The organism is Phenylobacterium sp., assembly GCF_031425575.1.
In the GTDB taxonomy this organism is placed as follows: Bacteria; Pseudomonadota; Alphaproteobacteria; order Caulobacterales; family Caulobacteraceae; genus Phenylobacterium.
This window is the reverse complement of sequence record NZ_JANPJP010000108.1, coordinates 1-40,868: the sequence shown is the minus strand read 5'-3', so window position 1 is coordinate 40,868 and position 40,868 is coordinate 1. Positions and strand designations below refer to the sequence as shown.

48 protein-coding genes are annotated in these 40,868 nt (G+C 68.9%); 22 read left to right on the top strand and 26 right to left on the bottom strand.

The window, feature by feature from the left end; all coding sequences use genetic code 11:
* From RMO97_RS06180 to hemE, 6 genes are all read right to left on the bottom strand, one after another.
* The coding region (locus tag RMO97_RS06180) for a class I SAM-dependent methyltransferase (RefSeq protein ID WP_310539648.1) at nt 1-515 on the bottom strand (515 nt) is incomplete at its 3' end.
* A gap of 49 nt (nt 516-564) precedes the next feature.
* Complete coding sequence (rho, locus tag RMO97_RS06175) at nt 565-1,965, bottom strand: transcription termination factor Rho (RefSeq protein ID WP_310539647.1); 1,401 nt, start codon at nt 1,963-1,965, stop codon at nt 565-567.
* A 244-nt stretch (nt 1,966-2,209) separates the two neighbouring features.
* Nucleotides 2,210-2,431 (bottom strand): hypothetical protein, encoded by a 222-nt coding sequence (locus RMO97_RS06170; protein ID WP_310539646.1) that lies wholly within the window; start codon nt 2,429-2,431, stop codon nt 2,210-2,212.
* 7 nt (nt 2,432-2,438) lie between these two features.
* Nucleotides 2,439-2,891: a CopD family protein gene (locus tag RMO97_RS06165; RefSeq protein ID WP_310539645.1), complete on the bottom strand. Its 453-nt coding sequence runs from the start codon at nt 2,889-2,891 to the stop codon at nt 2,439-2,441.
* A gap of 2 nt (nt 2,892-2,893) precedes the next feature.
* Complete coding sequence (gene hemH, locus RMO97_RS06160; protein ID WP_310539644.1) at nt 2,894-3,928, bottom strand: ferrochelatase; 1,035 nt, start codon at nt 3,926-3,928, stop codon at nt 2,894-2,896.
* On the bottom strand, nt 3,925-4,956 hold the full coding sequence (gene hemE, locus RMO97_RS06155) for a uroporphyrinogen decarboxylase (protein ID WP_310539643.1): 1,032 nt from the start codon (nt 4,954-4,956) through the stop codon (nt 3,925-3,927). The genes hemH and hemE overlap by 4 nt, the downstream gene beginning before the upstream one ends.
* A 522-nt stretch (nt 4,957-5,478) precedes the next feature.
* Between hemE and RMO97_RS06150 the strand changes: the two genes are divergently transcribed.
* Genes RMO97_RS06150 through dnaQ form a run of 5 tightly spaced genes read left to right on the top strand, consistent with a single transcriptional unit; the run spans nt 5,479 to nt 9,148 of the window.
* Entirely contained in the window at nt 5,479-6,327 is an 849-nt protein-coding gene (locus tag RMO97_RS06150) for a pyruvate, water dikinase regulatory protein (protein ID WP_310539642.1), read from the top strand.
* Complete coding sequence (locus RMO97_RS06145) at nt 6,324-6,923, top strand: nucleoside triphosphate pyrophosphatase (protein WP_310539641.1); 600 nt, start codon at nt 6,324-6,326, stop codon at nt 6,921-6,923. Before RMO97_RS06150 ends, RMO97_RS06145 begins: the two co-directional genes overlap by 4 nt.
* On the top strand, nt 6,920-7,771 hold the full coding sequence (gene aroE / locus RMO97_RS06140; RefSeq protein ID WP_310539640.1) for a shikimate dehydrogenase: 852 nt from the start codon (nt 6,920-6,922) through the stop codon (nt 7,769-7,771). The genes RMO97_RS06145 and aroE overlap by 4 nt, the downstream gene beginning before the upstream one ends.
* Before the next feature lie 4 nt (nt 7,772-7,775).
* On the top strand, nt 7,776-8,399 hold the full coding sequence (gene coaE, locus RMO97_RS06135) for a dephospho-CoA kinase (protein WP_310539652.1): 624 nt from the start codon (nt 7,776-7,778) through the stop codon (nt 8,397-8,399).
* A gap of 41 nt (nt 8,400-8,440) precedes the next feature.
* Complete coding sequence (gene dnaQ / locus RMO97_RS06130) at nt 8,441-9,148, top strand: DNA polymerase III subunit epsilon (protein WP_304780512.1); 708 nt, start codon at nt 8,441-8,443, stop codon at nt 9,146-9,148.
* Nucleotides 9,149-9,264: 116 nt separating this feature from the next.
* On the opposite strand, the gene secB is transcribed toward dnaQ, so the two are convergent.
* Complete coding sequence (secB, locus tag RMO97_RS06125) at nt 9,265-9,762, bottom strand: protein-export chaperone SecB (RefSeq protein WP_310539639.1); 498 nt, start codon at nt 9,760-9,762, stop codon at nt 9,265-9,267.
* A gap of 166 nt (nt 9,763-9,928) precedes the next feature.
* Between secB and timA the strand changes: the two genes are divergently transcribed.
* From timA to RMO97_RS06110, 3 genes are read left to right on the top strand one after another with little or no spacing between them, the layout of a single operon-like run.
* Nucleotides 9,929-10,549 (top strand): TIM44-related membrane protein TimA, encoded by a 621-nt coding sequence (gene timA, locus RMO97_RS06120; protein ID WP_310539651.1) that lies wholly within the window; start codon nt 9,929-9,931, stop codon nt 10,547-10,549.
* Nucleotides 10,550-10,589: 40 nt separating this feature from the next.
* Nucleotides 10,590-11,711 (top strand): MltA domain-containing protein, encoded by a 1,122-nt coding sequence (locus RMO97_RS06115; RefSeq protein WP_310539638.1) that lies wholly within the window; start codon nt 10,590-10,592, stop codon nt 11,709-11,711.
* Nucleotides 11,708-12,235 (top strand): Smr/MutS family protein, encoded by a 528-nt coding sequence (locus tag RMO97_RS06110; protein ID WP_310539637.1) that lies wholly within the window; start codon nt 11,708-11,710, stop codon nt 12,233-12,235. The genes RMO97_RS06115 and RMO97_RS06110 overlap by 4 nt, the downstream gene beginning before the upstream one ends.
* 142 nt (nt 12,236-12,377) lie before the next feature.
* On the opposite strand, the gene RMO97_RS06105 is transcribed toward RMO97_RS06110, so the two are convergent.
* From RMO97_RS06105 to RMO97_RS06095, 3 genes are all read right to left on the bottom strand, one after another.
* Nucleotides 12,378-13,646 carry a cation:dicarboxylate symporter family transporter gene (locus RMO97_RS06105; protein ID WP_310539636.1) on the bottom strand — a complete coding sequence of 423 codons (1,269 nt, stop codon included), beginning with the start codon at nt 13,644-13,646 and terminating at the stop codon, nt 12,378-12,380.
* A 65-nt stretch (nt 13,647-13,711) separates the two neighbouring features.
* Nucleotides 13,712-15,628 (bottom strand): pyrroloquinoline quinone-dependent dehydrogenase, encoded by a 1,917-nt coding sequence (locus tag RMO97_RS06100; RefSeq protein ID WP_310539635.1) that lies wholly within the window; start codon nt 15,626-15,628, stop codon nt 13,712-13,714.
* A gap of 66 nt (nt 15,629-15,694) precedes the next feature.
* Nucleotides 15,695-16,108, bottom strand: coding sequence for a hypothetical protein (locus RMO97_RS06095; protein WP_310539634.1), 414 nt, complete (start codon nt 16,106-16,108; stop codon nt 15,695-15,697).
* Between the two features lie 113 nt (nt 16,109-16,221).
* Between RMO97_RS06095 and RMO97_RS06090 the strand changes: the two genes are divergently transcribed.
* Nucleotides 16,222-16,530 carry a polyhydroxyalkanoic acid system family protein gene (locus tag RMO97_RS06090; RefSeq protein ID WP_310539633.1) on the top strand — a complete coding sequence of 103 codons (309 nt, stop codon included), beginning with the start codon at nt 16,222-16,224 and terminating at the stop codon, nt 16,528-16,530.
* On the opposite strand, the gene RMO97_RS06085 is transcribed toward RMO97_RS06090, so the two are convergent.
* Nucleotides 16,523-17,449, bottom strand: coding sequence for a type II CAAX endopeptidase family protein (locus RMO97_RS06085; protein WP_310539632.1), 927 nt, complete (start codon nt 17,447-17,449; stop codon nt 16,523-16,525). The two genes, RMO97_RS06090 and RMO97_RS06085, sit on opposite strands and share 8 nt — an antisense overlap.
* Nucleotides 17,450-17,496: 47 nt before the next feature.
* On the opposite strand from RMO97_RS06085, the gene RMO97_RS06080 reads away from it, so the two are divergent.
* Nucleotides 17,497-18,135, top strand: a complete 639-nt coding sequence (locus RMO97_RS06080) for a hypothetical protein (RefSeq protein ID WP_310539631.1) — start codon at nt 17,497-17,499, stop codon at nt 18,133-18,135.
* Between the two features lie 22 nt (nt 18,136-18,157).
* Here RMO97_RS06080 and RMO97_RS06075 read toward each other — a convergent pair whose 3' ends face one another.
* The 6 genes from RMO97_RS06075 to RMO97_RS06050 form a co-directional block, all read right to left on the bottom strand.
* A complete protein-coding gene (locus RMO97_RS06075; protein ID WP_310539630.1) occupies nt 18,158-18,493 on the bottom strand; it encodes a phosphoribosyl-ATP diphosphatase in 336 nt (111 codons plus the stop codon).
* Nucleotides 18,490-19,287 (bottom strand): imidazole glycerol phosphate synthase subunit HisF, encoded by a 798-nt coding sequence (gene hisF / locus RMO97_RS06070; protein WP_310539629.1) that lies wholly within the window; start codon nt 19,285-19,287, stop codon nt 18,490-18,492. The genes RMO97_RS06075 and hisF overlap by 4 nt, the downstream gene beginning before the upstream one ends.
* Complete coding sequence (gene hisA / locus RMO97_RS06065) at nt 19,287-20,009, bottom strand: 1-(5-phosphoribosyl)-5-[(5-phosphoribosylamino)methylideneamino]imidazole-4-carboxamide isomerase (protein ID WP_310539628.1); 723 nt, start codon at nt 20,007-20,009, stop codon at nt 19,287-19,289. The genes hisF and hisA overlap by 1 nt, the downstream gene beginning before the upstream one ends.
* The gene (gene hisH, locus RMO97_RS06060; RefSeq protein ID WP_310539627.1) at nt 20,006-20,638 is read right to left on the bottom strand and encodes an imidazole glycerol phosphate synthase subunit HisH; all 633 of its coding nucleotides are present in this window, start codon (nt 20,636-20,638) and stop codon (nt 20,006-20,008) included. The genes hisA and hisH overlap by 4 nt, the downstream gene beginning before the upstream one ends.
* 69 nt (nt 20,639-20,707) lie before the next feature.
* On the bottom strand, nt 20,708-21,298 hold the full coding sequence (gene hisB / locus RMO97_RS06055; protein ID WP_310539626.1) for an imidazoleglycerol-phosphate dehydratase HisB: 591 nt from the start codon (nt 21,296-21,298) through the stop codon (nt 20,708-20,710).
* 3 nt (nt 21,299-21,301) lie between these two features.
* Nucleotides 21,302-22,291, bottom strand: a complete 990-nt coding sequence (locus RMO97_RS06050; RefSeq protein WP_310539625.1) for an adenosine kinase — start codon at nt 22,289-22,291, stop codon at nt 21,302-21,304.
* 87 nt (nt 22,292-22,378) lie between these two features.
* On the opposite strand from RMO97_RS06050, the gene RMO97_RS06045 reads away from it, so the two are divergent.
* The 3 genes from RMO97_RS06045 (at nt 22,379) to RMO97_RS06035 (ending at nt 24,111) form a co-directional block, all read left to right on the top strand.
* On the top strand, nt 22,379-22,936 hold the full coding sequence (locus RMO97_RS06045) for a DUF6886 family protein (RefSeq protein WP_310539624.1): 558 nt from the start codon (nt 22,379-22,381) through the stop codon (nt 22,934-22,936).
* A 45-nt stretch (nt 22,937-22,981) separates the two neighbouring features.
* Complete coding sequence (locus RMO97_RS06040; RefSeq protein WP_310539623.1) at nt 22,982-23,224, top strand: hypothetical protein; 243 nt, start codon at nt 22,982-22,984, stop codon at nt 23,222-23,224.
* Nucleotides 23,225-23,301: 77 nt separating this feature from the next.
* Nucleotides 23,302-24,111 (top strand): peptidylprolyl isomerase, encoded by an 810-nt coding sequence (locus tag RMO97_RS06035; RefSeq protein WP_310539622.1) that lies wholly within the window; start codon nt 23,302-23,304, stop codon nt 24,109-24,111.
* Here the strand turns inward: RMO97_RS06035 and nth are convergent.
* Nucleotides 24,108-24,797 (bottom strand): endonuclease III, encoded by a 690-nt coding sequence (gene nth / locus RMO97_RS06030; RefSeq protein WP_310539621.1) that lies wholly within the window; start codon nt 24,795-24,797, stop codon nt 24,108-24,110. The two genes, RMO97_RS06035 and nth, sit on opposite strands and share 4 nt — an antisense overlap.
* A gap of 93 nt (nt 24,798-24,890) precedes the next feature.
* Between nth and RMO97_RS06025 the strand changes: the two genes are divergently transcribed.
* Nucleotides 24,891-25,364 (top strand): DUF2244 domain-containing protein, encoded by a 474-nt coding sequence (locus tag RMO97_RS06025; protein WP_310539620.1) that lies wholly within the window; start codon nt 24,891-24,893, stop codon nt 25,362-25,364.
* Nucleotides 25,365-25,368: 4 nt separating this feature from the next.
* Here the strand turns inward: RMO97_RS06025 and hslU are convergent, their stop codons facing one another.
* Nucleotides 25,369-26,676, bottom strand: coding sequence for an ATP-dependent protease ATPase subunit HslU (gene hslU / locus RMO97_RS06020; RefSeq protein WP_310539619.1), 1,308 nt, complete (start codon nt 26,674-26,676; stop codon nt 25,369-25,371).
* Between the two features lie 112 nt (nt 26,677-26,788).
* On the opposite strand from hslU, the gene RMO97_RS06015 reads away from it, so the two are divergent.
* A complete protein-coding gene (locus RMO97_RS06015) occupies nt 26,789-27,166 on the top strand; it encodes a DUF1801 domain-containing protein (protein ID WP_310539618.1) in 378 nt (125 codons plus the stop codon).
* On the opposite strand, the gene RMO97_RS06010 is transcribed toward RMO97_RS06015, so the two are convergent.
* Nucleotides 27,163-28,011: a DUF4440 domain-containing protein gene (locus RMO97_RS06010; protein WP_310539617.1), complete on the bottom strand. Its 849-nt coding sequence runs from the start codon at nt 28,009-28,011 to the stop codon at nt 27,163-27,165. The two genes, RMO97_RS06015 and RMO97_RS06010, sit on opposite strands and share 4 nt — an antisense overlap.
* A 77-nt stretch (nt 28,012-28,088) precedes the next feature.
* Nucleotides 28,089-28,637, bottom strand: a complete 549-nt coding sequence (gene hslV, locus RMO97_RS06005) for an ATP-dependent protease subunit HslV (RefSeq protein ID WP_310539616.1) — start codon at nt 28,635-28,637, stop codon at nt 28,089-28,091.
* Nucleotides 28,638-28,678: 41 nt separating this feature from the next.
* On the opposite strand from hslV, the gene RMO97_RS06000 reads away from it, so the two are divergent.
* Nucleotides 28,679-29,416, top strand: coding sequence for a molybdopterin-synthase adenylyltransferase MoeB (locus tag RMO97_RS06000; protein ID WP_310539615.1), 738 nt, complete (start codon nt 28,679-28,681; stop codon nt 29,414-29,416).
* Here the strand turns inward: RMO97_RS06000 and RMO97_RS05995 are convergent.
* Nucleotides 29,413-31,371 (bottom strand): S9 family peptidase, encoded by a 1,959-nt coding sequence (locus tag RMO97_RS05995; RefSeq protein WP_310539614.1) that lies wholly within the window; start codon nt 31,369-31,371, stop codon nt 29,413-29,415. The genes RMO97_RS06000 and RMO97_RS05995 overlap by 4 nt on opposite strands.
* Nucleotides 31,372-31,489: 118 nt before the next feature.
* A complete protein-coding gene (locus RMO97_RS05990) occupies nt 31,490-32,476 on the bottom strand; it encodes a D-glycerate dehydrogenase (RefSeq protein WP_310539613.1) in 987 nt (328 codons plus the stop codon).
* A gap of 112 nt (nt 32,477-32,588) precedes the next feature.
* Between RMO97_RS05990 and RMO97_RS05985 the strand changes: the two genes are divergently transcribed.
* The 5 genes from RMO97_RS05985 to RMO97_RS05965 all read left to right on the top strand — a co-directional run bounded on the left by RMO97_RS05985 (nt 32,589) and on the right by RMO97_RS05965 (nt 36,205).
* Nucleotides 32,589-33,104: an SH3 domain-containing protein gene (locus tag RMO97_RS05985; RefSeq protein ID WP_310539612.1), complete on the top strand. Its 516-nt coding sequence runs from the start codon at nt 32,589-32,591 to the stop codon at nt 33,102-33,104.
* 64 nt (nt 33,105-33,168) lie between these two features.
* Nucleotides 33,169-33,678 (top strand): 3-hydroxyacyl-[acyl-carrier-protein] dehydratase FabA, encoded by a 510-nt coding sequence (gene fabA / locus RMO97_RS05980; protein ID WP_310539650.1) that lies wholly within the window; start codon nt 33,169-33,171, stop codon nt 33,676-33,678.
* Nucleotides 33,679-33,704: 26 nt separating this feature from the next.
* Nucleotides 33,705-34,916 carry a beta-ketoacyl-ACP synthase I gene (gene fabB, locus RMO97_RS05975; protein WP_310539611.1) on the top strand — a complete coding sequence of 404 codons (1,212 nt, stop codon included), beginning with the start codon at nt 33,705-33,707 and terminating at the stop codon, nt 34,914-34,916.
* A gap of 4 nt (nt 34,917-34,920) precedes the next feature.
* The gene (locus RMO97_RS05970) at nt 34,921-35,379 is read left to right on the top strand and encodes a GNAT family N-acetyltransferase (protein ID WP_310539610.1); all 459 of its coding nucleotides are present in this window, start codon (nt 34,921-34,923) and stop codon (nt 35,377-35,379) included.
* 10 nt (nt 35,380-35,389) lie between these two features.
* A complete protein-coding gene (locus RMO97_RS05965; protein WP_310539609.1) occupies nt 35,390-36,205 on the top strand; it encodes an enoyl-ACP reductase in 816 nt (271 codons plus the stop codon).
* On the opposite strand, the gene RMO97_RS05960 is transcribed toward RMO97_RS05965, so the two are convergent.
* From RMO97_RS05960 to RMO97_RS05950, 3 genes are read right to left on the bottom strand one after another with little or no spacing between them, the layout of a single operon-like run.
* Complete coding sequence (locus RMO97_RS05960) at nt 36,202-36,810, bottom strand: TetR/AcrR family transcriptional regulator (RefSeq protein WP_310539608.1); 609 nt, start codon at nt 36,808-36,810, stop codon at nt 36,202-36,204. The two genes, RMO97_RS05965 and RMO97_RS05960, sit on opposite strands and share 4 nt — an antisense overlap.
* A complete protein-coding gene (locus RMO97_RS05955; RefSeq protein ID WP_310539607.1) occupies nt 36,810-38,420 on the bottom strand; it encodes a DHA2 family efflux MFS transporter permease subunit in 1,611 nt (536 codons plus the stop codon). Before RMO97_RS05955 ends, RMO97_RS05960 begins: the two co-directional genes overlap by 1 nt.
* Before the next feature lie 6 nt (nt 38,421-38,426).
* Nucleotides 38,427-39,530: an HlyD family secretion protein gene (locus tag RMO97_RS05950; RefSeq protein ID WP_310539606.1), complete on the bottom strand. Its 1,104-nt coding sequence runs from the start codon at nt 39,528-39,530 to the stop codon at nt 38,427-38,429.
* A gap of 154 nt (nt 39,531-39,684) precedes the next feature.
* On the opposite strand from RMO97_RS05950, the gene RMO97_RS05945 reads away from it, so the two are divergent.
* Nucleotides 39,685-40,868: UbiH/UbiF/VisC/COQ6 family ubiquinone biosynthesis hydroxylase (locus tag RMO97_RS05945; protein WP_310539649.1), on the top strand; the 1,184-nt coding region annotated here is incomplete at its 3' end.

Here is a 40,868-nt window from a genome sequence, read left to right as displayed (position 1 = left end):
TCGGCGTCCGCGCCGCGCTTGTGAGCGCAGGCGACATACCACTGCACGAAGTGGCGGAAGCTGAGACGAGTCGGCTCGCAGAGATGGGCGGAGAACTCCACATCCTCCACCACCAGCAGGCCGTCGGGGACCAGGGCGCGTTCGAAGCACGCCACGGCGTCGGCCGGGTCGGTGAGGTGGGAGAGCAGGAAGCGGGCATAGATGACGTCGAAGGGGCCAAGCGCCTCGGCCCGCTCATAGCCACCCACGTGGAACGCAGCGTTGGCCGGCGCGTCCTGGCCGGCCATGGAGATCTTGATCTCGTCGAGGTCGAGGCCCGTCACCGGGCCGGAGGTGCGGCGCGCCAAGTCGCGGGTCACGTCGCCCCCGCCGCAGCCCACGTCGAGGATGCGGGCGCCGGCCGGGATGCCAACCCGGTCGAGCAGGCTTCCCGTCGCCTCGGCCATGGCCTGGGACAGGACCGACAGCCTAGCGGCCCCGGCCATGCCGCCGGCGATGATATAGCTCTCGCCCATCGGACCGACTTCCCCTCAAGCCAGGCGGAAGTCGGAAACCGAACGACCGCTAGGTGTTCATCGACTGGAAGAATTCGTCGTTGTTCTTGTTCTGGCGCAGCTTGTCGAGCAGGAACTCGATGGCGTCCTGGGCCCCCATGGGGTTGAGGATTCGGCGCAGGACGTAGGTCTTCTGCAGCTGATCCTTCGGGGTGATCAGCTCTTCCTTGCGGGTGCCGGACTTCAGCACGTCGATGGCCGGGAAGATGCGCTTGTCGGCGACCTTGCGGTCCAGGATGATTTCCGAGTTACCGGTGCCCTTGAACTCTTCGAAGATCACCTCGTCCATCCGGCTGCCGGTGTCGATCAGGGCCGTCGAGATGATGGTCAGAGAGCCACCCTCCTCGATGTTGCGCGCCGCGCCGAAGAAGCGCTTGGGGCGCTGCAGGGCGTTGGCGTCCACACCGCCGGTCAGCACCTTGCCCGAGGACGGGACCACGGTGTTGTAGGCGCGGCCCAGACGGGTGACGCTGTCGAGCAGGATGATGACGTCGCGCTTGTGCTCCACCAGGCGCTTGGCCTTCTCGATCACCATCTCGGCGACCTGGACGTGGCGGGTGGCGGGTTCGTCGAAGGTGGAGCTGATCACCTCGCCGCGCACGGTGCGCTGCATGTCGGTGACTTCTTCCGGCCGCTCGTCGATCAGCAGCACGATCAGGTAGCACTCGGGGTGGTTCACCGCGATGGACTTGGCGATGTTCTGCAGCATGACCGTCTTACCCACCCGCGGCGGGGCGACGATCAGGCAGCGCTGGCCCTTGCCGAGCGGGGCGACGATATCAATCAGCCGGCCCGAGCGGTCTTTCAGGGTGGGGTCCTCGATCTCCATCTTGAGCCGCTCGTCGGGATAGAGCGGGGTCAGGTTGTCGAACAGCACCTTGTGGCGGACGTTCTCGGGGTTCTCGAAATTTGTGAGATCCACCTTGATGAGGGCGAAGTAGCGCTCGCCCTCGCGGGGCGCGCGGATGGCGCCGTCGACGGTGTCGCCGGTGCGCAGGCCGAACTTCCGGATCTGCGAGGGGCTGACATAGATGTCGTCGGGGCCGGGCAGGTAGTTGGCCTCGGGGCTGCGCAGGAAGCCGAAGCCGTCGGACACCACTTCCAGGGTGCCGGAGCCGGAGATCTCGATGCCTTCCTCGGCCAGCGTCTTGAGGATCGCGAACATCATGTCCTGCTTGCGCATGGAATTGGCGTTCTCGATCTCCAGCTTCTCGGCGAAGGCCAGCAGGTCGACCGGCGACTTGTCCTTCAGCTCCTGGAGGGACATCCGGGTGATGCCCAGCGCGGCGATGGCCGCGGAGAGTTCATTGTCTTCGTCGTCGTCCACCGTCTCCTGCGGGGCTTCGACCTGGGCGTCCATCGCCTGGTCGAGGGCGGAATCTTCGGTGTCGAGGGTGTTGTCGTCTGACATGGGTAGCGCCTTGATACGGCTCGGCGCGCCCGGACTTGAGACAGTCCTCGGGCGTCGAGCAACTTGAAACGTCTGGGGCGGGCCTGGGGCTCGCCGGGGTGTTCAGGGGCCGGGACGCAGCAGCTCTAGAGTTTGGGAAGCGCGCGTCGCCGGAAATAGGGCGGGGCATGACTTCGCCGATTGCGCGACGCCATGTGATGCCAGCGGAACCACATCGCGCGGTTCGGGTCAAGCGCGCGGGCTGCTAACTCACCAAGGGCCAGGTGATGCTCATGTAGATCGCCGCGTAGATCAGCCCCACAACAAGCAGGCAGCAGAGCGCCATCAGGATCCAGAATGAGACCGGCTCCTCTTGCTTGCGGACAATGAGGCCACGAGGATTCCAGACTCGTCCGGTGCCGATACAGACCGCGATGTAAACGGTTACAGCTGCCGCAATCGCCAAGCATTCGGCGGCCTCGGACATGGATCGGCTAGCTCCCGAACTCCATCGTCACCGCCAGGACCATGATGATGGCCGCGATGAAAGGCAGTTCGTTGGTCATCTTCCAGAAGCGTGCGGTGCGGGTGTTGGTCCCGGCCACGTATTTCTTGCGGGCGGCGCCCAGGAATCCGTGCCAGCCGGTCATGAAGACGATTCCCGACAGCTTGGCGATCATCCAGGGCTGCTGCAGATACTCCCAACCGCCGCGGACCTCGGTGGCGTTCACATAGATCAGGGCCAGGCCGAACACCCAGGTCGCCACCATGGCCGGGCCCATGATGATCCGGTAGAGCTTCAGCTCCATGGTCTGGAAGAGCTTGTCCATCTCGCCGCCGGGCTCGGCGTCGGCGTGGTAGGCCAGCAGCCGCGGCAGGTACATGATCCCGGCCATCCAGGCGATCACCGCGATGATGTGCAGGCCGCGCAGCAGGTTGTAGTCCACGCTTAAGCTCCCTGGGTTGATCGCCCGCATTTGCCATAGCCGGCGGGGCAAAGCCATGCCCCCTCCGGGGCGGCGCCGCCATCGCGCGCCAGGGCGTGGGTCACGGTCTGGGCCAAGGCGGTGATGAAGGCCTGGTCGACGCCGAGCGCCGGGGCCCGCAGATAGGGGGCGACCCCCTGGTTCTCGGCCAGTTCGGCATATTCGTGGTCGAGCTCCACCAGGGTCTCGATGTGCTCGGAGACGAAGGCGATGGGCGACAGCAGCAGGCCGACCCCCTGCTCGCCGGCGATGTGGATCTCCTCCACCGTCGAGGGGCCGATCCACTTCATGGGGCCGACCCGGCTCTGGTAGCAGACGCGCCAGTCGGGCAACTCGGGCAGCAGGGCCGCGACCGCTGCGGCTGTGGCCTCCACCTGGGCCTGGTAGGGATCGCCGCCTTTGATCACCTTCTCCGGCAGGCCGTGGGCCGAGAACAGCAGGCGGACCTTGGCCGGCCGGCCGGCGTCGACCCAGGTCTTGCGGATGGTCTCGGCGTGGGCGGCGACCAGGCCTTGGGCGGTGGGATAGCAGCAGACGGTGCGGGTGCGGCCGGGACCTTTGTAGGTCTTCGCCCAGTCCTGGAGGGACGAGGCCGTCGTGGTGGTGGAGAACTGCGGATAGAGCGGCAGCAGGACGATCTCGTCGGGGGCGAAGGCGGCGACCTCTTTCGCCGTCTGATCGGCGAAGGGCTTCCAGTAGCGCATGGCGATGAAGGCCTTCACCGTCAGGTCGGGACGTGCGGCCGCCAGGGCCGCGTCCAGGGCGGCGGCCTGCTTCTGGGTCTCCGGCAGCAGGGGCGAGGCGCCGCCCATGATGTTGTAGTTGGCCTGGGCCGAGGCCTCGCGCCGCGAGGAGATCAGGGCGGCGATGGGATAGCGCAGCAGGGCCGGGACGCTGATGATCGCCGGGTCCTTGAACAGGTTGTAGAGGAACGGCCGCACGGCGTCGGGGCCGTCCGGACCCCCGAGGTTGAAGAGGACGACCGCGACGCGGCTCACTTGCCGGTGACCCGGCGGATGGTGCGCTCGATATGCTCGATCGGCGTGTCGGGCAGGACCCCGTGGCCGAGATTGAAGATATAGGGGCCGGAGTTCCACTGCTCGATCAGAGCGTCGACCCGGGCGTCCAGGGCCGGCCCGCCGGCGCGCAGCAGCAGGTTGTCCAGCGCCCCCTGGATGGTCTTGCCGCTGTCCTGGATCCTCTGGCCCAGCACCGCGCTGGCCTGGGTGTCGAGGGCCACACAGCTGACCGGGACCCGGGCGGCGTAGTTCTCCACCAGGGCGCCAGCGCTGCGCGGGAAGCCGATGAAGGGCACGTCGACTCCGGCGGCGCGGACCTTCTCGATGATGGCGGTGTGCGGCTTGATGACGATGCGTTCGAAGACGTCCTCGGCCAGGCCCTCGGCCCAGCTCTCGAACAGCTTCAGCACCTGGGCGCCGGATTTCGCCTGCATCACCAGGTAGCGGGCGGTGCTCTCCACCAGGACGTCCAGCAGGCGGTCGAGCTTTTCAGGGTTCTGGTAGGCGTAGGTCCGGGCGCCGGAGCGGTCGGAGCCGCGGCCCTCGATCATGTAGGTGGCCACGGTCCAGGGGGCTCCGGCGAACCCGATCAGGGCGCGGTCCGGCTCCAGCTCGGCGCGCACGCGGGCCAGCGTCTCGCCGATGGCCGACAGCCGGCCGGTGGAGGCCTCGATCTGGTCAGCCATGCTCTCGATGGAGGGCAGTTCGCCCAGCCGGGGACCCTCGCCCGTCTCGAACCAGACCTCCTGGCCGAGCGCCTGCGGGATCAGCAGGATGTCGGCGAAGACGATGGCGGCGTCCAGGGGGAAGCGGCGCATCGGCTGCAGGGTGGCCTCGGCCGCCATCTCGGGATTGTGGCAGAAGGCGATGAAATCCTTCGCCCGGGTCCGCAGCTCCCGGTACTCGGGCAGGGACCGCCCCGCCTGACGCATGAACCAGACCGGCGGGCGATCCAGGGTTTCTCCGGCGAGCGCCCGGAGCAGGCGGGGTTCTGAACTGTTGGACATGGAGGGCGTTAAACCGGCTTCGAGGCTCGGGCTCAAGCCCGCCTGTTCTTCCTCGCCTGCCTTCTACCTTTCTAAGAAATAGAATCTTGGATGAAGAGGTAGCGGTAGGGCCTGGGCAAGCCGGGGACAAAGCCCGGTGCCGCACCCCCTTTTCGACTCTCTTTCCCCAGCCGGCGTTGGTTTCCTCCGCAGGGCCAAGGCTCCGCTGTGGATTGTGTTAATGAAGTCTTAACGTGCTGAACGGCCTTAACGATTCATTAACCCCACGGCTCCGCTGCGGGTGAATGAACACGAGTCTTTCGCCGCGCGCCGCACGGCGGCGTCGGACAACCAACGCCGCAGGGACAGCTGGCCCACGACGACCGGGCAAACTCCTGAAACGGCGCCCGTTATCCGCAGGCTTCGGGATCGACGCGCGAATTGGCCGCGGCTATCCCCAAGCGCGCGCGGCTTCGCTAAGAAGGTATCGACTCCTCTATCCCCAGATATTTCGACGCACCCGCCAACGGCGACCCGGACCCGATGACCACAGCCTCGCGCTTCGCCACCTATTTCCATGTGCACCTGGTCTCCGACTCCACCGGCGAGACCCTGAACGCCATGGCGCGCGCGGTCTGCGCCCGATTCGAGAACGTCCTGCCCATCGAGCATATCTACGCCCTGGTCCGCTCGCCCCGGCAGCTGGAGCGGGCGCTCACCGACATCGAGGCCGCGCCTGGCGTGGTGATCCACACCATTGTCGATGACGAGTTGCGGGCCGCCCTGGAGGAGGGCTGCCGAAAGCTGGACATGGCCTGCATCCCCGCCCTCGATCCCCTGGTCTCGGCCCTCTCGCGCTATCTGGGCGCGGCGCTGACCCGGCGGGTGGGGGTGCAGCACGCCCTGGATAACGACTATTTCAACCGCATGGACGCGCTGAACTACGCCATCGGCCACGACGACGGCCAGGGCGGCCAGGACCTGGACCAGGCCGACGTGGTGCTGGTGGGCGTGTCGCGCACCTCCAAGACGCCGACCTGCATCTATCTGGCCCACCGCGGGGTGCGGGCCGCCAATGTGCCCCTGGTTCCGGGCCGGGCGCCGTCGGAAAAGCTGCTGAACCTGAAGAACGCCCTGATCGTCGGCCTGACCATTTCACCCGACCGGCTGATCCAGATCCGCCGCAACCGGCTGCTGAGCCTGAAGGAGGACCGGGACTCCACCTATATCGACATCGAGGCGGTCCGGCAGGAGACGGTCCTGGCGCGCCGGCTCTATGAGCGGATGGAGTGGCCGGTGATCGACGTCACCCGCCGCAGTGTCGAGGAGACCGCCGCGGCCGTGCTCAACCTGCTGAACGGCGGCCACGGCCAGATCGAGGTGCTGGGATGAGCGGCCATCAGATTATTCTCGCGTCGAAGAGCGCGGCCCGCACAGCCGTGCTCAAGGGCGCGGGCGTCCCCTTCGAGACCGCCGTCTCCGGCGTCGACGAGGAGGCGGTGAAGACCGCGATGCTGGGCCAGGGCGGCACGCCCCGCGACGTGGCCGACGCGCTCGCCGAACTGAAGGCGGTGAAGATCTCGCGGGGCCGGCCAGGCTTCGTCATCGGCGCCGACCAGACCCTGGAGTTCGAGGGCGGGCTCTATGACAAGGCCGAGACGGTGGAGGCGGCCCGCGACCGGCTGAAGCTGCTGCGCGGCAAACCGCACAAACTGCATTCGGCGGTGGTGGTGGCCCGGGACGGCCAACCGATCTGGCGCGAGGTGGCCACCTGCACGCTCACCATGCGCGCGTTCAGTGACGATTTCCTGGAGGCCTACCTGATCGCCGAGGGCGACGAGGCCCTGGGTTCGGTGGGCTGCTACCGGCTGGAAAGCCACGGCTCTCAGTTGTTCTCGAAGATCGAGGGCGATTACTTCGCCATCCTCGGCCTGCCCCTGCTGGGCCTGCTGGACCTGCTGCGCAAGCACGGGGCGCTGTCGGTATGACCAGGATCACGGGCGCCACAGTGGTGGCGGGCGTGGTGGGCCACCCGATCGCCCACTCGATGAGCCCAATCCTGCACAACGCCTGGCTGGCGGCGGCGGGGATCGACGGGGTCTATGTGCCCTTCGACGTTACCCCAGAGAATTTCCCGAGCTTCATCAAGGGTCTGCGGGGCGGCTCGCGCGCCGGACTGAACGTCACCCTGCCCATCAAGACCCAGGCGCTGGCCCTGGCCGATGAGGTCAGCGAGCGGGCGCGCCTGGCCCAGGCGGCAAATGTTCTGGTGTTCGGGCCGGAGGCGCGGATCCTCGCCGACAACACCGATGGGCTAGGCTTGCTGACCGCCTTCGCGGTCCAGGCGCCGGGCTTTGATCCCGCCGCCGCGCCAGTGGCCATACTGGGGGCGGGCGGCGCGGCGCGGGGCGCGGCGGCGGCCTTCCTCAGCGCCGGCGCCCGGGACATCCGCGTCATCAACCGCACTGTGGCCCGGGCCGAAGAGATCTCCTCCGACCTGGGCGGTTGCGTCCGCGCCTATGGGCTGGACCAGGCGGGGCTCGCCTTTGCGGGTGTCGGCGCCCTGATCAACGCCACCTCGGCGGGACTTTCGGGGGCGGGGGTGCTGGACGTGCCGATCGCCGCGACGCCGGCGACCGCGGTGTTGATGGATATGGTCTACAAGCCGCTGCTCACCCCGTTCCTGGCCCAGGCCCAAGCCCTTAACCGCCCCACCGTGGACGGGCTGGAAATGCTGATCGGCCAGGCCATACCGGCCTTCCACGCCTTCTTCGGCCAGCCGCCCCCAGAGAGCGTCGATGTCCGAACCCTCGCCAAGCAAGCCCTGGGACTTTGAAACAATGCTGATGATCGGCCTGACCGGCTCCATCGGGATGGGGAAATCCACCACCGCAGCCATGTTCCGCGAGGCCGGCGTGCCGGTCTATGACGCCGACGCCGTGGTGGCCGACCTCTATCTGAAGGGCGGGGCCGCCGTCGAACCCCTGGAGGCGGCCTTTCCGGGCGTCACCAAGGACGGGGCGGTCGATCGCGAGGCCCTGCGCCAGAGGGTGCTCGGCGACGACGCGGCCATGGCCAAGCTGAATTCGGTGGTCCACCCTCTGATGGGGGCTGACCGCACGGCCTTCTTCGCCCGCGCCCAGGCGGCCAAGGCCGACATGGTGGTGATGGACATCCCGCTGCTGTTCGAGACCAAGGGCCATCTCAACATGGATGTCGTGGTGGTGGCCTCGGCGCCCGAAGACCAGCAGCGCGCCCGGGTCCTGGCGCGGCCCGGCTGGACCGCCGAGCGTCTCGACGACATCCTCAAGCGCCAGCTGCACGACAGCGAAAAGCGCAAGCTGGCCCATTTTGTCGTCGAGACCGGCCACGGCCTGGATCATGCGCGGGCCCAGGTGCACGAGATCATCGCCGCCCTACGGGACCCGGCGCGTCGTCCCCAGGCAATCGGCCCTGCGACCTGAGGCCAGGTTGAAACCGGGTTCGAAGCGCGGCATCTAGGGCCATGGCCCGCGAAATCGTCATGGACACCGAGACGACCGGCTTCGAGCCGCACCTCGGCCACCGGCTGGTGGAAATCGCCTGCCTGGAGATCGAGGACTTCCTGCCCACCGGCCGGCATTTCCACGTCTATATCGATCCCGAGCGCGACATGCCGCCGGACGCCGAGCGGGTGCACGGCCTGTCGGCGACCTTCCTGCGCGGCAAGCCGAAGTTCGCCCACCCCGAGGTCAGTCACGCCTTCCTGGAGTTCGTCGGCGACGCCCCGCTGATCGCCCATAACGCCACCTTCGACCGGGCGTTCATCAATCACGAGTTGGGGGTCTGCGGCCTCAATATCGTCGAAGACCACCGCTGGATCGACACCCTGGCCCTGGCGCGCAAGCGCTTCCCCGGCATGGCCAACTCGCTGGACGCGCTCTGCAAGCGCTTCAAGATCTCGCTCACGGAGCGGGAAAAGCACGGCGCCCTGATCGACGCCCGCTTGCTGGCCGCGGTCTATCTGGAGCTGAAGGGAGGCCGCGAGCGGAGCCTGGAGCTGATGACCCAGGCCATGGACACCGCCGCCTATGCTGTGGCCAACCCCTCGGTCTACGGCGCCCGGCCCCGGCCGCTGGCGTCCCGCTCCACCGACGCGGAGCGCGAGGTGCACGCGGCCTTCATCCGCGAGGTGCTGAAGAACGACGAACTCTGGGTGCGGTTCGGGCTGTAAACACAGCCGCTCACCCCGGCGAGGGCCGGGGCCCAGGTCGTAGGTCACGACCTGGGATCGAATTCTGAAAGCGGCGGAATCTGGGTCCCGGCCTTCGCCGGGATGAGCGGATTGTCTTACGCGTTGCCGATCTGCGGGGCGCCGTCGGCCTGGGCGCGGCGGGCGGCGTAGACGCCGGCGAAGTCGATCGGGTCCAGCAGGAAGGGCGGGAAGCCGCCGTCCGAGGTGACGTCGGCGATCACCCGGCGGGCGAAGGGGAACAGGAAGCGCGGGCATTCCACCAGCAGCACCGGCTCGAGCTCTTCCTGCGGCACGCCGGCGATCTCGAAGACGCCGCCATACAGCAGCTCGACGTGGAAGACAGGGCCGTCGTCGCGGGTGGCGCGGGCCGAGAGCTTCAGATCCACCTCGAAGAAGCCGTCATCGCGGCCGCGGGCGTTCATTTCCACGCCCATATCGATGGAAGGCTGGGTGGAGCCGGCCCGCAGGCTCTCGGGGGCGCGCGGGTTCTCGAAGCTGAGATCGCGGATAAATTGGGCGAGAATCCGGATTCCGGGCTCGGGCAGGCCGATATCGGCGCCGTTTTCCTGGCCGGCCGCGTTAGTGTCGCTCATGGTGGCGAAGATTCCGTGCTCTAAGGACGTCCATTGACGCCCTGTTTGGGACCGGCGCTGCTATCATGCGACTTTCGCCGATGCAACGTCGCCCCTGACGGGGGCGTTGCAACGTCCTATATTAGGCTCCACCCCCCGTCTCCAACGAAGCGATAGTGTTTTGCCGATCTTAGAGCTGATCATCTTTGCAGGCCTCGCGGTCGTCGTGCTGTACCAGCTCTATTCGGTGCTGGGCCGCAGGGTTGGCCGGCAGCCCGAGGACAATGCGGGCGATCCGGCCCTGGCCACCGTCAAGCCCGCGCGGCTGGAGGGCGATGAGCCCCAGGCCGCCGAGGCCGCTGAGGGCGTGGCCCTGTCGGGCCTGGCCGCCGTGCGCGCCCGCGACGCGAACTTCGACCTCGGCCGGTTCCTCGGCGGGGCCAAGGGCGCCTATGAGATGATCGTCACCGCCTTCGCCGCCGGCGACCGCGACACCCTGCGCAACCTGCTGGCGCCTGGCATCCTGGCCAGCTTCGACGCCGAGATCGCCCGGCGCGAGGCCGAGGGCCGCACCGAGCTGGTGGAGTTTTCCCATCCGCCCCGCGCCGACCTGGAAAAGGCCGACGTCACAGGGGACACCGCCCAGGTCACCGTCCGTTTCCTGGCCGAGTTCCGCAGCCGCACCAAAGGACCGGAGGGCGAGGGGGTCGACGACCGCCGCACCGCCGAATTGTGGACCTTCGAACGCAATCTTAAGAGCCGCGACCCCAACTGGACCCTCGTCCGAGTCGACGCCGCCGAGGCGTAGGACCATCCCGGCCCCCGGCCGTTCCAGCCCGGAGTCCGTCGTGGCCCCACTGAAAATACTCCTGGCCAGCCTCTGCGCCCTGACCATGACCGCCTGCGCCACCGCCAAGCCGGGTCCCGCGCCCCATCCGACCCCGCGCCCGACCCCCGGACCGGGCCCCGCCCCCGTTTTCGAGCAGTTCAGCGACCTGCCGGGCTGGGCGGCCGACGATCACGCCGCGGCCTTCGAGGCCTACCGATCCACCTGCGGCGCGGCGCGAGACGCGGCCATGGGGGAGATCTGCCGCCGGGCGCGGCCGCGGCCCCTGCTCTCCGGGCCGGAGGCGCGGGCCTTCTTCGAGGACAATTTCCGCCCGCAGGCCCTGCCGGGCGAAGGCGTCCTCACCGCCTATTACGCGCCGGAATATGAGGCGCGCGCGCGCCCCGACGCCGAATTCTCCGCGCCCGTGCGGCCCAAGCCCGCCGACCTGGTGTCCAGCGGTCAGGGCGGCCGCGACGCCCAGCAGCGGGGACCGGACGGCAAGCTTGGCCCCTATCCCGACCGCACGGCCATCGAAACCTCGCCCCCGACCCAGGTGCTGGCCTGGATGCGGCCCGAGGAGCTGTTCTTCCTGCAGGTCCAGGGCTCGGGCGTGGTCACCTATCCGGACGGCCGGCGGGTCAAGGTGCTGTTTTCCGCCACCAACGGTCGGACCTTCGCCGGCATCGCCAATCCCATGCGCGACCGCGGGCTGCTGGCCGCCAACAACACCTCCGGCGAGGCGATCCGCCAGTGGCTGGCCGATCATCGCGGGCGCGAGGCCGACGAAATCATGCGGCTGAACCCGCGCTACGTCTTCTTCACCACCGCCCCGGATGACGGACGCCCGCCCGTGGGCTCGGCGGGCATCCCCCTGCCCACTGGCCGCGCCATCGCGGTGGACCCGAGCCGGCACGCCAGCGGCGAGCTGTTCTGGATTGACGGGGTGGCTCCGATCCTCAACGGCGCCTTCCCCACCTACCGGCGTCTGGTGACGGCGCTGGACGTCGGCGGGGCGATCAAGGGTCTCGTGCGCGCCGACCTCTATCTGGGCCAGGGGCAGCGCGCCGGGACCGAGGCCGGCCGGGTGCGCCATACCCTGCGGATGCACCGCCTGGTCCCCAGGGTCGGTCCGGGTCGGTGAAACGGCCGATCCGGCCCGACGAGCAGAGGCTGTGGTCCATGGTGGCGGCCACGGTCCACCCCATGCCGGGCCGCACGGTCTCCAAGGCCGAACGCGACGCCCTGGCCGCCCAGATCGACCGCAATGCGCCGGCCGCGCGCATCCCCATCCCGGAAAAGCCTGCGCCCAAGCGCCCGCCGCATCCGTGGCTGGGACCTGAAGGCATCGAGCCGCGCCGCAGGCATCGCATCGCCCGGGAGCGCGAGGAGCTCGGCGGCCGCATCGACCTGCACGGCATGGACCAGATGCAGGCGAAATCCGCGCTCGAGGGCTTCGTGCTCGGCGCCTGGAACCGCGGCGACCGCGCCGTCCTGGTGATCACCGGCAAGGGCGCGCGCGGGGACGGGGTGCTGCGCCGCATGACCCCGGAGTGGCTATCTGCGCCCAGCCTGCGCGAGGTGGTGGCCGGCATTTCCGAGGCCCACCGCACCCACGGCGGCGAAGGCGCGCTCTATGTGGCGCTGAAGCGGAAGACTCGCCTCTAACCCCGCTCACCCCAGCGAAGGCCGGGGCCCAGGTCATAGGTCACGATCTTGGATCAGGACCGGAAAGCCGTGGATGCATCTGGGTCCCGGCCTTGGCAGCTTCGCGCCGCCCTTCGGGTCGCCGGGATGAGCGGATTTGGGTTCAGGTCGCCTCGACCCGCGGCAGCTCTTCCTCGGCGTCCTCCTCAAGGCTCCATTCCGCCGCCATGGTGGTGACGGCGACATCGGCGGTGACGTTGCCGATGGTGCGGGAGATGTCGGGCAGGGTCTCCACCGCCAGCAGCAGGGGCAGCAGCTCCATCGGCACCCCCATAGCCATGGAGATGGGGCCGAGCGTGGTGAAGAAGGTCACGGCGCTGGCGACGCCCACGGCGGCCAGGCTGACCGTGGCGGCCACCAGAACGCCCACCACCAGCACCAGGGGGCTGAGGGGCACGCCATAGATGTGGGCCACATAGATCACCACGGCCATGTTGCCCGCCGGGCTGGTCATGCGGAACAGGGCCACGGCCATGGGCAGGACCATGCCGCGCACCTTGTCGGGGACGCCGAGCTTCTGGGCGGTCTCCAGCATGGCCGGCAGGGAGGCCAGGGACGACTGGGTGGAGATGGCGACCGCCTCCACCGGGATCATGGCCCGGACGAAGGCCATGAGGGGCACCTTGCCGAACACCACCGCCAGGATGACGGCGATCACCGCCATGCTGAGACACATGATCGAGACGATGACCACGTAGTGGCCGAGCACGCCAACGGCTCCCAGGCCCGTGCGGGCGCCGGTGACCAGGGCCAGCGCGAAGACCCCGAAGGGCGCGGCCCACAGCACCCAGTGCACCAGGGTCATCATGGTGTCCTTCACCGCGTCGAAGAACCCGAACAGGGAGGCGCGCGTGGCCGCCGCGATCCGGGTGGCGGCCAAGCCGAACACCAGGGCGAAGACCACCAGGGGGGCCATGGCCCCGTCGGCGGCCACCTTCACCGGATTGGTGGGGATGAAGCTCTTGACCATCTCCTGGATGGTGGGGGTCGGCGGGATCTCGCCGTTGGCGGCGTCGGCCGAGGCGCGCAGGGCCTGGGCGGCCTCCACTGGAGCGGGCCAGAGCGCCAGCAGGGCCGGGGTGGCGATGGCGGCGAAACTGGCCGACAGCACCAGCAGCACAGCGAAAAGCCCCAAGGTCTTGGCCGCGTCGCCGCCAGCCCGGGCGGTGTCGGCGGCCTGGGCGACACCGGTCACCAGCAGGGCGAAGACCAGGGGGATGATGGTCATCCGCAGGGCGTCAAGCCAGACCCCGCCGGCCGGCTCGGCCACCGCGATGATCTGCGGCGCGTAGTCGGGGAGGTAGGCTGCCACGGCGGCGCCGGCGCCGAGGCCAGCCACGAGGCCGAGGAGTACGCGGGTCGTCAGGGTCATGGGGCAGGTTCACCGGGCCAGCGCGTCCGCGCCAGCGAAAAAACCGCCGTAGGCCCGCCGGTTCCCTATTCGGGCAGGCCGAAGGCGACGATCTGGTCGCCGCGCCTGGTGTCGGACTTAGAGTGGCCGCCGGCGGCGATCACCACATACTGCCGGCCCTTCCAGACATAGGTCATCGGGGTGGCCTGGCCGCCGGCCGGCAGGCGGCCCTTCCACAACTCCTTGCCCGAGCGGGCGTCGAAGGCGCGCAGGTAGTTGTCCATGGCCGCGCCGATGAAGACCAGGCCGCCGCCGGTGACGATGGGACCGCCGAAATTGGGCGTGCCGGTCCCCTTCATGAAGAGTTGCGAGCCTGGCGCCAGGTCCCGCGTGGTCCCCAGGGGCACGCGCCACAGCACCCGGCCGTCGTGCATGTCGATGGCCGAGAGCTCGCCCCACGGCGGCGGGTTGCAGGGCAGGCCGAGCGGCGAGCGCAGCAGTTCGCGCTTCATGCCGTAGCGGGCTCCGGCGTTGGGGCTGATCTCCACGTCCGGCTGGGCCTTACGGGCGGCCTTCACGGTCTCCGCCGGGATCAGGGTCACCTTGTGCAGGGCGCTGGAGGTGTTGGCGTAGACGATCTGGCGGGCCGGGTCGAAGGCGATCCCGCCCCAGTTGGAGCCGCCGCCGGTGAAGGGATAGATGATCGTCCCCTGGGTGGTCGGCGGGGTGTAAAGCCCCTCGTTGCGGGCGCCCTCGAGGAGGCGACGGCAGGCGGCGCGGTCCCAGGGGGTGAGGCCGAAGGCGTCCTCGGGCGCGATCCTGTCGGGCGCCAGGGACTTGGGCGCGACGGGGAAGGGCTGAGTCGGCGACAGGGTCTCTCCCAGGGCGCCGCCCTGGGGCACGGGGCGCTCCACCACCGGGATGACGGGCGCGCCGGTGTCGCGGTTCAGCGTGAAGAGCAGGCCCTGCTTGCTGGTCTGGATCACGGCGGGCGAGGTGACGCCGCGATAGGTGACGGTGGCCAGGGTCGGTTGGGCCGGGACGTCATAGTCCCAGACGTCGTGATGGGTGGTCTGGAAGCCCCAGGCTAGCTCGCCGGTGGCGGCCTTGAGCGCCACCACGGAATTGGCGTGGCCGCCGTTCCCGGGCCGGGCGGCGCCGTAGAAGTCCGGGCTGGCGCTGGAGGTGGGCAGGAAGACCAGGCCGCGGGCCTCGTCCACCGACATCGGCGCCCAGACATTGGCGGCGCCTGCGGTGATCGCCGGGCGGGCTGAGTCCAGCGGATCGAACCGCCACTTCAGCTGGCCGGTCACCGCGTCGAAGGCGTGGACCGCGCCAGAGGACTCCTCGACCTTCTGGTTGTCGTCGATGGAGGAGCCGGTGATCACCAGCCCTCGCGTCACCACCGGCGGCGAGGTGATCTGGGCGCCGCCGGCGCGGGTCAGCTTCACGCCGGGGATGGCGGGAACCCAGCCCTCAGTTCCGAACCCGCGACAGGCCTTGCCGGTGGTGGCGTCCAGGGCGAACAGCCGCCGGTCGTTGGTGTTCATGAAGATCCGCTCGGCGCAGGGGGCGCCCTGCGGCGCGGCGGGGTTCCTCCAATAGGCCAGGCCCCGGCAGGTGTAGTCGTTGGGATAGTCGATGTCGGTGGCGATCTTCGGGTCGAAGCGCCACAGCGGCTGGCCGTTGGCCGGATCGATGGCGCTGGCCGTGTTGAAGGGCGAACAGAGATAGAGCCGACCCGCCGCCAGGATCGGGGTGACCTGGAAGGAAGCGCTTTCCATCGCCGCGCCCTTGGTCGCCATGTCGCCCGTGGAGAAGGTCCAGACGGGTTTCAGCCGCTTGACGTTCTGCGGCGTGATCTGGCCGGCGGTGGAATAGCGCTGCCCTCCGGCGTCGCCGCCGTAATAGGCCCAGCCGGTGTCGGGCGCCGGGGCGACTGGGGCCCCGGAACAGGCGGCGAGGGTGGCGGCGGCGAGCAGGGGCAGGGCGTGTCGGGTCATGCGCGCAGGGAAGCGTCAGAATCCCGCGCGGTAAAGAGGGTTGGGCGGCGGACCCGCCCGGACCGGCTAGCGCCAGGCCTGGCCGGCGACGTAGGCGGCGGACTCGCGGGTTAGGGCCCGGACCGACTGGTCGTCCAGGCGGCAGGAGGCGACGGGCAGGCCGCCGGCGATGTCGACGATCTTGCAGGTGATGTTCTGGGCGAAGGCCACGGCCATCAGCGAGCCTCGGTTGGCCGGGTGGGCGGCGGTCTTCTGCAGGGGTTCCGGCGCCAGGGCGACCTCGACCCACTGGTCAGGGGTCGCGCCGAGCGCCACGCACAGGCGCTCGGAATCTACGACCTGCAGCACCGGACCGTGGATTTCCGCGCCGACCACGGGCGCCGAACCCTGACACGGGGCCTCGGCCTGAGCCGCGCCGGCCGCGCCGATCAGGGCCATGGCCGCGATCGTCCCGCAGAGTTTTTGAAGTCCAGACGCCACGACGGCCCGCCCGATGAGGAATTCTGCTAAAACAATCCACAAGCGCGGCCTTGGTTCCGGTTGGACCCGAAGCCGCTCCTGGCCGTTACAAGGGCCAGTCCAAAGGGATCATCATGAGCAAGCCGGTCACCATCAATATTCCCCACGACCTGGGCGCCGCCGTCGCCCGGCAGCGGATCGAGGAGGGCTTCGGAAAGATCACCCAGCAGTTCGGCGAGGCCGCCTCCAAGGCCCTGACCAAGACCTGGACCGGCGACCGCATGGATTTCTCGGTGGCCGCCATGGGCCAGCACATCACCGGCCACCTGGACGTTCAGGAGGCCGCGGTGCTGATGACCATCAACCTGCCCAACGTGCTCGCCCTGTTGGCGGGCAAGATCAAGGGCCGCGTCCAGAAGGAAGGCCAGCTGCTGCTCAAGTAGCGGCCGCCAGGGCCGCCAGGGTCCGGCGCCGGTAGAGCCACTCGACGCAGGCCAGGATCACCACGGCCAGGACGAGCTCGAAGCCCAGCTCGCTGAGCTTGAGGGTGGCCGGCGCCGAGGTGGGCAACAGCACCTCCCCGAACAGGGCCACCCCCAGGTTCTGGGTGGCGTGGGCCCCGATCCCGAACTCCAGGCCGCCGAGGCGCAGGGTCGCCCAGGCGAACACCATGCCCAGCAGGGCACGTGCGGCAAGGGCGCCGGGATCGAACTCCAGGTGGAAGAGGGCGAAGATCACGCCGTTGATCAGCAGCACCAGCCAGACCCGGCGGGTGAAGGCGCCCACCTGCTGCAATAGGTAGCCCCGGAACACCACCTCCTCGGCCCATGAGGCGATCAGGAACCCCAGGCTGACGGCGGCCATATAGGTCAGGCGCTGGCTCAAGGGCTCGCCCGCGTCGAGGATTGGCGCCTCGCCGCTCTGGGGCATGAGCACCGAGATCAGGCTTAGCGCCAGGATGGCCACGACGCCCGCCGCCGCGCCCCAGGCCAGGACCTCCCAGCGGAAGCGGGGCGCCACGGTGATCCAGCTGCGGAAGGGCCGGCGAAATACCAGCCGCGCCGCCAGCAGCAGGCCCGCCGCCGCCGCGGCCAGGCCGATCCCCACCTCGAGAATGTAGACGCTGGATTTCAGCAGCCGTGGCAGGTCCGATAGCTCGCCGCCGACCACATTGACCTGCAGGCCCAGGGCCCGACCCGCGCCGAACACCGCCAGGATTACCGCGAAGCTGGCCGCGATGGCGGCCACGGGGCCGGCCACCGCCATCAGGGCCACCCAACGCCCGGCACGGTCGCGGGGCGTCGTCTGGGCGAGGAAGGGCGGCGTCGCGCGACCGGCGAGCACATCAAGGGCGGGGATCATCAAGAGCCAGGTTAGCGCGGCCCGCCCACCTCGACTATGGTGGCGCCATGCGCGCCGCTGCTTTCGCCGTCACCGTCACTCTTTTGTCCGCCGCCCTGTCGCTGGGCGCCGCCCAGGCCGCCGATCGCGGCGTCATGCAGGACAAGGACACCTTCCGCGACGCGGCCATGGCCCCCCTGGAGGACCTGAATCTCAAACAGAAGGGCATCCCCGACGTCCTGCTGCGGGCCCGCGCCGATCCCTATGACATGGAGGGCCTCTCCCGCTGCGAGCCTATCGCCGGGGAGATTGGCCGCCTGGACGCCGCCCTGGGCCCCGATCTCGACGAGGCGCCTGCGCCCGACACCCGGACCCGCGCCGAGAGGGTGGGCGGGGCGATCAAGGACGCCGGCATTTCCGAACTGCGCAGCGAGAGCCGCAGCCTGCTGCCGTTCCGGGGCTGGGTGCGCAAGCTCACCGGCGCCGCCCGCCACGACAAGAAGGTCCAGGCCGCCATCCGGGCTGGCGAGGTGCGCCGGGGCTATCTGAAGGGCGTGGGCATGCGCATGAACTGCGCCCCGCCCGCCGCGCCCAGCTGGTTCGTCCCGACCCCGCCGCAGAGCGTGGTGGAAAAGGTGGTGGGCCAGTCCTTCGACGGCCTCTGGGCGCGGATCACCACATGGTTCTGGAGCTGGTGGCCGTTCTAGACCGCCCCTGGGGGAGAGGAGATCAGGTCTCCGACTTGCGCCGCCATGCCTTTTCTTCCAGGCCCGAGCGGCCTTCGCGGCTCTCCAGCCAGGAGGCGACGTCGTCCAGGCTGACGCCGGCGGCGGCCAGGACCACCAGGAAGTGGTACATCAGGTCGGCGCTCTCGGCGGCCAGGCCGTCCCGGTCCTTCTGGACGGCGGCGATCACCACCTCGACGGCCTCCTCCCCCAGCTTCTTGGCGGCGCGCTCCACGCCTTCCGAGAGCAGCTTGGCGGTATAGGAGCTTTCGGGGCTGGCGCCCTTGCGCTGCTCGATGGTGGCGGCGAGACGGTCAAGGGTCTCGGAAAAGCGGCTCATGCGAAGGCCTCCGTCAGGCGGACAGGAATGTGAGCGTCAGCCATGGCGCGCTTGACCTCGCCGATGGAGACTTCTCCGAAATGGAAGATCGAGGCGGCCAGGACGGCGTCAGCGCCGCCCTTGGTCACGGCCTCGACCATGTGAGCCGCGCTGCCGGCGCCGCCCGAGGCGATCACTGGCACGTTCACCGCCGCGGTCATGGCGGCCAGCAGCGCGATGTCATAGCCGGTCTTGGCGCCGTCACGGTCCATGGAGGTCAGCAGGATCTCGCCCGCGCCGCGTTTCACCGCGTCGATAGCGTAGTCCACCACGTCCAGCCCCGTCGCGGTGCGGCCGCCATAGGTATAGACCTCCCAGCCGTCGTTGCGTCCACCGGAGCCGTTGCGCGCCGTGCCGTGCTTGGCGTCGATGGCCACCACCACGGCCTGGGAGCCGAAGGCGTCGGCGCAGGCGCTGATGAGGTCGCGGTTCTCCACCGCGGCGGTGTTGACGCTGATCTTGTCGGCCCCGGCCAGCAGCAGACGCCGTGCGTCCTCCACCTGGCGGATGCCGCCGCCGACCGACAGCGGCATGAAGCAGACATCGGCGGTGCGGGCGATGACGTCGAGGATGGCGCCGCGCCGCTCGTGACTGGCGGTGATGTCCAGGAACATCAGCTCGTCGGCGCCGGCGGCGTCATAGGCCTTGGCCTGTTCGACGGGATCGCCGGCGTCGCGCAGGGCCACGAAGTTCACGCCCTTCACCACGCGGCCGTCCTTGACGTCCAGGCAGGGTATGACGCGAACCTTCAGCATCAGGCGGCGACCTTGAGGGCCTCAGCCGGGTTGATGGCCCCGTTGTAGAGCGCCCGGCCCAGGACGGCTCCTGCGATCGGCACGCCCTTGCGCGCCCGCAGGCGCACGATGTCATCGACGCTGGCCAGGCCGCCGGCGGCGATCACCGGGATGTTCACGGCGTCGGCGATGGCGCCGAAGGCCTCGACGTTGAAGCCCATGACGGTGCCGTCGCGGTCGATGTCGGTGATGATCAGGGCGCCGACCCCGGCGTCCTCGAAGCGCTTGGACACCGTGACGGCGTCGAGGTCGGAGCTTTCGGTCCAGCCCTGGGTGGCCACCTTGCCGGCCCGCACGTCGACGCTGACGGCGATCTGCTCGGGCCATTCGCGGGCGCAGGCCTTGACGATCTCGGGCTCGGTGACGGCGATCGTGCCCAGGATGATCCGGGAGACCCCGGCCTCGATCCAGCGCTCGACGTCCTTCATGGAGCGGATGCCGCCCCCCAGCTGGACGGGGATCGAGACGCTTTCGAGGATCGCCTCGACGGCCTTCTCATTGATCGCCCGGCCCTGGACGGCGCCGTTCAGGTCGACGACGTGGACCCAGTGAAATCCGCTCTCCACGAACTGCCGGGCCTGGTCGGCGGGGGAGGAATTGAAGACGGTGGCGGTGGTCAGGTCGCCGTGCAGAACGCGCACGCACTGGCCGTCCTTCAGATCAATCGCGGGATAGAGGATCACGGACGCCACTCCAGGAATCGCGCCAGGAGGGCAAGCCCGGCGCTCTGCGACTTTTCAGGGTGAAACTGTACGCCCGCGACATTGCCCTTGGCGACAGCCGCTGGGAATCGGCCGCCGTGATCGACCCAGGCGGCGACGTCATTCTCGTCGTCCGGGTAGAAGGCGAAGGAGTGGGTGAAATACATCGGCGCGTCACCGATCCCGGCGATCAGGTCGGGGCCGTGGGGCGAAACCAGGGTGTTCCAGCCCATGTGTGGGATCTTGGCGCTGGCGTCGGTGGGCTCGACCCGCCGTACATCGCCGCCGATCCAGTCCAGCCCGCGGGTCTCGCCGAACTCCAGGCCGCGCGTGGCCAGCAGCTGCATGCCGACGCAGATGCCCAGGAACGGGCGGCCATTGGCGCGCACGGCCTGCGTCATCGCCTCGATCAGGCCGGGACGCTCGGAAAGCGCGGTCATGCAGGCCGAGAAGGCCCCCACGCCGGGCAGGACGATGCGGTCGGCGTTGGCCACCGTCTCGGGGTCACAGGTGACCACGATCTGGCTCGCGCCGTCGGCGGCCTTCACCAAGGCCTTTTCGGCCGAGCGAAGGTTGCCCGACCCGTAGTCGATCAGGGCGACACTCTGCATGGACCGAAATCTCTTTTCGTTGCCGCGCGCTCGGACGCAAAATTCGAAGCCACTTTTGCTGAGCGCGCTTTACAGGACGCCCTTGGTCGACGGAGCGTGACCATGGGTCTTGGGGTCGAGTTCGACGGCCGTGCGCAGGGCGCGCGCCAGGGCCTTGAAGCCGCTCTCGGCGATGTGGTGGCTGTTGTCGCCGTAGAGGGTTTCCATATGCACGCAGGCGCCCAGGTTCATGGCGAAGGCGTGGTGGAATTCCTTGAACAGCTCGGTGTCGAACTCGCCGATCTTCGGGGTCTTGAACGCGACCTTCCAGATCAGGTACGGGCGATTGCAGAGGTCCAGCGCGCAGCGGGTCAGGGTTTCGTCCATCGGCACATAGGCGTGGCCGAAGCGGTAGATGCCCTTGAAGCCGTCCAGCGCTTGCCGGATCGCCAGACCGATCACGATCCCGGTGTCTTCCACGGTGTGGTGAAAGTCGATGTGCAGGTCGCCCTTGGTGCGGACGTAGAGGTCGATCCCGCTGAATCGCGCCAGACCGTCCAGCATGTGGTCAAAAAAACCGATGCCGGTCTCGACATCGGACACGCCGGAGCCATCCAGATCCACGCGGACCGTGATGTGGGTTTCCTTGGTGTTGCGGACGACTTCGGCCGTGCGGGCCATGGCTTAAAGTCCTTTCGACGCCGCCAGGTCTTTCAGATTGACCAGGGGGCGCGGGCCGTAGTGCGAGATCACTTCAGAAGCCGCCAGCGAGCCGAGCTGGCCGCAGACGTTCAGCGGCCGGCCCTTGGCGAGACCGAACATGAAACCGGCTGCGTATTGGTCGCCCGCGCCGGTCGTGTCCACGACTTTCTCCACAGCATAGGCGGGAACGTCGAAGGTTTCGCCGGCCGCGCAGATGGTGGAGCCGGCCGCGCCGCGGGTGACGGCGGCGATCTTAACCTTGCCGCGCATCTGGGCCATGGCGTCATCGAAGTCGGTGGTCTGGAACATCGCCATCAGTTCGGTGTCGTTGGCGAAGACCAGGTCGACCTGGCTTTCGATAAAGCCCAGCAGGGCCTCGCGGTGGCGTTCCACCACAAAGCCGTCCGACAGGGTGATGGCCATCATCCGGCCGGCGCCCCGGGCCAGGCCCGCGGCCTTGGCGAAGGCCCGGCGGGCCGCCTCGGCGTCGAACAGGTAGCCCTCGAGATAGACGATCTTGGCGCCCTCGATGATCGCGGCGTCCACATCATCGGCGGCGAACTCGGTGGAGGCGCCCAAATAGGTGCACATGGTGCGCTCGCCATCGGGGGTGACGTTGATCAGCGACCGCGCCGTGGCGGGGCCGCCCGTCAGCGGCGGGGTGTCGAAATGGGCGCCGATGGCCCGCATGTCGTGGGCGAAGACATCCCCCAGCTGGTCCTTGGCCACCTTGCCCATATAGGCCGCGCGGCCGCCGAAGCTGGCGACCCCGGCGATGGTGTTGCCGGCCGAGCCCCCCGACGCCTCGATGCCCGAGGCCATCTTGCCGTAGAGCTCCACGCCGCGCGCTTCGTCGATAAGCATCATGGCGCCCTTGTCCAGGCCGTTGGCCGACAGGAAGTCATCCGTCGCCGGGGCGATCACATCGACGATGGCGTTGCCGATGGCGGCGACGTCGTACAGTTCGGTCATTAGAGCTTTCCGGGGAAACGTAGGCGGGCTGACTACAGGGAAAGGCCCGCTTGATCAACGAGAGCGGGGCTTTGGACAGGATAGGACATGCGGCTTTTTCATTTCAGCGACGATCCGGGCATCGAATGCTTCGTCCCCAGGCCGGTCCGGGTTCCCTCCACGCGGCCGCCGGGGCTCGACTGGCTGAACGGCCCGCTGGTGTGGGCCATCGATGAGGTGACGCAGCCGCTCTATTTCTTCCCCCGCGACTGCCCCCGCATTGTGCTGTGGGAAACGCCGACCACCACCGCGGAGGACCGGGCGCGGTGGTTCGGGGCCAGCAACGCGCGGATGATCGCTCACGTGGAGTGGGCCTGGTTCGAGCGCCTGCGCTCGCAAACCCTCTATCGCTACGAATTTCCGGTCGAGAGCTTCGAGGACCTGGCTGACGCCGGCATGTGGGTGGCGCGCCAGGCCGTCACGCCCCTGGGTTTCGAAGCCCTCGATGACCTGCCGGCCATGATGGCGGCGCACGGGGTCGAGCTTCGGGTCATGGAGGGCCTGGCGCCGCTTCGAGACGTCTGGTCCACCAGCCTGCACGCCAGCGGGGTCCGACTGCGACATGCTCAAGGTTGGGCGGCAACTCCTGAGCCCTCCACACGTTAGGTCGCCGAGGCGGACCACCCGCCAAAGCGTTTGGAGGACCTGCACATGGGCATTCTCAATCAAGACAAGTCCAAGGACGACAAGCTGTCGGTCCAGGACAAACGGGCCATCAAGGACGCAGAGGTGCCGCACGCCCGCAAGGTCGAGCCGCTGGAGGCGGACGAACTGCCCGACCAGTTGGCGGACAAGGAGCAGGACGCCGAAGACCGGCAGGAAGCCCTGCTTGACGAGGGCCTTGAAGAGAGCTTCCCGGGCAGCGACCCGGTGAGCGTCAAGCGCATCACCTGATCGCGCTTCCGAGTTAGGGCCGATCTTCTCCAAAGATCGGCTTGGCGAGGGGCGGCGGAGAAGCTTCACTGGATCGCATGATCCGCAAGCTCTCCGCCGCCCTTTTCGCGTTTGGTCTGCTGGGCGCCGCCCCTGCCCCGGACTGGCGTCCCCTGGACCCCGAATCCCTGCTGGTGATCGACACCACCAGGGGGCGGATCATCGTCGAGATGGCGCCGGACATGGCCCCGCAGAGCGTGGCCCGGGTGAAGCTGCTGGCCCGGGAAGGCGTCTATGACGGCCTGCAGTTCCACCGGGTGATCGAGGGCTTCGTCAACCAGACCGGCAATCCTGACAACAGGGACGGCGGGGTCTCCCGCCACCCCGACCTGCCGCTGGAGGCGACCTTCAAACTGAAGGTCGCCGGCTATCGGGCCGTGGCCGCGCCGAGCGACGGGACGGTGGGCTTCCTAGGGTCGGTCCCCATCGCCACGGTGTCGGGCCAGGAGGCGCTGCGATCCACCGACGGTGCGATCCGCGCCTGGGGCGCCTATTGCCAGGGGGTCGCCGGCATGGGGCGGCAGGAGGCGCGCAACACCGGCAACAGCGAGATCTTCTTCATGCGGGGCTCCAGCCGGCGGCTGGACCGCGACTACACGGTCTGGGGACGCATCGTGGTGGGGCGCGACATCAACAGCCTGCTGTCGGTGGGGGAGCCCCCGGCCACGCCCGACCGGATGCTGAAGGTGCGGGTGGCGGCCGACATTCCGGCGGCCGACCGGCCCCAGCTCTCGATCCTGCGGGACGACAGCCCCGAGTTCCGCGCCCTGGTCCGCCGGACGCGCATCGCCAAGGGGGCGGACTTCTCCATCTGCGACCTGGAGGTCCCGGTCCGGGTCGAGCCCTAGCGCCCGACGAACAGCATCTTCGACGGGCAGAGGTCGTCGATGGGGCATTCCTCGCACTTGGGGCGGCGCGCCACGCAGGTGTAGCGCCCGTGCAGGATCAGCCAGTGATGGGCGCGGGTGAGGTAGGGCTCGGGCACGAGGCCCATCAGGTCGACCTCCACCTGGTCCGGCGTCTTGCCCGCCGACAGCTTCAGGCGGTGGGAGACCCGGAAGACGTGGGTGTCGACAGCGATGGCCGGCTCGATGCGCAGCTCGTTCAGCACCACGCTGGCGGTCTTCCGCCCCACGCCGGGCAGGGCCATCAGGGCCTCGCGCTCCAGAGGCACCTCGCCGCCGTGCTGGTCCATCAGGATGGCGGCGGTGGCGATGACGTTTTTCGCCTTGGTGCGGAAGAGGCCGATGGAGGCGATGAACGGAATGAGGCCCTCTTCGCCGAGCTCCAGCATCTTGGCCGGGGTGTCGGCCACGGCGAACAGGGCCGCGGTGGCCTTGTTCACCGAGACGTCGGTGGCCTGGGCCGACAGGGCCACGGCTGTCACCAGCTCATAGGGGCTGGCATAGTTGAGCTCGGTTCGCGGATCGTCGCTGAGGGACAGGAAGCGGTGAAAAATTTCCTCCACCCGCGCCTGTTCGGCGGGACTGACCCGCGCCTTCTTCTTCCGGGGGGATCGGGGGGCTTTGGCCATGGCCGACCATTGTACGCAGCCGCCTGCTTCGCCAAGGCCCCGCGCACGTGGCGCCTGTTTGGATGTCCGCAAATCGCCTAACCTGGCCGGGTCATGGATGATCTGGTCTTCATGGACGCCGAGATTCGGCCCAACCGCAGCCTGTCGCGGCGGGGGTTCGTGGTGCTGATCACGGTGCTGACGGTGCTCAACTGCGCCTCGGCCGCGGTCTTCCTTTCCATGGGCGCGGTCTTCGTGCCGATGTTCCTGGGGCTGGACCTGGCCGCAGTGGTGGTGGCCTTCCTGGTCAGCTTCGCCGCGGCCAAGCAGATCGAGCGGGTTCGGGTCACCGACCGCCAGGTGCAGGTGTTCCGCGAGACCCCGACCTGGAAGAAGCTGATGTGGGAAAGCCCGACGGCCTTCACCCGCGTCACCCTGCTGACCGAGGACGACCACGCGATCGACCTGCGCCTGGCCATGTCGGGCAAGGAGGCCCCGGTGGCCCGGGCGCTCAGCCCCGCCGAACGGGCCGAATTCGCCAAGGCCCTTGAGAGCGCGATCTACAGCGCCCGTCGGGCTCGGTTCTAGCGCCCTACAGGATGAACCGCGACAGATCCGCGTCCTTGGCCAGGTCGCCGACATGGGTCTTCACATAGTCGGCGTCGATGCTGATGGTCTCGCCCGAGCGGTCGGAGGCGGTGAAGCTGATCTCCTCCAGCACCTTTTCCAGGATGGTCTGCAGCCGGCGCGCGCCGATGTTCTCCACCGAGCTGTTCACCGCCACGGCGGCGTCGGCGAGCGCGTCGACGGCTTCGCCGGTGAAGGTCAGGGTCACGCCCTCGGTGGCCAGCAGGGCCTGGTGCTGGCGGATGAGGTTGGCCTCGGGCTCGGTGAGGATGCGGCGCATGTCGTCGCGGCTGAGCGGCTTCAGCTCCACCCGGATCGGCAGGCGGCCCTGCAGCTCCGGCAGCAGGTCCGAGGGCTTGGCCACGTGGAAGGCGCCAGAGGCGATGAACAGCACGTGGTCGGTTTTCACTGGCCCGTGCTTGGTGGAGACGGTCGTGCCCTCGATCAGAGGCAGCAGGTCGCGCTGAACCCCCTCGCGGGAGACATCGGCGCCGCCTGAGCGTTCGCGGCTGGTGGCCACCTTGTCGATCTCGTCGAGGAAGACGATGCCCTGGTTCTCGGCCAGCTCTATGGCCTCCTGGGTCAGGGCCTCCTGGTCCAGCAGCTTGTCGCTTTCCTCGGCGATGAGCGGGGCGTGGGCGGCGGCGACCGTGGTCCTGTGCGTCTTGGTGCGGCCGCCGAAGGCCTTGCCCATCATCTCGCCGAGATTGAGCATGCCCATCTGCGAGCCCGGCTGGCCCGGAATGTCGAACATCGGCATGCCGCCGCCGGTGTCGGCCAGGGTCAGCTCCACCTCCTTGTCGTCCAGCTCGCCGGTCCGCAGCTTCTTGCGGAAGCTTTCGCGGGCGGCGGTGGAGCCGGGGCCGGTCAGGGCGTCGAGGATGCGCTCCTCGGCCGCGGCCTCGGCCTTGGCCCGTACGGCGGCCCGGCGCTTTTCGCGCACCATGGACAGCGAGATCTCCACCAGGTCGCGCACGATCTGGTCCACGTCGCGGCCGACATAGCCGACCTCGGTGAACTTGGTGGCCTCCACCTTCAGGAACGGGGCCTGGGCCAGGCGCGCCAGGCGCCGCGCGATCTCGGTCTTGCCGACCCCGGTGGGGCCGATCAGCAGGATGTTCTTAGGCGTCACCTCGTCGCGCAGGGCCTCGGGCACCCGGCGGCGGCGCCAGCGGTTGCGCAGGGCGACGGCGACAGCCTTCTTGGCCTCGGCATGGCCGACGATGAAGCGGTCGAGTTCGGAGACGATTTCGCGCGGTGAGAATTCGGTCATAGCGCCGTTAAATAGGTACGATCTGGACGGTTCAAGACGAAGCGGGCCGACCTGTGTCGGATTCGGCCGGTCCGAGGCGTCCTTGGGGTCGGTCCAGACCTGGAGAGAGCCCATGGCGGGTCCCGCCGACACCGACGCCTATCTCGCCACCCTGCCGGCGCCGCAGCGCGAGGCCCTGGAGTTGCTGCGCCGCCAGATCCTGGCGGCCGCGCCGGGGGCGGTGGAATGCATCAGCTACGGCATGCCGGCCGTGCGCCGTCAGGGGGTTCTTGTCTGGTTCGCCGCCGGCAAGGCCCATTGCGCCCTCTATCCCAGCGGCCTGGTGGCGGACTTCGCCGACCGGCTGACCGGCTACCAGACCAGCAAGGGGGCGATCCGCTTCCAGCCGGAGAAACCTTTACCGCCGCAGTTGATCGCCGACATCGTGGCCCGCCGGATCGAACAGGACGATGCCGCCGCCGCGGCCCGCGCGGCCAAGAAGAAGCGCTAGGCCTTCGGGGCCGTGGCCAGGATCTGGTCGAAGACCAGGGACCACCCGGTGGCCCGCAGCTGCCAGATCCGCACATAGTGACCCTGACGGTCCTTGCCGTCGCGCAGCCAGGCGGCCGCGCCATAGGTCCAGGCCAGGTCTCCGGCCCTGGAGGCCTCGCCTCCCAAGGTGGGGCCGAAGCTCATGGTGGCCGGCCGCGTCGCCAGCTCCGCGGCCTGGGCCTCTGGTCCGTTGCCGGGCGCGCCCCGAGAGCCCACCACCCGGCCGTCGGGAGCCAGGACCGCCCGATAGGCTGCGATCGTATCGGCCTTGGCCGCCGCGTTCAGGGCCGCTTCGGCCTTGCGAACATCGGCGAAGGCGGCGCCCGCGGCCTTGCCCTCGATGGTCGAGACCGGCAGGTACCCGGGCCGCGACCCCTGGGGTGGGGCGCCGGCGGTGCTGGAGGGCGCGCCGCCGTCGTAGACCCACTTCCAGCCGCCGTCGGCCTGCTGCTTCCAGACGGTGAAATAGTATGCGCCGGGCTTGCCGCCATAGGTCGACGGGCCGGTGGTGAAACCCAGGTCGCCGGAGCGGGCGATCCCCGCCCACAGCGGCCACCAGACCAGAGGGGGCCCGCCCCTGTCGGGCGCCTGCCCGGGGAAGGTCTCGTGCACTTTTTGGGGATCGGGGTTGAAGACGATGGCGTCGGGCGCGGCGTGTTTCAGGAATGAGTCGCGGATGCCCAGCGCCAGGCCGTCCACCGCGAAGGCCCGCTCGGCGGCCACCACCGGAGCGGGATCGACAGGCGCGGCGAGGGCCGGCGCGGCGGCGAAGGCCAGCAGGGCGAAGAGGGCGGCTTTGGACATGACGACAGCTCCCAGCTTTTCGCCGCCTAGCTAGGCCTCGCCGCGGGCCCGCCTCAAGTGAACGATTGGACAGGTCGCTAGAGGACTTCCACCGTCAGGGCGCCATTGGTGTAGACGCAGATCTTGGCGGCGATGGCCATGGCGTCCCGGGCCACGGCCTCGGCGCCCTTGTCGGTCTCCATGAAGGCCAGGGCGGCGGCGAGCGCATAGTTGCCCCCTGACCCAATGGCCGCGACCCCGGTTTCCGGCTCCAGCACGTCGCCAACCCCGGTGACGGTGAAGATGTTGTCCTTGTCGGCCACCAGCAGCATGGCCTCCAGCCGCCGCAGATAGCGGTCGGTGCGCCAGTCCTTGGCCAGGTCGACGCAGGCCCGGGCCAGTTGGTCGGGATACTGCTCCAGCTTGGCTTCCAGGCGTTCGATCAGGGTCAGGGCGTCGGCGGTGGCGCCGGCGAAGCCTGCGATCACCTTGCCGCCGGCCAGGGTGCGGACCTTGCGGGCGTTGCCCTTGACGATGGTCTGGCCCATCGAGACCTGGCCGTCGCCGGCGATGACGGTATGGCCGTCCTTGCGCACGGCCAGGATGGTGGTGCCGTGCCAGTCGGGAAAGTTGCTAGGATTGCTCATGTGAGCCGATGTGAGCAGGCGAGGGGTCTAGGTCAAGGACGATGAGTTTTTCCGACGATGAGGTCGAACGCTATGCCCGCCACCTGGTGCTGCGCGAGGTCGGCGGCCCGGGCCAGCAACGCCTGAAGGCCGCCCGTGTCCTGATCGTGGGGGCGGGAGGCCTGGGCGCGCCCGCCGCCCTCTATCTCGCCGCAGCCGGGGTCGGGACCCTGGTGCTGGTGGATCCCGACAGGGTCGACGTCTCCAACCTGCAGCGGCAGGTGATCTATACGCAGGACGATGTGGGCCGCTGCAAGGTGGAGGCCGCCGCCGATCGGCTGAAGGCGCTCAACCCCCACGTCAACATCGAGCGCGTCCCGGTTCACTTGGAAGAGGCCAACGCTCGGGGCCTGGTGCGCGGCTGCGACCTGGTGCTGGACGGCACCGACGACTTCACCACCCGCTTCACCGTCAACGCCGCCTGCGTGGCCGAGCACGTGACCCTGGTCTCAGGCGCCATCGGCCGCTGGACCGGCCAGGTGGGGGTCTTCCGCCGCGCCCCCTGCTACCGCTGCCTGGTGCCCGAGGTCCCGCCGGACGCCGAGACCTGCTCGGCCGTCGGTGTGGTGGGCGCCCTGGCCGGTGTGGTCGGTTCGATGATGGCGCTCGAGGCGGTCAAGATCTTGACGGGGGCCGGCGAGCCCCTGACCGGACGGCTGCTGATCTATGACGCCCTGTCAGCCGAGATCCGCACTGTGCGCATCGGAGCCGATCCCGGCTGCGAGGTCTGCGGGAGTTAGGCGAGCGCCTTACCCAGGAAGGCCACGCATCGCTTGAGGACGTCGGCCTCCATTTCAGGCTCCCAACCGCCGTGGCCGGCGTCGCGCAGGGTCACCAGTTCCACGGGCTTTCCAGCGGCCTTCAGGGCCTGCGCCATCATCCGCGACTGCGCGACCGCCACCACGGCGTCGTCAAGACCGTGGATCAGCAGCACCGGCGCCTTGATCTCCGCCGCCCGCCGCCGGGGCGAGGCGGCGATCAACTTCGCCGTGTCGGCCTCCGGATCCCCGATGCGCCTAATCCACAGCTGATAGGTGGGGGAGTCGGCGCCGTCGGCGCGTTCGTCCTCCAGTATTTCCGGAAGATCGCTCACCCCGGCGATGGATACAGCGGCGCGATAGAGCTCAGGCCGTCGCACCGCCCCCATGAGAGCCGCGTAGCCGCCATAGCTCGCCCCGCAGATCGCCACCCGTTTGGGGTCGGCGCGCCCTGTGGCCAGGACCTGGGCCACGGCGTCCTCGACGTCTTCCTGCATGCGGTCGCCCCAACGACCTTCCCCGGCTTGGGCGAAGGCGCGGCCATAGCCTCCAGACCCCCGGAAATTGGGCTGCAGCACCAGCCAGCCCTGAGCCGCGAAGGTCTGGGCGTAGAGGTCGAAGTCATAGCCGTCCCGGGTCTCGGGTCCTCCGTGCGGCATCACCACCAGGGGTCGCGGCCCACTGGTGCGGGGAACCGTCAGGTAGGCCCTCAAGCTGACGCGGTCCCGGGTCGTCACGTCCATCACCTCGATGGTGGCCAGGGCGCTCTCGGTCAACCAGGGCTTGCCAACCGCCAGTGGGCTCAGCCGTTTTGCGGCGATGTCATAGAGGCAGTAGGCCGAATGCATGCCCGGGCCGCTGGCGCGGACAAGCAGGCGGTTGTGGTCATGGCTGATGTCCATGAGCCGGACGTTCTGGCGGCGGCCCAGAAAGGCCTCGATGCCCCGGAAATGACCGGCCATGGCCGGCTTGGCGAACACATAGGCCACCCTGTCCTCGACATAGCTGGCGGCCACGAACCGGCGGTGCTCGTCGATCAGAGCGTCATCGATGTCTCGTCCCGGGTGCTCGGCGAGGGTCTCGCCGTAGGTGAGAGTGCGCATGTCGAATTGGCGCAGGGCGGCGCTCTGGCCATTCTCACCGCGGCTCACAACATAGAAGAATCCCGGCTTGTCAGACGACGCGACGATCTCGAAGTCCGGCTTCTGAAGTTCGGTTTTCAGCACGATCCGGCGGACGAACTTCCAATCTGTGTCGTCTGGACCCCGCCAGTAGAGCTTGGCTACCGTCCCGCGGTTGTTGCTGTCCCAGCGGAGCACCGGCTTACCGCCTTGGGTCATCCAGTAGTAGGTGCCCGCTTCGCCGCGCTCCAGCAGCGTTCCCTCGCCGGTGTAGATGTCCACAAGGTAGAGGCACAGGAACTGCCCGCGCGGGGGATAGATCGCCATCATGATCCGGCGGGGGTCGTCGGGCATCACGTCGACGATCCGGCCGCCATCGTAGTTGTAACGCAGGTACCCCGGCTGGTTGGCGAACATCATCACCATCTGCTCGCCGCTCAGCCCCACTGAGATCAGGCGCCGCACGCTGGTGTCACGCTCCAGGCTCAGGTGGCTTCCCGTGGGGGTGTCGGTTGCGTTGGTTTCCAGGATGACGGAGATCAACAGACGCTCGTTGTTGGCCCATCGAATCCCGGTGACGTCCAGGTCACCCACCAACACCCGTCGAGGCGCCGCCGTGGGATTGGCCGCGCTCACCAGATGGACGTAGGCCACCCGCACCTTGCCCTCACGCACCTCGTGGAGGAGGGCGATCTGCTCGCCATCCGGCGAAAGGGCCGCGCTGATGGTGGTGGGCGGACGAACCAGGGCCTCCAGGCTCGGGGGCGTGGGAGCGTCGGCCGCGACGCTCGCGCGCGGCAGGAAAATGGGAGCCACGCCAGCCGCGACGGCTGCTCGCCTCGTGATCATCGCTCGCCCCCAAACAACTCCTGGTAGGCTGACGGCGAAGTTCGGTCGCGTCAATACTCAAGCTTGCGCGAGAGCCGAGGCGCCCTCAGAGCATCGACGTCAGCACCCGGTCCGGGGGCTTGTGCCCGTCCATCCAGGTCTTGATGTTGATGATCACCTTCTCGCCCATCTCGGTGCGGGCCTCCACCGTGGCCGAGCCGAGATGGGGGAGGAGGACGGCGTTGGGGAGTTTCAGCAGCCGGGGATTGATGGCCGGTTCGAACTCGAAGACGTCCAGGCCCGCCCCGCCGATCTCGCCCTTGGCCAGCTGATCGGCGAGCGCGCCTTCGTCGATGATTTCGCCGCGGGCGGTGTTCACCAGGATGGCGTGGGCCTGCATCAGCTTCAGCCGCCTCGCCGAGAGCAGGTGATAGGTGGCCGGCGTGTGGGGGCAGTTGACCGAGATGATGTCCATGCGGGCCAGCATCTGGTCGAGGCTCTCCCAGTAGGTGGCCTCCAGGTCCTCGGCGATGCGGGGGCTGACCGGCTTGCGGTTGTGATAGTGGATCTGCATGCCGAAGGCCTTGGCCCGGCGCGCCACGGCCTGGCCGATACGGCCCATGCCGATGATCCCCAGCCGCTTTCCCGAAATCCGCCGCCCCATCATCCAGGTGGGCGCCCAGCCGGTGAAGCCGCCGGCCTGAGCGACATTGGCGCCCTCCACGATGCGGCGCGACACCGCCATCATCAGGGCCAGCGTCAGGTCGGCGGTGTCCTCGGTCAATACGCCCGGCGTGTTGGTGACGCTGATGCCGCGCGCATTGGCGGCGGCGACGTCGATATGGTCCACGCCCGCGCCGAAATTGGCGATCAGCTTGAGCTGGTCCCCCGCGTGGCTGAGCAGGTCGGCGTCGATCTTGTCGGTAATGGTGGGGACCAGGACGTCGGCGGTCTGCACGGCGGCGACCAAGGCTGCGCGGTCCAGCGGCTCGTCATTGAGGTTGAGCTGGGTGTCGAACAGTTCGCGCATCCGGGTTTCCACGGGATCGGGGAGCCTGCGCGTGACGATGACTTTGGGCTTTCGGGCGGGCATGGGCGGTTTGCGGAACTCGAAAAAGGGCGTGCGGCGCGCGGGACTCTGGCGCGTCGTGAGATGAACCTCTAGCAAAGGGCATATGTGCGGCCAAGGCGAGGCGGAAACGGCGATGAGCGCGCGGGCGTGGGCGCCGATCTTTATGGCGGCCCTCATCTGGGGCCTCGGCGCGGCGCAGGGCGCGACCGCCGCGGACCGCCAGACCCCATCGGGCCTGCCGGTTCCCCGCTATGTGACCCTCAAATTCGACGAGGTGAACGCCCGCGCCGGCCCTGGCGACGATCACCGGCTGCTCTGGGTCTACCGGGTCAAGGGCCTGCCGGTGCAGGTGGTGGCGGAAAACACCGAGTGGCGGCGCATCTGCGACCCTGAGCGTGGCCTGGCCTGGGTGCACCGGCGCACCACCGACGGCCGCCGCATGGTGATGCGCACGCAAGCAACCCCCTTGCCTCTGCGCAGCGCAGCCAAGCCCGACGCCCCCGTGCACGCCATCTTGAACGCTCGGTCCCTGGCCGCGTTGGTTCGCTGTGACAGCAAGGCCTGGTGCAGGCTGCGGGTGGACGGCGTCTCCGGCTGGGCGCCGGCGTCCGACCTTTGGGGAACCGACGAGAAGCCCCAATGCCGTTGAGCGACGCGGCCGGCTCTGATAGGCCCTGACCCTCTTTGAAAGCCGGAAGGCCACCTGAATGACCATGGGCGTGAAAGCCAAGGACAATTACAGCTACGAAGAACTCATGGCGTGTGCGCGCGGTGAGATGTTCGGGCCGGGCAACGCCCAGCTGCCGGCGCCGCCGATGCTGCTGTTTGACCGCATGACCAAGATCACCGACGAGGGCGGCGAGCACGGCAAGGGCTATATCGAGGCCGAGTTCGACATCAATCCCAGCCTCTGGTTCTTCGACTGCCACTTCATCAACGACCCCGTCATGCCCGGCAGCCTGGGCCTCGACGCTCTCTGGCAACTGGTGGGCTTATACCTGGGTTGGATCGGCGGCAAGGGCCGCGGTCGCGCGCTCGGCTGCGGCGAGGTCAAGTTCGGCGGTGAAGTGACCCCGAACATCAAGAAGGTCACGTACAAGGTCCAGATGAAGCGGGTCATCAACCGCCGCCTGGTCATGGGCATCGGCGACGGGATCCTCGAAGCCGATGGAGAGCCCATCTACTGGGCGCAGGACCTCCGCGTCGGTCTCTATCAACGATAAACGGCCGTTCGGATCTGGGAGCAAACATGCGCCGCGTCGTCGTCTCGGGTATTGGTATCGTCTCCTCCATTGGCGTGAACGCCAATGAGGTCCTCGCCTCGCTGCGCGAGGCCAAGTCGGGTATCCGGGCCGCCCCGGAATATACCGAGCTGGGCTTCCGCAGCCAGGTGGAGGCCAAGCCGCAGCTGGACTGGGAGTCGCTGGTGGACCGCCGCGCGGCCCGCTTCCTGGCCCAGGGCACGGGCTTCGCCCACATCGCCATGGAACAGGCGATCGCGGATTCTGGTCTAGAAGAGTCCGAGGTCTCCAATGTCCGCACCGGCCTGATCGTCGGTTCGGGCGGCCCCTCCACCAAGGCCATCATCGAGGCGGCCGAGACGGCCAGGACCCGCGGCCCCAAGCGCGTGGGCCCCTTCGCGGTGCCCAAGGCCATGAGCTCGGGGCCTTCGGCGACCCTGGCCACCTGGTTCAAGATCAAGGGCCTGAACTTCTCCATCTCCTCGGCCTGCGCCACCTCCACCCACTGCATCGGGGTCGGCTACGAGCAGATTCTGATGGGCAAGCAGGACGTGGTGTTCGCCGGCGGCACCGAGGAGCTCGACTGGACCCTCAGTGTGCTGTTCGACGCCATGGGCGCCATGAGCTCCAACTTCAACGACACCCCGGCCGTGGCCAGCCGCGCCTATGACGCCGCCCGCGACGGCTTCGTCATCGCCGGCGGCGCCGGCCTGGTGGTGCTGGAGGAGTACGAGCACGCCAAGGCGCGCGGGGCCAAGATCTACGGCGAGATCGTCGGCTACGCCGCCAATTCCGACGGCTTCGACATGGTCGCCCCCTCGGGTGAGGGCGCGGCCCGCTGCATGAACCTGGCCATGGCCGACCTGGGCGGGCGCAAGATCGACTATCTGAACCCCCACGGCACCTCGACGCCGGTGGGCGACATCAAGGAGATGGAGGCCGTGCGTTCGGTCTTCGGGGACAAGGCGCCCTACATCTCGTCCACGAAGTCCCTGACCGGCCACAGCCTGGGAGCCGCCGGCGCCCAGGAGGCGATCTACTCGCTGCTGATGCTGGGCAACGGCTTCCTGGCCGAGAGCGCCCACATCGAAAACCTCGACCCGGCCTTCGCCGACCTGCCGATCCTGCGCAAGCGCCTGGACCAGCAGGTGGAGACGGTGATGTCCAACAGCTTCGGCTTCGGCGGCACCAATGGCTGCCTGGTGATGGCCCGGGTCTAGGGACTTGGCGGCGCCGGTCATCCGTCCCGCCCGCCGCGAGGACGTGGCGCGGATCGTCGAACTGCTGGCCAACGATCCGCTCGGGGCCGGCCGGGAACGGTTCGAAGACCCGCTGCCCGAGGCCTATTACGCCGCCTTCGACCGCATCGAGGCCAGCGGCGGTAATATTCTTACCGTTGCAGAGCTTGAAGGCGCGGTGGTGGGCTGCCTGCAGATGACCTTCATCCCCGGCCTGTCCAACCAGGGCGCGGACCTGGCGCTCATCGAGGGGGTCCGCGTGGACACCGCCTTGCGCAGCCAGGGCCTGGGCGCCCAGATCATCGCCCACGCCCTGGAGGAAGCCCGGGCCCGGGGCTGCCAGGCGGTGGAGCTCTTCACCCACAAGTCCCGCACCGACGCCCACCGCTTCTATGACCGCCTCGGTTTTGAGCAGAGTCACGTGGGCTACCGCATCAAACTCTAGGAGAACCGCCGTGGCCGAGGACTACGACCTGCCCAGGGGCGACCTGATGAAGGGCAAGAAGGGCGTCGTGATCGGCGTCGCCAACCACCAGTCCATCGCCTGGGGCATCTCGGCCCAGCTGGCGGCCCAGGGGGCGGAGCTGGCCTTCCTGCACCTGCCGGGGATGGAGCGCCGGGTCCAGCCCCTGGCCGACAGCATAGGGGTCAAGACCGTGGTGGCGGTGGACGCCACCGATGACGGCCAGATGGACGCCGCCTTCGCGAAGATCGAGGCCGATCTGGGGAGCCTCGACTTCTTCGTCCACTCCATCGCCTATGCGCCCCGGGACGAGATCAAGGGCTCCTTCGTGGAGAACACCACCCGGGCGGGTTTCCTCCAGGCCATGGACATCTCGGTGTTCAGCTTCGTCGACTGCGCCAAGCGGGCGGCGCGCCTGATGCCGAACGGCGGATCGATTATCTGCATGACCTATCTCGGCTCGGAGCGGGTGATCCCCAACTACAACACCATGGGGGTTGCCAAGGCGGGCCTCGAGGCCGCCACCCGCTACGCCGCCCGCGACCTGGGCCCGGCGAAGATCCGGGTCAACGCCATCTCGGCCGGGGCCATGCGCACCCTGTCGCTGGCGGGCATCGCGGGGGGCCGGGAAAAGCTGTCCCAGGGCCGGGCCATGTCGGCGCTGAAGGAGGACACCTCGATGGAGGGGGTGGCGGGCGCTGCGCTCTGGCTGCTGTCGGACCTCGGCCGCTCCACCACCGGCGAAGTGGTGCATGTGGACGCCGGCTTCCACATGATCGGCCTGCCCGACGACGTCCCCGAGGCCTAGAGGCTATAGGCCCGCAGGAAGCGTCGGGCGGCCTCCAGGGCTATGACCTCGATCTGAGGGTGGGTCAGGCCCCGGTCCACCCCGAGGAAGCCGGCCAGCTGGTAGGTCCCCACCACCATGCCGCCGAAGAATTCCGCCGCCATGGCCGGGTCGTCCACGGCCAGGCGGCCGTCGGCGTGCTCCCGGGCCAGGAAGGCGGCCAGGCGGCCCCGCGAGGCCTTGGGCCCGGCCTCGAACACCGCCAGGGCCACATCGGGCGCCTCGGTGGCCCCTGAGATGTAGACCCGCATCATGGTGTTGGCGCGGGGATTTATCAGGGCGTGCAGCATCTCGCGCGCGAAGGCCGTCAGGGCCTGCTCGGGATGTTCGTCGGCGCCCGGCATCTCCAGGGGCGCGGTGATGTCGGCGACGCGGCGGTGGACCAGGGCGCGGACCAGCTCGGCCTTGGATCCGTAGTGGTTGTAGATGGTCTGTTTGGAGACCCCGGCGCGGCGGGCGATCTCCTCCATGGGAGCCGCAAGGCCCCGTTCCCCGAGCACCTGTATGGCGGCGTCGAGGATGGCCTCCCCCTTGGCGAGATCGATCTGTCCGGCCAGGCGGGGCATCAGCGATTTCCGGGCGGCTGGGCCGGAGCGGCCGGGGCGGGACGGGCCAGCAGGGCCAGGACCACGGCCGCGGCGCACCCGATGGTCAGGAACATGAAGACGTCGGCGAAGGCCATCACCAGGGCCTTCCGCTGCAGCATCATGCCCATCATCTTGTACATGCCGCCCTGGGGGTCCAGCGCGCCTGCGGCCTCCATCATCGCCGCCAGCCGGGTCATCATCTCCTGGGCCTCGAGGCTGCCGCTGTTCAAGGAGGCTGACAGGGTCCCCATGTGAACGGCGCTCATCCGCGACAGGATGGTGGTCACCATGGCCAGACCCACCGCCCCGCCAACATTGCGGATCAGGTTCAGCAGTCCAGAGCCGTCCTTCATCATGCTGAGCGGCAGGGTGGAGATGCTCATCTGAGAGGCGGCGATCATCGCGATCATGGCGCCCAGGCCCCGGCAGACCTGCAGCACCAGGAACTCGTTGAAGCCCCAGTCGTCGCCGACGTGGATGCCTTGGCCCAGGCCGATCCCCACCAGGGAAAAGCCCAGCACCATGCCGATCCGCAGGTCCATGGCGCGGATCACCCGGCCCGCGATGGGGGCGGCCAGGAACATGGCCAATCCTGAGACCAGCATGGTGGTGCCCACCTGGCCCGGGGAATAGTCCCGCACCTGGGCCAGGTAGAGGGGCAGGACGAAGGTCCCGGAATAGAGGCTCATGCCGGAGACGAAGTTCATCACCGTGCCGATGACGAAGTTCCGGTCGCTGAAGGGGGCCAGGGAGACGATGGGCTGTCGGTAGGTGAGCTGACGCCAGACGAAGGCGGCGCCGGCCAGGGCCGCGAGCACGGTGAGCCAGAGGATCGCGTCGTCCTTCAGCCAGCCTTCGCCGGAGCCCTCCTCCAGCACGTACTGCATGCTGAGCAGGAAGACCGCCATGAAGGCCAGGCCCGTCCAGTCGATGCCCTTGGCCAAGCTGGGGTCGCCCTTGTCGAAGTCGGCGTAGCGCGCCACCAGGAACAGCGACAGCAGGCCGGGGATCACGTTGATGTAGAACAGCCACCGCCAGCCGAAGGCGTCGGTGAGATGCCCCCCCACCGTGGGGCCGATGGTCGGCGCCAGGGTGACGATGAGGCCCACCACCACATTGGCGGTGATCCGGCGCTCCAGGGGGAAGACCGTCATCGCCGCGGCGAACACCTGGGGGATCATGGCGCCCCCGGCCAGGCCCTGTATGGCGCGGGTGACGATCATCATTTCGAAGGTGGTGGCCATGCCGGTGAGGATCGAGGCGGCGATGAACACCACCGTGGCGGCCATGAAGAAGGGCCGGGTGCCCCACATCTTGGAGAAGTAGGCGGCCAGCGGGATCATCACCACCTCGGCCAGCAGGTAGATGGTCTGCACCCAGCTGATCTGATCGGCGCTGGCGCCCACGCCGGCCTGGATCTGGGCCAGGGAGGAGGCGACGATCTGGACGTCGAGCACGGCCATGAACTGGCCGATGACCATACCGCCGAAGCCGAGGAACACCTTGGTCCAGTCCACCGCCCCGCTGGCGGTGACGTGACCTCCGGGGGCGCCGGGTTGCGCGGGGGCTATGACGGCGGTGTCAGCCACGGGAGATCAGCGCGAGACGCCGCGGCGGACGAGTTCAGTGGGCGGCGTGGCGTCGGCGAAGCCCAGGCCGGCGGCCTTGCGCACATCGACCTTCACCTCCACCGACAGACCGGGCCGCAGGGCCCCAGCGAGGGGCTCCTTGGGGTCGACGGCGATCTTCACCGGCAGGCGTTGGGCGATCTTGGTGAAGTTGCCGACGGCGTTTTCCACCGGGATCAGGGCGAATTCCGAGCCGGTGGCCGGCGCGAAGCTGTCGATATGGCCGCGGATGACCTGCTTGCCGAAGGCGTCGGCGCGGATCTCCACCGGCTGTCCGATCCGCAGGCGCGAGACCTGAGTTTCCTTGAAGTTGGCCACCACAAAGGCCTTGCCCAGGGGCACGATGCTCATGAGGTTGGAGCCCGGCCGGACGTACTGACCGGGCCGCACGGCCTTGGCGCCCACCACGCCGGCGACCGGCGCGCGGATCTCGGTGCGGGAGACATCGATGCGGGCGGAGTCCACGGCGGCGTGGGCCGCCTGGGCCTGGGCGAGGGTCTGGGCTCGCGCCGAACCCAGGGACTCGGCCGCCCGGCGCTCGGCCTCCAGGGCGGCCTGGGCCTGGGCGACACCGGCCGCCGCCGTGCTGGCGGCGGCCTTGGCTGACTGGGCCCGCTGCGACGAGACCCAGCCCTGCCTGGCCAAGGCCCCATAGCGGTTCAGCTCGGCAGTCGCCATCTGGGCCTGGGCGTGGGCGGAATCAACGCCGGCCGCCTTCTGGGCGATCATGGCGGTCTCCAGGGCCGACTTGTCGTCGACCCCGCGCACGGCGGCGTCGAGGGCGGCGGCGTTGGCGACCGCCTGGGCGAGCTTGGCCTGCAGGCTGGCGGCGTCCAGCCGCGCCACCACCTGGCCCGCGGCGACCCTCTGGTTATCCTCCACCAGCACCTGGGCGACATAGCCGTCGACCTGCGGGGCCACCGACACCTTGTCGGCGGCAATGAAGGCGTTGTCGGTGGACTCGTACTTCTGCTTGTTGGTCCACCAGAGTCCGCCGCCCACCGCCAGGGCGAGGACCACCAGGGCGACCACGACGAGCGTCATCCGTCGAGTCTTCGGCAAGCCCGCCATACGCCTATCCCCAACTACCGGCCCCTAAAACTGGACCGCCCGGTCCAGGAAACATCCGGGCGGCGTCTCGGCAATGGATAATTGGACGCAGGCGTCCAACAATCGGGTGATCCCGGGGCTGGACGCCCACACCCGTTCGTCGGCATATCGGCCCATGAGCGAGACCTTCGACGCCGATGTGATCATAGCCGGGGCCGGCATGGCCGGGGCGACCCTGGCGCTGGCCCTGAAACAGGGCGGCCTGACCGCGATCCTGATCGACCCCATCATCTTCGACGCCCAGCTGGCGCCGACCTTCGACGGGCGGTCCTCGGCCATCGCTTTCGCCAGCTTCCGCCAGTGGCGCGCCCTGGGCCTCGCGCAGGACATCGAGCCCCACGCCCAGCGGATCGAGCAGATCCTGGTGACCGACGGCCGCAGCCCGGGGGCCTCGGCGGGAAACCCTTCACCGTTCTACCTGCGCTTCGATAGCGCCGAGATCGCCGACCGCTCCGATGGCGAACCCCTCGGCTATCTGCTGGAGAACCGCCGGTCACGCGCGGCCCTGGCCACGGCCATCGAGAAGGCGGGCGTCACGGTGCTCGCCCCGGCGCGGGTGGCCTCCGTGGCCTTCGAGAGCGCCTGCGCCCGGGTGAGCCTGGAGGACGGACGGGTCCTGACCGCGCCGCTGGTGGTGGGGGCCGAGGGCCGCAATTCGGTAGTCAGGGCCGCAGCGAAAATCAACGCCATCGGCTGGGACTATCCGCAGACCGGGGTGGTGGCGACGGTGAAACTTTCCCGGCCTCACGAGGGCGTAGCCCACGAATTCTTCCTGCCCGGCGGCCCCTTCGCCATCCTGCCCCTGACCGACGACCGGGCCAGCCTGGTCTGGACAGAGCCCACGGCCAAGGCCGCCGCCCTGAAAGCTGCGCGGCCGGAGGTTTTCCACGCCCATCTGCGCCGCCGGTTCGGGGCCTTGCTGGGCGAGGCCACGGTGGAAGGCCCGGTCTTCACCTATCCGCTGTCCCTGCAACTGGCCGAGCGGCTGTGCGCGCCCCGCGCCGCCCTGCTGGGGGACGCGGCCCACGGCGTCCATCCCATCGCCGGCCAGGGACTGAACCTTGGGCTGAAGGGCGCCGCGGCCCTGGCCGAAGTGCTGGTTGACGCCGCGCGCCTGGGAGAGGACATCGGCTCGGAGTTGGTCCTGGAGCGCTACGCCCGCTGGCGCAGCTTCGACAACATCATGCTGGCGGCGGCCACCGACGTCTTCGTGCGGCTGTTCTCCAACGACAATCCTCTGCTGCGCCTGGCGCGCGGGGCCGGCATGTCGGTGGTCAACCGGATCGGCCCCGCCCGCCG

Bases quoted from the DNA above. Each gene is read 5' to 3' on its own strand.
- rho (WP_310539647.1), bottom strand. From the start codon at position 1,965: ATGTCAGACGACAACACCCTCGACACCGAAGATTCCGCCCTCGACCAG.
- RMO97_RS06170 (WP_310539646.1), bottom strand. From the start codon at position 2,431: ATGTCCGAGGCCGCCGAATGCTTGGCGATTGCGGCAGCTGTAACCGTT.
- hemE (WP_310539643.1), bottom strand. From the start codon at position 4,956: ATGTCCAACAGTTCAGAACCCCGCCTGCTCCGGGCGCTCGCCGGAGAA.
- RMO97_RS06150 (WP_310539642.1), top strand. From the start codon at position 5,479: ATGACCACAGCCTCGCGCTTCGCCACCTATTTCCATGTGCACCTGGTC.
- RMO97_RS06145 (WP_310539641.1), top strand. From the start codon at position 6,324: ATGAGCGGCCATCAGATTATTCTCGCGTCGAAGAGCGCGGCCCGCACA.
- aroE (WP_310539640.1), top strand. From the start codon at position 6,920: ATGACCAGGATCACGGGCGCCACAGTGGTGGCGGGCGTGGTGGGCCAC.
- coaE (WP_310539652.1), top strand. From the start codon at position 7,776: ATGCTGATGATCGGCCTGACCGGCTCCATCGGGATGGGGAAATCCACC.
- dnaQ (WP_304780512.1), top strand. From the start codon at position 8,441: ATGGCCCGCGAAATCGTCATGGACACCGAGACGACCGGCTTCGAGCCG.
- secB (WP_310539639.1), bottom strand. From the start codon at position 9,762: ATGAGCGACACTAACGCGGCCGGCCAGGAAAACGGCGCCGATATCGGC.
- RMO97_RS06105 (WP_310539636.1), bottom strand. From the start codon at position 13,646: ATGACCCTGACGACCCGCGTACTCCTCGGCCTCGTGGCTGGCCTCGGC.
- RMO97_RS06100 (WP_310539635.1), bottom strand. From the start codon at position 15,628: ATGACCCGACACGCCCTGCCCCTGCTCGCCGCCGCCACCCTCGCCGCC.
- RMO97_RS06090 (WP_310539633.1), top strand. From the start codon at position 16,222: ATGAGCAAGCCGGTCACCATCAATATTCCCCACGACCTGGGCGCCGCC.
- RMO97_RS06085 (WP_310539632.1), bottom strand. From the start codon at position 17,449: ATGATCCCCGCCCTTGATGTGCTCGCCGGTCGCGCGACGCCGCCCTTC.
- RMO97_RS06080 (WP_310539631.1), top strand. From the start codon at position 17,497: ATGCGCGCCGCTGCTTTCGCCGTCACCGTCACTCTTTTGTCCGCCGCC.
- RMO97_RS06075 (WP_310539630.1), bottom strand. From the start codon at position 18,493: ATGAGCCGCTTTTCCGAGACCCTTGACCGTCTCGCCGCCACCATCGAG.
- hisF (WP_310539629.1), bottom strand. From the start codon at position 19,287: ATGCTGAAGGTTCGCGTCATACCCTGCCTGGACGTCAAGGACGGCCGC.
- hisH (WP_310539627.1), bottom strand. From the start codon at position 20,638: ATGCAGAGTGTCGCCCTGATCGACTACGGGTCGGGCAACCTTCGCTCG.
- hisB (WP_310539626.1), bottom strand. From the start codon at position 21,298: ATGGCCCGCACGGCCGAAGTCGTCCGCAACACCAAGGAAACCCACATC.
- RMO97_RS06050 (WP_310539625.1), bottom strand. From the start codon at position 22,291: ATGACCGAACTGTACGACGTCGCCGCCATCGGCAACGCCATCGTCGAT.
- RMO97_RS06045 (WP_310539624.1), top strand. From the start codon at position 22,379: ATGCGGCTTTTTCATTTCAGCGACGATCCGGGCATCGAATGCTTCGTC.
- RMO97_RS06040 (WP_310539623.1), top strand. From the start codon at position 22,982: ATGGGCATTCTCAATCAAGACAAGTCCAAGGACGACAAGCTGTCGGTC.
- RMO97_RS06035 (WP_310539622.1), top strand. From the start codon at position 23,302: ATGATCCGCAAGCTCTCCGCCGCCCTTTTCGCGTTTGGTCTGCTGGGC.
- nth (WP_310539621.1), bottom strand. From the start codon at position 24,797: ATGGCCAAAGCCCCCCGATCCCCCCGGAAGAAGAAGGCGCGGGTCAGT.
- RMO97_RS06025 (WP_310539620.1), top strand. From the start codon at position 24,891: ATGGATGATCTGGTCTTCATGGACGCCGAGATTCGGCCCAACCGCAGC.
- hslU (WP_310539619.1), bottom strand. From the start codon at position 26,676: ATGACCGAATTCTCACCGCGCGAAATCGTCTCCGAACTCGACCGCTTC.
- RMO97_RS06015 (WP_310539618.1), top strand. From the start codon at position 26,789: ATGGCGGGTCCCGCCGACACCGACGCCTATCTCGCCACCCTGCCGGCG.
- RMO97_RS06010 (WP_310539617.1), bottom strand. From the start codon at position 28,011: ATGTCCAAAGCCGCCCTCTTCGCCCTGCTGGCCTTCGCCGCCGCGCCG.
- hslV (WP_310539616.1), bottom strand. From the start codon at position 28,637: ATGAGCAATCCTAGCAACTTTCCCGACTGGCACGGCACCACCATCCTG.
- RMO97_RS06000 (WP_310539615.1), top strand. From the start codon at position 28,679: ATGAGTTTTTCCGACGATGAGGTCGAACGCTATGCCCGCCACCTGGTG.
- RMO97_RS05990 (WP_310539613.1), bottom strand. From the start codon at position 32,476: ATGCCCGCCCGAAAGCCCAAAGTCATCGTCACGCGCAGGCTCCCCGAT.
- RMO97_RS05985 (WP_310539612.1), top strand. From the start codon at position 32,589: ATGAGCGCGCGGGCGTGGGCGCCGATCTTTATGGCGGCCCTCATCTGG.
- fabA (WP_310539650.1), top strand. From the start codon at position 33,169: ATGGGCGTGAAAGCCAAGGACAATTACAGCTACGAAGAACTCATGGCG.
- fabB (WP_310539611.1), top strand. From the start codon at position 33,705: ATGCGCCGCGTCGTCGTCTCGGGTATTGGTATCGTCTCCTCCATTGGC.
- RMO97_RS05960 (WP_310539608.1), bottom strand. From the start codon at position 36,810: ATGCCCCGCCTGGCCGGACAGATCGATCTCGCCAAGGGGGAGGCCATC.
- RMO97_RS05950 (WP_310539606.1), bottom strand. From the start codon at position 39,530: ATGGCGGGCTTGCCGAAGACTCGACGGATGACGCTCGTCGTGGTCGCC.